Source organism: Shewanella goraebulensis (genome assembly GCF_030252245.1).
Lineage (GTDB): Bacteria > Pseudomonadota > Gammaproteobacteria > Enterobacterales > Shewanellaceae > Shewanella > Shewanella goraebulensis.
Genome location: NZ_CP126972.1, coordinates 2941247 through 2998917 on the forward strand (window position 1 = coordinate 2941247; position 57671 = coordinate 2998917).

Annotated in this window: 50 protein-coding genes (2 of these 50 running past the window's edge); 18 read left to right on the top strand and 32 right to left on the bottom strand. The window is 40.2% G+C overall.

Translation table 11 applies throughout. From position 1 onward, the window contains the following. The 5 genes from prpF to QPX86_RS12365 form a co-directional block, all read right to left on the bottom strand. Positions 1–468, bottom strand: the start of a protein-coding gene (gene prpF, locus QPX86_RS12345; RefSeq protein ID WP_285162874.1) for a 2-methylaconitate cis-trans isomerase PrpF. The gene continues 753 nt to the left of window position 1, outside the view; 468 of the gene's 1221 nt are visible here — the first part of the coding sequence; the start codon lies at positions 466–468; its stop codon lies beyond the left edge, outside the window. A gap of 147 nt (positions 469–615) precedes the next feature. Continuing rightward, positions 616–3231 carry a Fe/S-dependent 2-methylisocitrate dehydratase AcnD gene (gene acnD, locus QPX86_RS12350; protein WP_285162875.1) on the bottom strand — a complete coding sequence of 872 codons (2616 nt, stop codon included), beginning with the start codon at positions 3229–3231 and terminating at the stop codon, positions 616–618. A gap of 193 nt (positions 3232–3424) precedes the next feature. Then, the gene (prpC, locus tag QPX86_RS12355; protein WP_285162876.1) at positions 3425–4549 is read right to left on the bottom strand and encodes a bifunctional 2-methylcitrate synthase/citrate synthase; all 1125 of its coding nucleotides are present in this window, start codon (positions 4547–4549) and stop codon (positions 3425–3427) included. A 236-nt stretch (positions 4550–4785) separates the two neighbouring features. Next, positions 4786–5664, bottom strand: a complete 879-nt coding sequence (prpB, locus tag QPX86_RS12360) for a methylisocitrate lyase (protein ID WP_285162877.1) — start codon at positions 5662–5664, stop codon at positions 4786–4788. A gap of 90 nt (positions 5665–5754) precedes the next feature. Continuing rightward, positions 5755–6414: a GntR family transcriptional regulator gene (locus QPX86_RS12365; RefSeq protein ID WP_220754857.1), complete on the bottom strand. Its 660-nt coding sequence runs from the start codon at positions 6412–6414 to the stop codon at positions 5755–5757. Positions 6415–6660: 246 nt separating this feature from the next. Here QPX86_RS12365 and QPX86_RS12370 point away from each other — a divergent pair, with 246 nt between their 5' ends. Together QPX86_RS12370 and QPX86_RS12375 are read left to right on the top strand one after the other, a co-directional pair. After that, positions 6661–7746: an acyltransferase family protein gene (locus QPX86_RS12370; RefSeq protein ID WP_285162878.1), complete on the top strand. Its 1086-nt coding sequence runs from the start codon at positions 6661–6663 to the stop codon at positions 7744–7746. 241 nt (positions 7747–7987) lie between these two features. Next, entirely contained in the window at positions 7988–8989 is a 1002-nt protein-coding gene (locus tag QPX86_RS12375) for a D-alanine--D-alanine ligase (RefSeq protein WP_285162879.1), read from the top strand. Here QPX86_RS12375 and QPX86_RS12380 read toward each other — a convergent pair. The 10 genes from QPX86_RS12380 to QPX86_RS12425 form a co-directional block, all read right to left on the bottom strand. Further along, positions 8986–9291 (bottom strand): hypothetical protein, encoded by a 306-nt coding sequence (locus tag QPX86_RS12380; protein ID WP_220754854.1) that lies wholly within the window; start codon positions 9289–9291, stop codon positions 8986–8988. The two genes, QPX86_RS12375 and QPX86_RS12380, sit on opposite strands and share 4 nt — an antisense overlap. A 182-nt stretch (positions 9292–9473) precedes the next feature. Beyond that, on the bottom strand, positions 9474–10217 hold the full coding sequence (locus QPX86_RS12385) for a substrate-binding periplasmic protein (protein ID WP_285162880.1): 744 nt from the start codon (positions 10215–10217) through the stop codon (positions 9474–9476). Then, positions 10207–12009, bottom strand: coding sequence for an ABC transporter substrate-binding protein (locus tag QPX86_RS12390; RefSeq protein WP_285162881.1), 1803 nt, complete (start codon positions 12007–12009; stop codon positions 10207–10209). Before QPX86_RS12390 ends, QPX86_RS12385 begins: the two co-directional genes overlap by 11 nt. 172 nt (positions 12010–12181) lie before the next feature. Then, positions 12182–12781 (bottom strand): cytochrome c3 family protein, encoded by a 600-nt coding sequence (locus tag QPX86_RS12395; RefSeq protein WP_220754851.1) that lies wholly within the window; start codon positions 12779–12781, stop codon positions 12182–12184. Positions 12782–12789: 8 nt separating this feature from the next. Beyond that, a complete protein-coding gene (locus QPX86_RS12400; RefSeq protein WP_220754850.1) occupies positions 12790–13260 on the bottom strand; it encodes a nitrate reductase cytochrome c-type subunit in 471 nt (156 codons plus the stop codon). 11 nt (positions 13261–13271) lie between these two features. After that, positions 13272–15761, bottom strand: coding sequence for a nitrate reductase catalytic subunit NapA (napA, locus tag QPX86_RS12405; RefSeq protein ID WP_220754880.1), 2490 nt, complete (start codon positions 15759–15761; stop codon positions 13272–13274). Positions 15762–15763: 2 nt separating this feature from the next. Continuing rightward, on the bottom strand, positions 15764–16024 hold the full coding sequence (locus tag QPX86_RS12410) for a chaperone NapD (protein WP_220754849.1): 261 nt from the start codon (positions 16022–16024) through the stop codon (positions 15764–15766). Between the two features lie 40 nt (positions 16025–16064). Next, the gene (locus tag QPX86_RS12415) at positions 16065–16223 is read right to left on the bottom strand and encodes a periplasmic nitrate reductase, NapE protein (RefSeq protein WP_220754848.1); all 159 of its coding nucleotides are present in this window, start codon (positions 16221–16223) and stop codon (positions 16065–16067) included. Positions 16224–16688: 465 nt separating this feature from the next. Continuing rightward, the gene (locus tag QPX86_RS12420) at positions 16689–17618 is read right to left on the bottom strand and encodes a class I SAM-dependent methyltransferase (RefSeq protein WP_220754847.1); all 930 of its coding nucleotides are present in this window, start codon (positions 17616–17618) and stop codon (positions 16689–16691) included. A gap of 43 nt (positions 17619–17661) precedes the next feature. Further along, a complete protein-coding gene (locus QPX86_RS12425; RefSeq protein WP_285162882.1) occupies positions 17662–18753 on the bottom strand; it encodes an AI-2E family transporter in 1092 nt (363 codons plus the stop codon). A 520-nt stretch (positions 18754–19273) separates the two neighbouring features. On the opposite strand from QPX86_RS12425, the gene QPX86_RS12430 reads away from it, so the two are divergent. Beyond that, entirely contained in the window at positions 19274–20173 is a 900-nt protein-coding gene (locus tag QPX86_RS12430) for a TIGR01777 family oxidoreductase (protein WP_220755665.1), read from the top strand. A 133-nt stretch (positions 20174–20306) separates the two neighbouring features. Here QPX86_RS12430 and QPX86_RS12435 read toward each other — a convergent pair whose 3' ends face one another. From QPX86_RS12435 to QPX86_RS12450, 4 genes are all read right to left on the bottom strand, one after another. Next, the gene (locus QPX86_RS12435) at positions 20307–21185 is read right to left on the bottom strand and encodes a LysR family transcriptional regulator (RefSeq protein ID WP_285162888.1); all 879 of its coding nucleotides are present in this window, start codon (positions 21183–21185) and stop codon (positions 20307–20309) included. A gap of 253 nt (positions 21186–21438) precedes the next feature. After that, complete coding sequence (locus QPX86_RS12440; protein ID WP_220755667.1) at positions 21439–21732, bottom strand: antibiotic biosynthesis monooxygenase family protein; 294 nt, start codon at positions 21730–21732, stop codon at positions 21439–21441. A gap of 41 nt (positions 21733–21773) precedes the next feature. After that, positions 21774–24257 (bottom strand): ABC transporter permease, encoded by a 2484-nt coding sequence (locus tag QPX86_RS12445; RefSeq protein WP_285162890.1) that lies wholly within the window; start codon positions 24255–24257, stop codon positions 21774–21776. Next, entirely contained in the window at positions 24257–24994 is a 738-nt protein-coding gene (locus QPX86_RS12450; protein ID WP_285162891.1) for an ABC transporter ATP-binding protein, read from the bottom strand. Before QPX86_RS12450 ends, QPX86_RS12445 begins: the two co-directional genes overlap by 1 nt. A gap of 49 nt (positions 24995–25043) precedes the next feature. On the opposite strand from QPX86_RS12450, the gene QPX86_RS12455 reads away from it, so the two are divergent. From QPX86_RS12455 to QPX86_RS12470, 4 genes are all read left to right on the top strand, one after another. Next, positions 25044–25625, top strand: coding sequence for an arylesterase (locus QPX86_RS12455; protein ID WP_220755670.1), 582 nt, complete (start codon positions 25044–25046; stop codon positions 25623–25625). A 208-nt stretch (positions 25626–25833) separates the two neighbouring features. Beyond that, entirely contained in the window at positions 25834–26901 is a 1068-nt protein-coding gene (locus tag QPX86_RS12460; RefSeq protein WP_220755351.1) for a DUF3083 family protein, read from the top strand. 291 nt (positions 26902–27192) lie between these two features. Further along, a complete protein-coding gene (locus QPX86_RS12465) occupies positions 27193–29841 on the top strand; it encodes an SO2930 family diheme c-type cytochrome (protein ID WP_285162895.1) in 2649 nt (882 codons plus the stop codon). A gap of 137 nt (positions 29842–29978) precedes the next feature. After that, entirely contained in the window at positions 29979–31304 is a 1326-nt protein-coding gene (locus QPX86_RS12470; RefSeq protein ID WP_326521675.1) for an SO2930 family diheme c-type cytochrome, read from the top strand. A 44-nt stretch (positions 31305–31348) separates the two neighbouring features. On the opposite strand, the gene QPX86_RS12475 is transcribed toward QPX86_RS12470, so the two are convergent. The 3 genes from QPX86_RS12475 to QPX86_RS12485 form a co-directional block, all read right to left on the bottom strand. Further along, complete coding sequence (locus QPX86_RS12475; RefSeq protein ID WP_285162896.1) at positions 31349–32377, bottom strand: helix-turn-helix transcriptional regulator; 1029 nt, start codon at positions 32375–32377, stop codon at positions 31349–31351. A gap of 8 nt (positions 32378–32385) precedes the next feature. Further along, positions 32386–33399 carry a protease SohB gene (gene sohB, locus QPX86_RS12480; RefSeq protein ID WP_285162897.1) on the bottom strand — a complete coding sequence of 338 codons (1014 nt, stop codon included), beginning with the start codon at positions 33397–33399 and terminating at the stop codon, positions 32386–32388. Positions 33400–33520: 121 nt separating this feature from the next. Next, entirely contained in the window at positions 33521–36010 is a 2490-nt protein-coding gene (locus tag QPX86_RS12485) for a VolA/Pla-1 family phospholipase (protein WP_220755355.1), read from the bottom strand. Positions 36011–36269: 259 nt separating this feature from the next. On the opposite strand from QPX86_RS12485, the gene QPX86_RS12490 reads away from it, so the two are divergent. Further along, positions 36270–37007 carry a YciK family oxidoreductase gene (locus tag QPX86_RS12490; protein ID WP_220755356.1) on the top strand — a complete coding sequence of 246 codons (738 nt, stop codon included), beginning with the start codon at positions 36270–36272 and terminating at the stop codon, positions 37005–37007. Positions 37008–37110: 103 nt separating this feature from the next. Here QPX86_RS12490 and QPX86_RS12495 read toward each other — a convergent pair whose 3' ends face one another. The 6 genes from QPX86_RS12495 to pspA all read right to left on the bottom strand — a co-directional run bounded on the left by QPX86_RS12495 (position 37111) and on the right by pspA (position 41689). Then, on the bottom strand, positions 37111–37446 hold the full coding sequence (locus QPX86_RS12495) for a ComEA family DNA-binding protein (protein ID WP_220755357.1): 336 nt from the start codon (positions 37444–37446) through the stop codon (positions 37111–37113). A gap of 146 nt (positions 37447–37592) precedes the next feature. After that, on the bottom strand, positions 37593–38693 hold the full coding sequence (locus QPX86_RS12500) for a TIGR01620 family protein (RefSeq protein WP_220755358.1): 1101 nt from the start codon (positions 38691–38693) through the stop codon (positions 37593–37595). Beyond that, on the bottom strand, positions 38693–40135 hold the full coding sequence (locus QPX86_RS12505) for a YcjX family GTP-binding protein (protein ID WP_220755359.1): 1443 nt from the start codon (positions 40133–40135) through the stop codon (positions 38693–38695). Before QPX86_RS12505 ends, QPX86_RS12500 begins: the two co-directional genes overlap by 1 nt. A 216-nt stretch (positions 40136–40351) precedes the next feature. Continuing rightward, the gene (gene pspC / locus QPX86_RS12510; protein ID WP_220755360.1) at positions 40352–40747 is read right to left on the bottom strand and encodes an envelope stress response membrane protein PspC; all 396 of its coding nucleotides are present in this window, start codon (positions 40745–40747) and stop codon (positions 40352–40354) included. After that, positions 40734–40973: an envelope stress response membrane protein PspB gene (pspB, locus tag QPX86_RS12515; protein ID WP_220755361.1), complete on the bottom strand. Its 240-nt coding sequence runs from the start codon at positions 40971–40973 to the stop codon at positions 40734–40736. Before pspB ends, pspC begins: the two co-directional genes overlap by 14 nt. Positions 40974–40993: 20 nt before the next feature. After that, positions 40994–41689: a phage shock protein PspA gene (pspA, locus tag QPX86_RS12520; protein WP_220755362.1), complete on the bottom strand. Its 696-nt coding sequence runs from the start codon at positions 41687–41689 to the stop codon at positions 40994–40996. 178 nt (positions 41690–41867) lie between these two features. Here pspA and pspF point away from each other — a divergent pair, with 178 nt between their 5' ends. From pspF to fabV, 7 genes are all read left to right on the top strand, one after another. After that, positions 41868–42965 carry a phage shock protein operon transcriptional activator gene (gene pspF / locus QPX86_RS12525; RefSeq protein ID WP_220755363.1) on the top strand — a complete coding sequence of 366 codons (1098 nt, stop codon included), beginning with the start codon at positions 41868–41870 and terminating at the stop codon, positions 42963–42965. A gap of 73 nt (positions 42966–43038) precedes the next feature. After that, the gene (locus QPX86_RS12530; protein WP_285162898.1) at positions 43039–44667 is read left to right on the top strand and encodes an ABC transporter substrate-binding protein; all 1629 of its coding nucleotides are present in this window, start codon (positions 43039–43041) and stop codon (positions 44665–44667) included. Then, on the top strand, positions 44667–45695 hold the full coding sequence (locus tag QPX86_RS12535) for an ABC transporter permease (protein WP_285162899.1): 1029 nt from the start codon (positions 44667–44669) through the stop codon (positions 45693–45695). The genes QPX86_RS12530 and QPX86_RS12535 overlap by 1 nt, the downstream gene beginning before the upstream one ends. Next, the gene (locus QPX86_RS12540; RefSeq protein ID WP_285162900.1) at positions 45685–46575 is read left to right on the top strand and encodes an ABC transporter permease subunit; all 891 of its coding nucleotides are present in this window, start codon (positions 45685–45687) and stop codon (positions 46573–46575) included. The genes QPX86_RS12535 and QPX86_RS12540 overlap by 11 nt, the downstream gene beginning before the upstream one ends. A 3-nt stretch (positions 46576–46578) precedes the next feature. Then, a complete protein-coding gene (locus QPX86_RS12545) occupies positions 46579–47586 on the top strand; it encodes an oligopeptide/dipeptide ABC transporter ATP-binding protein (RefSeq protein WP_220755367.1) in 1008 nt (335 codons plus the stop codon). Continuing rightward, positions 47567–48352 (top strand): peptide ABC transporter ATP-binding protein, encoded by a 786-nt coding sequence (locus QPX86_RS12550; protein WP_220755368.1) that lies wholly within the window; start codon positions 47567–47569, stop codon positions 48350–48352. Before QPX86_RS12545 ends, QPX86_RS12550 begins: the two co-directional genes overlap by 20 nt. A gap of 105 nt (positions 48353–48457) precedes the next feature. Beyond that, positions 48458–49660: an enoyl-ACP reductase FabV gene (fabV, locus tag QPX86_RS12555; RefSeq protein WP_285162903.1), complete on the top strand. Its 1203-nt coding sequence runs from the start codon at positions 48458–48460 to the stop codon at positions 49658–49660. 187 nt (positions 49661–49847) lie between these two features. On the opposite strand, the gene QPX86_RS12560 is transcribed toward fabV, so the two are convergent. Next, positions 49848–51623, bottom strand: coding sequence for a flavocytochrome c (locus QPX86_RS12560; protein WP_220755370.1), 1776 nt, complete (start codon positions 51621–51623; stop codon positions 49848–49850). Between the two features lie 379 nt (positions 51624–52002). Between QPX86_RS12560 and QPX86_RS12565 the strand changes: the two genes are divergently transcribed. The 3 genes from QPX86_RS12565 (at position 52003) to QPX86_RS12575 (ending at position 55388) form a co-directional block, all read left to right on the top strand. After that, entirely contained in the window at positions 52003–53067 is a 1065-nt protein-coding gene (locus QPX86_RS12565) for a porin (RefSeq protein WP_285162904.1), read from the top strand. A gap of 175 nt (positions 53068–53242) precedes the next feature. Continuing rightward, a complete protein-coding gene (locus QPX86_RS12570; RefSeq protein ID WP_220755482.1) occupies positions 53243–54118 on the top strand; it encodes a LysR family transcriptional regulator in 876 nt (291 codons plus the stop codon). Between the two features lie 37 nt (positions 54119–54155). Then, positions 54156–55388 (top strand): DUF819 family protein, encoded by a 1233-nt coding sequence (locus QPX86_RS12575; RefSeq protein WP_285162905.1) that lies wholly within the window; start codon positions 54156–54158, stop codon positions 55386–55388. Positions 55389–55402: 14 nt separating this feature from the next. Here QPX86_RS12575 and QPX86_RS12580 read toward each other — a convergent pair whose 3' ends face one another. From QPX86_RS12580 to QPX86_RS12590, 3 genes are all read right to left on the bottom strand, one after another. Continuing rightward, positions 55403–56326: an AraC family transcriptional regulator gene (locus QPX86_RS12580; RefSeq protein ID WP_285162906.1), complete on the bottom strand. Its 924-nt coding sequence runs from the start codon at positions 56324–56326 to the stop codon at positions 55403–55405. A 124-nt stretch (positions 56327–56450) separates the two neighbouring features. Further along, on the bottom strand, positions 56451–57041 hold the full coding sequence (locus QPX86_RS12585) for an HAD-IB family hydrolase (protein ID WP_285162907.1): 591 nt from the start codon (positions 57039–57041) through the stop codon (positions 56451–56453). Positions 57042–57154: 113 nt separating this feature from the next. After that, on the bottom strand, positions 57155–57671 hold the end of the coding sequence (locus tag QPX86_RS12590) for a SurA N-terminal domain-containing protein (RefSeq protein WP_285162908.1). 1355 nt of this gene lie beyond the right edge of the window; the window shows 517 of its 1872 coding nt (coding positions 1356–1872); its start codon lies beyond the right edge, outside the window; its stop codon occupies positions 57155–57157.

The following is a 57671-nucleotide window of genomic DNA, read 5'->3' on the forward strand; positions in this document are numbered from 1 at the left end:
CATTGGTACGTGAGCAATGATGGTCTTGTTAATATTGGCTTGCCAAATTCTCACTACTGCAATGCCATTTTGTGGAATACGGCTCGCATCAACCAAGCCGTTTGAAATGGAAAATGAGCCAACCGCTGCAGTTAAATTACCGCAATTACCACTCCAGTCTACAAACGGTTTATCAATGGCCACTTGACCAAATAAATAATCTACATCGTGATCAATTTGAGTGCTTTTTGATAAAATTACCGTTTTACTGGTACTGGATGTTGCCCCGCCCATACCGTCGGTTTGTTTACCGTATGGATCAGGGCTACCGATCACTCTAAGTAATAATGCATCACGAGCAGCACCCGCTACTTGAGCCACTTTTGGCAAATCAATTAGATTGAAAAAAACGCCTTTACTGGTGCCACCACGCATATATGTGGCGGGTATTTTTACTTGTGGAGCATGCGCCTGTTGTTGCGTAGACATACCAATTCCTACTCATTTTATTCTTATAAAATCTATAAATCATCAATGGATGTATGGGACTTAATCGCCCCCAACATTACCAAATACCAAGCGCGAGAGATCTTATTCGCGCTTATATCATGTCGTCTTTGATTTAATAGCTACTGATTACAGATTACTTTCAAGAAAGTCTTGAGCAAAGCGCTGTAAAATACCGCCAGCTTCATATACCGATAGCTCTTCAGCAGTGTCTAATCGGCACTTAACAGGCACTTCAGCTTGCGAGCCATCACGACGATGAATAACTAATGTCATCATAGCCCCAGGGGTACGCTCACCCACCACATCAAAGGTTTCGCTGCCGTCGATTTGATATGTATGACGGCTTTCACCATTGATAAATTCAACAGGTAATACGCCCATACCGACCAAGTTAGTGCGATGAATTCGCTCAAAACCTTCAGCGACAATCACTTCAACACCCGCTAAACGAACGCCCTTTGCTGCCCAGTCACGACTTGAACCTTGGCCATAATCTTTACCAGCAATGATCACTAATGGCTGCTTACGATCCATATAGGTTTCTATGGCTTCCCACATACGGCTTATCTTCCCTTCTGGCTCAATACGCGCGTATGAACCTTGCTTAATTTGGCCATTGTCTTGGACCATTTCATTGAGCAGCTTAGGGTTGGCAAAAGTAGCGCGTTGAGCGGTTAAGTGATCGCCGCGATGCGTCGCATACGAGTTGAAGTCTTCTTCTGGTAAACCCATTTTATCAAGGTAAGCACCCGCTGCACTATTGAGCATAATCGCATTAGATGGCGATAAATGGTCAGTGGTAATGTTGTCACCCAATACCGCTAATGGACGCATACCCTTCATAGTACGCTCACCTGCTAATGCGCCTTCCCAATATGGGGGACGACGAATATAGGTACTTTGCGGACGCCACTCATATTGCGGATCAATCTTAGGTGAAGAGCCCTCTTGTGAAGAACCTGTGCCATAGTCCACTTTAATATCAAACATTGGCTCGTACACTTTACGAAATTGCTCAGGCTTAACGCTTTTAGCAATCACTGCATCGATTTCAGCATCTGATGGCCACAAGTCTTTTAAGCGAATGTCATTTCCTTCACTGTCTTTGCCCAATACATCTTTTTCGATATCAAAACGAATAGTTCCGGCGATAGCGTAAGCAACAACTAATGGCGGTGATGCCAAGAATGCTTGTTTCGCATAGGGATGAATACGACCATCGAAGTTACGGTTACCAGAGAGCACTGCGGTGGTGTATAAATCGCGCTCAATAACTTCTTTTTGAATAACTGGGTCTAATGCGCCACTCATACCATTACAGGTGGTACAAGCAAAACCAACAATGCCGAAACCAAGGGCTTCAAGTTCGGTTAATAAATTGGCATCTTCAAGGTAAAGTTGCACCGCTTTAGAGCCTGGTGCTAATGAGGTTTTCACCCATGGTTTGCGAGTTAACCCTTTAGCATTGGCATTACGTGCAAAGAGACCTGCTGCAATAACGTTGCGCGGGTTTGAAGTATTAGTACAGCTAGTGATTGCGGCAATAATACAGGCACCATCAGGCATTAAGCCTGCTTCATTTTCAACTTCACCACTGATGCCTTTTGCAGCTAAGTCACTGGTTGAAACACGGCGATGTGGGTTCGACGGGCCAGCAATGTTGCGACCTACTGATGACAAGTCAAACTTAAGCACACGTTCGTATTCAGCATTGGTGAGCGTATCAGCCCATAAACCATTAGCTTTGGCATAGGTCTCTACAAGCTTAACTTGTTCATCATCACGACCTGTCAACGTTAAGTAATCAATGGTTTTATCATCGATATAGAACATTGCAGCTGTAGCGCCAAATTCTGGGGTCATATTAGAGATGGTTGCGCGATCGCCTAATGTTAGGTTTGCTGCACCCTCACCGTAGAACTCAAGATAAGTTGATACTACTTTTTGCTCACGTAAAAACTCAGTAATCGCTAACACAATATCGGTGGCAGTGATACCAGCTTGACGCTCACCCATCAACTCAACGCCCACGATATCAGGTAGGCGCATCCATGATGGACGACCAAGCATAACGCTTTCAGCTTCTAGGCCGCCCACACCAATTGCGATAACGCCAAGCGCATCCACATGGGGCGTATGGCTGTCTGTACCTACTAACGTATCAGGAAATGCCACACCTTCTCGGGCTTGTACCACTGGGGACATCTTTTCTAGGTTAATTTGATGCATGATGCCGTTACCAGGCTGGATCACATCAATGTTTTCAAATGCCGTTTTCGTCCAATTAATAAAATGGAAACGGTCATCATTTCGTCTATCTTCAATAGCGCGGTTTTTCTCAAAGGCATCTTTTTCAAATCCTGCATGCTCAACAGCCAATGAATGGTCGACAATTAATTGAGTTGGTACCACGGGATTTACTTTAGATGGGTCACCGCCTTTTTCAGCAATAGCGTCACGTAAACCCGCTAAATCAACTAATGCCGTTTGGCCTAAAATATCATGACAAACTACACGAGCTGGGTACCAAGGAAAATCAAGATCGCGCTTACGCTCGATAATTTGCTTAAGTGAATCGGTTAGCGTTTCTGGTGAGCAACGTCTTACTAGGTTTTCAGCATATACGCGTGAAGTGTATGGCAGTTTTTCATAAGCACCTGGCTTAATGGCGTCGACTGCAGCTTTGGTATCAAAATAATCAAGATTGCTACCAGCTAGGGGCTTTCTAAAATTGGAATTCATAATCAATCCGTTGTTATTAATGGTTAACAACTTTTCTAATCGCTTACTGTGTTTTACTGAATGAAATGCAGATCGTTTTTGTTTTTATTGAGGCATATTCAGCAGTGAAGTAACGATAAAAAGATGTAAAACAAACTAATTTATTCGCGTTTAAATAAACAAAAGGCTGACGGATTCCGTCAGCCTTTACGCTTTATCGTTCACTAATTGGCGTTACTGTACGAGGCTCTGAACCGGTGTAATCAGCACTTGGTCTAATAATACGGTTATTAGTACGCTGCTCCATAACATGCGCAGCCCAACCCGTTAAACGAGAACATACGAAAATAGGCGTAAACAACTTGGTTGGAATACCCATGAAGTGATAAGCCGAGGCATGGAAAAAGTCAGCATTACAGAATAGTTTTTTGCTATCCCACATGAACTCTTCACAGGCAACAGAAATATCATAAAGACTGGTATCGCCATGTTCATGGGCAAGTTTTTCTGACCACGCTTTAATAATCACATTACGTGGATCTGAGGTGCGATAAATGGCATGTCCAAATCCCATGATTTTCTCTTTACGCTCTAGCATGCCAGCCATTTGAGTTTTAGCATCTGCTGGTGAAGTAAACTTTTGAATCATATCCATCGCCGCTTCATTGGCGCCACCATGTAATGGACCACGAAGTGTACCGATAGCACCAGTAATACATGAGTACATATCAGATAATGTTGATGCACAAACACGAGCGGTAAAGGTTGAAGCGTTAAACTCATGCTCAGCATAAAGGATTAACGAGACATCCATCACCTTACGATGTTGCTCAGATGGCGTTTCACCACGAAGTAGCTTTAAAAAATGACCGCCAATGGTGTCTTCATCAGTAACACAGTCAATTTCAACGCCGTCATGGCTAAAACGGTACCAGTAACACATGATGGCAGGAAAAGCGGCAAGTAGGCGATTAGCAGCAGTATTTTGCTGAGTAAAATCCATTTCTGGTTCTAAATTACCTAAAAATGAACAACCTGTGCGCATCACATCCATTGGGTGTGCATCTGCAGGAATACGTTGTAGTACTTCTTTTAGCGCTTGTGGTAAATCACGCTGAGCGTTTAGTGCCGTTTTGTAGGTTTCTAGTTGGTCTAGTGTTGGCAGTTCACCGTTAAACAGTAAGTATGCGACTTCCTCGAAGGTGGCATTTTCAGATAAATCAGCCACATCATAACCGCAATAAGTTAAACCAGAGCCTGATTTACCCACGGTACATAATGCTGTTTCACCTGCGCTTTGACCTCGAAGGCCCGCGCCACTTAATTTCTTGTCTACCATAATGATGTCCTATTCTTTTATGTTTCTGCTATTTTTCACATATTCGATAAATCAAAGATGCTTATTATTTATTAGGTCCTGTTAACACTTACTTCATTACTCTTTCTAACTTATCTGCTTGCTAAAAATTGTCATTGTCCCAAAACAATGTTTGGCTAATTTTTATACTGACGTTTTATACCAACAATTAGCACATAACTTCTAGCAGACAGCTTTTACATAAATATTTATGTTGTTTACTTGTTCTTACCTTCAGCAAATAAGCTATCTAGTTTTTGCTCGTAGTCGTGATAACCCAGATAATCATACAAATCCATACGAGTTTGCATGGTATCGACAACCGCTTTTTGGTCACCATCATTTAAAATTGCTGAATAGACATTCTCAGCAGCTTTATTCATTGCACGGAAGGCACTTAATGGATAAAGCACCATGTCTGCACCCCACTCACCTAGCTGCTCTTTATTCCACAACTCTGTTTGGCCAAACTCTGTAATGTTCGCCAGAATAGGCACGTCTAACGCCTGAGAAAATGCACGATAGTGTTCTTCTGTTTTAACGGCTTCTGCAAAAATACCATCTGCACCTGCTGCCACATAAGCTTTAGCGCGAGCGATTGCCGCCTCTAAACCTTCTTGAGCAAATGAATCAGTGCGAGCCATGATGAAAAAGTCAGGATCAATACGCGCATCAACCGCAGCTTTAATGCGATCAACCATTTCTTCTGTTGAAACTATTTCTTTATTTGGACGATGACCACAACGCTTTTGCGCGACTTGGTCTTCCATGTGCACCGCTGCAGCGCCTGCTTTTTCCATATCACGAACAGTTTTAGCAATGTTAAATGCGCCGCCCCAGCCCGTATCAATGTCCACTAATAACGGTAAATCACAGGCTGAAGTAATGCGCTGCACATCAACGATTACATCGTTCAATGACGTCATACCCAAATCAGGCAAACCGTAGGATGCATTTGCAACACCGCCGCCTGATAAATATATCGCTTGATGACCAATCTGTTTTGCCATCATTGCAGCATAAGCATTGATAGTACCGACGATTTGTAGTGGTTTGTTGTCAGCTAGTGCTTGACGGAATTTTTTGCCTGCGCTCATGACTTCCCTCTCTTTATTGTGCAATTGTGTTCAATGGCTTGCCGTGTTTTGCTGTTAATACACGTGCGATTGAATGGATTTGTTGGTTTATTAGTTTTCTAGCTTCGATTCGATATTGGCTTTTGAGTACATGATATGACGGCGCATGAGCATTTCTGCCAGCTCTTCATCACGGTTCGAAATCGCTTTGACTATGTGTTTATGTTCATCAAATGCAGTAGTGACACGTGGACCTGCCATACCGAGTTGTACGCGATACATACGTATAAGGTGATACATGCCCTCAATAAGCACGGTAATAAGATGTTTATTCTTACTGCCTAATATGATGCGGTAATGAAAGTCGACATCGCCGGCTTCTTGGTAATAGGATTCGCCTGATTGAACTTCGTCAAAATGACGATTCAGCAGGGAATTTAAATCAGCAATTTCAGTATGTGACATATTTTTAGCAGCAAGTCTTGCAGCCATGCCTTCCAACGACTCACGAACTTGATATAGCTCAATCAAGCCTTCGGGCGTTAACGCCACAACTCTTGCGCCAACATTTGCTTTGCGCTCAACCAAATGGCATGACTCTAACCGATTAATCGCTTCACGAATAACGGCACGGCTTACTTGATACTTTGTCGACAGTTCAGTTTCACTCAATTTTGAGCCAGCTTGAATATCGCCCTCGACAATATCTTTGCGCAATTCAAAGAAAGTCTTATCAGCTACGGTTACTGGCTGTTCGTTAAAGAATGTCATTAGAATAAAGTTAAGCTACATTTCGAATAATTGTCGACAATATATGCTCATTTATTGGCAGGGTCAATATAAAACCAGCTCATTGTCGACAAAGGTCTAACGTGGACGTCAACATTTCAGTACGTTTTTAATTGCAATAAGAAGATTCAAACAAAGTGGCTCTAGTATTGTTATTTCTTAACAATAAAAGCACAATGGAGTAACACTGATATTTCTTATTAAAGAATAATAGAATCAAGGCTTAATATGTCAGAGAGTGCAAAAACAGTTAACGTAAAACCTGCTGAGAAAAAAGGCTTTTTAAACAGCATTAATCACTTTCGTGGAATAGCGATTATTTTTATTGTTATGGCTCACTGTTATCGCCCTGCCGGTTGGGAGGTCGAAACATTAGCCGATAAAGCTTGGTTTAATTTAATGATGAACGGCACGGTATTTTTTGTGTTTATTTCAGGTTTTTTATTCCACCACGTGTTTTATCATCGCTGGGATTATAAGAAATACATGAAAAGCAAAACCAAGTTTGTATTCTTGCCTTATATATTGCTATCACTACCTTGGATATTTTGGCACTTATCAGTCGGTACAGATCCAGCGATGCATGTAATGTATGCCGATATTGAGAAGCCCGTTGTTGCAGCAAGCTGGTATGTCATCACTGGCAGAACATTAACCGCGTATTGGTATATTCCAATGGGAATGATGTTGTTTGCTCTATCTCCTTGGGTAATGCATTTAATCAAGCGTCAACACCTGCTTATTGTAGCGGTACCATTGTTCATCATTGCCATGTTAATTCACAGACCGGAGTCAAACCTCAACGCGATTCAGTCTTTGTTTTACTTTTTACCTGTCTATTTATTTGGTGTATGGGGCTCAGCCCATAGAGACAAACTATTTCCATTCATCGATAAATACTGGATTTTGATGTTACTACTCGCCATTGTCTTAGCAGTTGCTCAAGCACATTGGTTTGGTGCGGGGACGTTAAATAAAGCAGCACTTGAACTGACTGTGCCTGATTTGATGTTGCCACAAAAAATGTTACTGACTTTTGTCATATTGGCGATTTTAAATAAATTTGAACACATCAGTATTAAGCCACTGCAAAAGCTCGCCGAAGTCAGTTTTGCAATTTACTTTATTCATCCTTGGATAACGACTCCTTGGTGGATGATCTATAACAGTCCAGATATTTTCGGCTTAGCGGGTAGCGGGAATATTCTCACCACATTAATTGTCACTATGCTAGTCATCGTCATTTCTTACTTCATTGCCGTTGCGATCAAGAAATTATTCGATAAAAAGAGCCGTTATCTCATTGGCTGGTAAAATAGGCGAATCAACGTCAATAACTAAGGCCTTGTTGATTAACAGCAAGGCCTTTTGATTGGCTGACAAACTGGTTTATTTTGTATAGATGAAGGCGAATAATTAAACTTTAGTAATTAATAACCCATATTGATGATTAGATAAGCAGTTACCGAAAACCTTGCTTGCACTAAACCTTACCAGTTCATTATCATGAACCAACGATAAACCTATTTTCACCGTCAACTTCTCACGGGGCTATATGACAACTATCAATGTACTGCTAATTTGTGGCGGAGGCAGCGCTGAACACGATGTTTCAGTATTGTCAGCTAACTATTTTGAATCATCTTTAGCAAAGTCAGATAAAGTAAATCTGCTTAGACTAGAGCTTGATGCTAATGGCCACTATTTCGATACAGAAGGTAATCGATGTGAGTTAACTAACCGCCGTGAAGTTCGTTTTGATAATGAAAGTAAACCCGCATGGCCTGTAGATTATGCCATTCCTTGTATTCACGGCTTTCCCGGAGAGACAGGTGATATTCAATCATATTTTAACCTGATCCAACTGCCTTATTTTGGTTGTGAATCTGAGGCATCAAGTAACTGCTTTAACAAAATTACAGCTAAAATGTGGTTTACTGCATTAGGTATTCCTAATACACCTTATATTTTCTTAAATGATTTAACTCAAGAGGCTGTTTCACAAACGAAAATTGCACTTAAACAGTGGAGATCTGTATTTGTAAAAGCAGCGTCTCAAGGGTCATCTGTTGGTTGTTATAAAGTTGATGATGCATCACAAGTCGAACAAGTCCTAAATGATGCTTTTGGTTTTGCACCGTCTGTGGTGGTTGAAAAAACCATCGTTGCACGAGAACTTGAAGTGGCAGTTTATGAATATCAAGGTGAAGTGATTGCCACATTACCCGGGGAAATTATTTGTGCAAGTAATACCTTTTACACTTTTGAAGAAAAATATAATGCTAGCAGCAAAGCCAGAACGGACATTGTCGCGCAAAACTTATCTGTAGAAGTAACACAACAAATCAGAGAGTATGCCATAAAGGCATTCAAAGGGATGAAGCTCAGACACTTATCAAGAATTGATTTCTTTTTAACAGATGAGAATGAAATTTTATTAAATGAAATTAATACCTTCCCTGGTTCTACACCCATTTCGATGTTCCCGAAAATGCTTCAAAATAACGGTGAAGACTTTACCGCTTACCTTGTAAACAACATCGAAAATCAGCTTTAACGCGACATATTAATTGAAATAATATTGGAGAATGTTTGCTGATGGCCAGCATTTTCCAATTCATCCCGCCACGGCTTATCTTGCACCTTTACCATATAAAAGTCTTGCCTGTATGTGTCAGTAACAAATGCAATACCATGTTGCATCAACTCGTAATGAATGTCGTTAATGAACACCAACGAGAAACCTTGCCGCCCGGTTAATTGATTAATATCTTCCCTAGTTAAACTGACCCCAGACTCTAATTGATCAAACTGTAACTTAAGCCAGTTAGCAAAATCTTTAGAACTCACCATAGACATAATACCCCTCCAAACAAAGCTCGTGTTGTTATCAGCGGATATCTCATCCGTTGAGAGCTAGCTGAATAGTAGTAAGTATAGTTTGTTAACTTAATTATTTTGCAAACAATACTTTTTATAGACCAAACAAGCTTCCATGTAGCATGAAAGTATTAGATTCATATTCATCATAAATTGAAGTATTACAACAAAACACCATACTCACGATTAAGTTTAGCCATAAACCCATCTTGGTACATGGTGTTTAATGCATTCACTAATGCATCATGTTTATCTTTATCCAAAGTTTCATTGCACGCCATCGCCCGTAAAGAGGTATGAAAAATGAGTTCTGGCTCCCCCAATTGAATTTTAGATTGTCTCATTAAGGCTTGGGCACTAATCAACTCAGCAGCCCAAAGGTCGATGCGATTCCTTTCAAGCTTTTTGATATTTAATGCATCATCATTGGTAACCTGAACTTGATACCGAAATGATGTCAGATATTCACTGATCCCACTGCCTAAATAAGTACCAATAGATAATGGCTTAGCATCTTGAAGCGTCACTAAAGGGATTGCTTGACTCTTTGAACTGAATAAACCGTAGCGCGAGATCAAAACAGGCCCAACCCAGCGATAATCACTTTCTTTTTGTTGGGTGCGCACAATAGGTAACACACACACATTATGGCTTCTTTTTGTCATCGTCAATCCACGTTTTAATGGATTAAAAACCACCTTATATTCGATTTCAGCTCGCGAAAACATCTCGTCGATAATATCAATTATCAATCCTTGATGTGTAGTGTCCGTTTGTTCTGCAAACGGAACGTGCTGATAGGTGTAAACAGTAATTTCGGAAGCAAAAACCATTTGAGATAAAAAAACATTCATAATTATAAAGCAACCGCAAAACCAAGAATAAACCTGTTTATTACCAAGCATTGATTGCCTCCTCAAAAGGTAACGTTTTGCCTTTAACTTCATTTGGCATCATCGCTTTTGGGGCACCAGGTTTATTCAACCAAACCGAGGGGTTAACCTTTTTATTCACTTTTGGCCCACAAGTTAAATTTTGCTCCTGTAATTCAAGTAAATGATTATCAATCTGCTCTGCTAGCGTATTCAATCCTTCCGGTACAGATAGTTTCCCTTCAATAATGAGGCTTATAGCTTGCCACCAATAACCCGCCATCCCTTGATAATCAGGCACATTGGTTCCAGTAGGCGTCCAAATATTTCTCGCATGACTTCGATAAAACTCAACTAGACCACCTAAATAAGGTGCTCTTTCTGTCATGTAATCAGAATCTATATCCGATTGACGAATAGGCGTTGAACCAACGAGTGTTTTCTTTAATGAGACCGTCTTTGAAACAACAAATTGAGCGTACAACCAAGCAGCAATTTGATGGCTTTCTGGCGTGTGACTCAAGAAAGTCCAAGCACCTGTATCTTGGTATCCTGACTTCATGCCTTTTTGCCAATATTTGCCGATAGGAGATGGAGCGACTCGCCATTTCGGCGTACCATCTTGATTCATCACAGCTAAGCCTTGTTTTGTAAAGTCAGGCACAAATGCGGTATACCAAAATATTTGTTGGGCGATATTGCCTTTGGCTGCCCAATCTCCAGATTCTGAGAAGGTTAACTGCTGCGCTTCTGGTGGCGCATATTTAACTAGCCACTCTTTATACTTTTCTATGGCGTATATCGCAGCAGGACTATTTAACGCCCCCCCTCGCTCAACACTTGCCCCCACAGGATGACAGTCCTCAACACGAATACCCCATTCATCAACTGGCAAGCCATTAGGCAGCCCTTTATCACCAACACCAGCCATTGATAACCACGCATCAGAGATTCGCCAACCTAGTGAAGGGTCTGATTTGGCGTAATCCATATGTCCATATATTTTAATACCATCTATCTCGTTAATATCAGCAGTAAAAAACTCCGCAATATCTTCATAGGCTTGCCAATTCTGCGGAACTCCTAATGGATATCCATACTTGGCTTCGAACAACTTTTGATACTCCGGTTTGGCAAACCAATCACTCCGATACCAGTACAAATTAGCGAATTGTTGATCGGGTAATTGATATATTTTTCCATCTGGGCCGGTAGTAAAAGCAAGGCCAACGAAATCATTTAAATCGAGTGATGGCAGCGTATAGGCTTTTGCTTGATTATTTATCAGATCAGTTATCGAAATCACATGCTGTTGTCTAAAATGGCTACCAATAAGATCGCTATCACTAATATAGGCATCATAAAGACGTTGGCCTGTCATAATTTGAGCGGAAAACTTTTTAATCACATCGTCTTCGTTAGTTAACTCATGAATGACATGAATTCCGGTTATTTCGTAAAAAGCTTTAGCTAAAATATTGGCTTCATATTGGTGGGTATTTATTCGCTCAGAAACAACTCTAATGGTCATGCCTTTAAAAGGTTGTGATTTATTCTGAAACCAACTTAGCTCTTCTAATTGCTGGGGAATTGATAACGTTGAAGGTTGAAACTCAGAGTCTAACCATTTTATTAATAGCTCATTGGAATCTTTAGATTCGACAGTGGATGGTTGTTTATCTTGGTGAGTGATTAACGAAATCTCGCTCGAAGCAACGTCAATAGGCAACGCAAAGCTAAAAGACATCATAGCCAAGAACTGCAAAGCTAGTCTGGGCTTGAGTAATGTTTTAACGTCATTATATATTGAATTGAATTTCTGCATGCATCCTGCTTCAGTGTTCGTTTAAAACATATTAGCCAAATTAAGTCTCTATAACTGCTGTAAAATTCGTCTATTTTAATATAGCCTCATTAGTGACAAAAAGGCCAGCATACGCTGACCTTTTATGATACATACTGACTAAAATCTTTGCGACTTTATCACAGTGGGAGTATTAGAAACCTTCCACTCCAGCCATATCAGGTAATTCATGTGCAATACCTTTATGACAATCAATACAGGTTTTTTCACCACTTGCTAAAGATGTTGAATGCATTTGTGATGCACGCTTAGACTGGCGAGTGAAATCCATATAATCGAAGTTATGACAGTTACGGCACTCTAACGAGTCATTTGCTTTAAGCCTATTCCATTCATTTTCAGCTAAGTGACGACGCTTAGCTTCAAATTTTTCACGAGTGTTAATCGTACCAAATACTTTGCCCCATACTTCTTTCGAAGCCTGCATTTTACGGGCAATCTTATCAGTCCAATTATGCGGGACGTGACAATCAGGACACGTTGCTCGAACACCACTGCGGTTAGTAAAATGAATCGTTGTTTTCAACTCTTCATAAACATTGTTTTCCATCTCGTGGCAACCAATACAAAACTGTTCTTGGTTCGTCACTTCTAGGGCAGTGTTAAAGCCACCCCAGAAAATCACACCAGCAACAAAGCCACCTAGAGTAAGAAAACCAAGACTGTAGTGGATACTTGGACGGTTTAGTACTTTCCAAATTAGCTTCAGATTTTCTATTAATTTTCCAATCATACCCGCTCCTAGTGCTCAGCTTTAGAAGATTCTTTCATGAGTTCTTTAACATCCACAAAATCATTTTCAACGAGTAACTTAGCATCCAACTGAGCTACATGGCATTGAGTACAGTAATAACGACGTGGTGATAATGAAGCCAAGAAGTTATTATCTCTATCCATGTAATGTGTCACACTCACCATAGGTGCTTGTGAATGTCCTGTACTGTTACGAGCATGACATTGCATACATTTATTCACTTTCAAATCAACTTGATATCCGTCAATTTTGTGCGGAATAATCGGCGGTTGCATTGGGTAGTTACGCACTTGTTTTACATCAGAGTTAATTACCTTCTGCATTACTGGTGGCGTTGGTTCGACTTCAATAGGGGCTAAACGTAATGTCGCCACTTTGTCTTCAGGTACAGTTGCAGCCATCAAACTAAAAGAGAAGCCCAATAACGCAATCATTGATAAAATTTTACGTGCTTTCATGGTCGTTCTCCTTAGGCTTTGACAATCTTAACCGCACACTTTTTAAAGTCAGTTTGTTTTGACAAAGGATCTGTCGCATCAAGTGTGACCTTATTAATCAGCTGGCTAGCATCAAACCATGGTACGAAAACCAATCCAATTGGTGGCTTATTACGCCCTCTCGTTTCAACGCGGGTTTTAATTTCACCACGACGAGAAATAACTTTCACTTCATCACCACGGCGTAGTCCACGCTTTTTAGCGTCATCAGGGTGCATGAAACACACTGCATCTGGGAAGGCTTTGTAAAGCTCTGGTACACGTTGCGTCATCGAACCAGAATGCCAATGCTCTAAAACACGGCCTGTTGATAGCCAAATATCAAACTCTTCATCTGGCACCTCAGGTGCTGGCTCATATGGCAAGGCGAAAATAATCGCTTTACCGTCTGGTTTACCGTAAAACTCAAAGCCTTTACCCGCTTTCACATAAGGATCTGATCCTTCACGGTAACGCCATTTAGTCTCTTTACCGTCAACCACAGGCCAACGCAAACCATGCTCAGTATGGTACACATCAAAATCAGCTAAATCATGACCATGACCACGGCCAAATTGAGCGTACTCTTCAAATAAACCTTTTTGAACATAGAAACCAAAATGCTTCGCTTCATTATTCATAAACTTAGGGTCGGCATCACTTAATGGGAACTTCTCAACGTTACCGTTTTGGTAAAGCACTTCAAATAATGTTTTACCTTTGAATTGCGGATTAGCATCAAGGACGTCTTTTGACCAAACTTCGTCAGTAGTAAAGCGTTTTGAGAATTCCATCAACTGCCATAAGTCTGACATTGACTCTCCAGGTGCTTGTACCATTTGATGCCAAAACTGAGTACGACGCTCTGCATTACCATATGCGCCTTCTTTTTCTACCCACATTGCTGAAGGTAAAATCAAATCACCTGCTTGAGTAGTAACTGTTGGATAGGCATCAGAAACAACGATGAAATTGTCAGGATTACGGTAGCCCGGTAAACCTTCTTCGTTCATGTTAGCCGCAGCTTGCATGTTGTTGTTAACTTGAACCCAATAACAATTCAAATCACCATCTTTAAGGCGACGGTTTTGCTCAACAGCATGGTAGCCAGGTTTAGGCGGAATAATACCACTTGGAATATTCCAAATATCTTCGGCAAGTTTACGATGCTTAGGGTTGGTGACCACCATATCTGCAGGTAGACGATGCGAGAAAGTCCCCACTTCACGAGCGGTACCACACGCAGACGGTTGACCCGTTAACGAGAATGGACTGTTACCCGGAGTCGAAATCTTACCCACTAGTAAATGAATGTTATAAATTAGGTTGTTACACCATACACCGCGAGTATGTTGATTGAAGCCCATAGTCCAGAAAGAAGTAACTTTCTTTTTAGGGTCAGCATATAACTCAGCCAGTTCTATTAATTTATGTTCAGGAACACCTGACAGCTTGCTAACGCTTTCAACATCATAATCAGCAACAAACTTTTTGAACTCTTCAAAATCAATTGGGGTTGAATCACCAGCAGTACCGACATTTTTTGCTTTTTTCTGCAATGGATGTGATGCGCGTAAACCATAACCAATGTCAGTTTCACCTTTACGGAAATTAACATGTTTACTGATAAAGTCTTTATCGACTTTGTCATTTTGAATTATGTAGTTAGCAATAAAATTCAACATTGCTAAATCTGTTTGTGGCGTAAATACAATCGGCAAATCGGCTAAATCAAATGAGCGATGTTGGAACGTCGACAATACCGCCACTTTTACATGAGGAGCACTTAAGCGTCGGTCAGTCACACGAGTCCAAAGAATAGGATGCATTTCTGCCATATTTGAGCCCCACAATACAAAAGCATCAGCCGCTTCCATATCATCGTAACAGCCCATTGGTTCATCTATACCAAAGGTACGCATGAAGCCACCTACTGCCGAAGCCATGCAATGACGAGCGTTAGGGTCAATATTGTTTGAACCAAAACCCGCTTTCATCAGTTTAACTGCAGCGTAACCTTCCCAAACTGTCCACTGACCTGAGCCAAACATACCAACAGCCGTTGGACCTTTAGCTTTGATGGTTTTCTTCCATTTTTCAGCCATGGTATCAAATGCCATATCCCAGCTAACAGGAGTGAATTCACCATTCTTGTCGTATTTACCGTCGGTCATTCTTAACATTGGAGTTTGAAGACGATCGCGTCCATACATGATTTTTGATAAGAAATAGCCTTTAACACAGTTTAAACCACGGTTAACTTCACTTTTAGCATCACCGTGAGTAGCAACCACTTTACCGTCTCTCGTAGCGACGATGACTGAACAACCAGTACCGCAAAAACGACATGGTGCTTTATTCCACTCTAATTTTGTTTGCTCCGAGCTAGTGATCAGGTTACTCGCTGATGCGGGTAAAGCCATACCAGCAACACCAGCTGCTGCCATAGCAGCATTGGCTTTCATAAACTCACGTCTGTTCATACTCATTCTTCACCCTCTTCTAGCTCTTCGCTTTGGTGATAAACCATAGTGGCAGTTAACACACCTGGGATTGCATTAATGGTAGAGATGTCATCCATTAAAGAGCGCTGTGTTGGCCCTTCAATCACCACTACAATTTTCATTTCATTATTCACTGATAATTCAGCATTTTTCATCGCCATAATCTTCTGACGAACTTCAGCCATTTGTTCTGGTTGAACTTGAACAATTAGGCTAGTTACATGGATTTCTTTTTTGCTCATCGACACTTACTTCTCTATTATTTATTTTTGTTAGATTAAACTAACCCGCACCGGGTGGGCCTGAAAGGATTTGACTGAACCAAATGGTAAAACCAAGTGCACTGACTAACAGTGCTGATAAGATTGGTGCTAAAAAAACCGTTAAGAATATAAAAATTTTAAATTCTAGGCTTTTTTCACGTTGCAGATCTGTACTCATGGAGCCTCCTGCAGAGGGTTATAAAGAAAGTAATGTAACTTAGTTGTTACCTACTAAGAATTGCGAGAATTTTATCTTTAATCAAAGACTAAACTATATACTCACAAATTGGTAAAGCGAATATTTGTTGATCTAGATCATAAAAATAAACTAAACAATTGCTCTGTATGGATTTATATTTGACTTAACTAATCCAACTCTATAGTGACAAGAAAATGACTTACAAAATGAATACAATTGAAAATCGTTTCTAATACCTAAGTATATATAGCCGCTTAGTCAAAAGTTATCAACTTGTTAATCATTCATTTGCGATTATTAAATAGGCAAAACACGAAAACTTTTAAAGTCTCTCCACACGAAACTGAATACAATTTTGATTATTTTCATAAACAAACAAAAAAGCACAATTGAATTGATATTCAATTGTGCTAAATAAATGATATTGACTGGAAGAGCTTCAGTTTAGCGTCTTACTCTATATCGCAATACTTTTAATGACTTTTGCTCGTCGACATCTGCAAATACAGGCGGGTTTTCAATACGTTCAACAAACTCAATATTTGGCGCAGTTTCAGTGACCTGTTCCATTAAAAAATCACATCCTAACTCTGGCGCATTCAAACACAGCAACACTTCTCCTTGCTCAGCTAACAGTTCTGGTAGTCTACGTAAAAGTCTTACGTAGTCTTTAGTTGCCACAAAACTGCCTTTTTGATTACTTGGTGGATCGGCAACAATTAAATCATAAGGGCCTAATTTTGTAAGCTTACCCCACGACCTGAATATGTCATGACCAAGAAAACGTGCTCCTGATTCAAACCCATTCAAAAGGTGATTTTGTTTACCAATACTCAGCGCGCCTTTACTCATATCCATATTAACGACTTCAGTCGCACCGCCTTGCAAACCGACAACTGAAAAAGCACAAGTATATGCAAAAAGATTGAGTACTTTTTTATCCTTTGCATGGTCTTTAACCCATCGACGACCGTTTGCCATGTCCAAAAAAATACCATGATTTTGACCACGTAAAAGGTGTACTAAAAAATCGGCACCATTTTCTGTGATGATATGTTTTTCAGGCACTGCACCGGACACTATTTCAGTGACTGTTTTACCAGCATTTCGATATTGAAATACAAGATTAAAACTCAATTCGCTGTGGCTTTGTTGCCATACTTCGGCTATTGCGTCAGTCAAAGTAAAACGCTCAGCTTCTGATAGCTCTTTAAAACTGGTTAATAGCAACACAGGCTTAAACCAATCTAAACAAAGGTGTTCAAAACCTTCAAATCGACCACCTCTGCCGTGAAATACACGGCAAAGTTCATCAGTTAATTGAACTTGAGCAAGAGCTTGCCCAAGTGGAAAATCTTCACACACTAAATTCATGTTTTTACATTCACAATTTTATAAATAAGCTATTAAAGAAAATTTATGCTTTATCAACGTTAGTTGTTTCTTCGGCATCTGGCTGTTGAGATTTGTCCGGCTCATCAGGGATTTCGTCTGATAATAAAATGGCAAACCATTTTCCGCCCTCGCTAGACTCAAGTGCAATTTTAACAATCATGGTTAATGGAACAGATAACAGCATACCGACCGAACCCAATAACCAGCCCCAAAAGATTAATGACAAAAACACTACTAGTGTTGATAACCCCAAACCTCGGCCCATAAACCGTGGTTCCACGGCATTGCCCATTACTGTATTCGTACCAAGATATAAAAGTGCAGTAAAACCAGCAGCCCCTGGCCCCATTTGAATAAACGCTAATAAGACTGCCGGGATAGCCGCAATGATAGAACCAATATTTGGAATATAGTTAAACAAAAAAGCAATAACAGCCCAAAGCAAAGCGTAATCAACTCCAATAATCGATAAACCAACACCAATGATAATGGCCGTTCCGATACTGACCAATGTTTTAATCACCATATACTGGTTTACTGAGTGCAAAAATTTATCAATTTGCTTTAAACGCATGTCTGGATCATCAAGCGCTAAATGAAACTTTTTAGGTAAGGATTGCGCTTCAAATAACATGAAAATAATGGTCAAAATGATTAAAAACAAATTGGCCATCACATTACCTAATCCTGACAGCATATTTGTCGTCATACTTAATGCCATTCCAGGGTCAAAATACTCGAGGACTTTATCTTTTGAAATATTGATATTCAAACCATTGAGCTTTTCAAGTATCCAGGAAAACTGTTCAATTAACTGTTGACGATAAAATGGCATTTGTTGCGAGAACTCATTAATAGAACTACCAACAAGACTAGCTAACCAAAGTCCCATCATGACAATAAACAACATCAATAATATAACCGATAACCATTTAGGTACTCTATAGCGGGTCATAAACTGAATAGCAGGATTACACACTACGGCCAAGAATGCTGACAATACAAATGGTACGACGATGGGGCTGGCTGTTTTTATTCCCGCTAATATCACAACCAAACACGCCATAATGGCAAAACCACGTAACGCCATCGATGATGAATTACCACCACTCATATTTAAATCCCTTTGTTGTTACTAAAATTTTCGGATACATAGTTACTTTTTATTTAAGCGTTTAAGTTATTGATGTTTTGCTTACTGCTTTTTCAACTTCAGGATTATTCCCCTTGAGAAGTTCACTTTCACCGTTATTGATTACAAACCTAATAAATTGTGTATTTAACCCATGCTTAAACTAGCACAATAAGAATAACTTACGCAGTATACTCCTAATCAATTGAGTATGAATGGCTATATTAAGTCTATTTAATTAAATATTAGCGTAACTTTAGCAAGTGGATGCTGAATCTAAGCTAAATAAGCTTACTGTGAAAGATCATAACGAATAACTTAACTAAAGTAAGTTCAAATTAGTAAACTGAGTAACAGTAATGCCCTAGTGAAAAATAGAGCATTTCCTCATTGATTTAAGTTGATCTTAGGTTCGTTATGGATCGTAATGGTTTTTAACCGATTACCTAAATCATTTTACAGACTGATTGACACAAAATGCCCCCCACAATATGGTGAGAATATGAATATAATAATGACTGGCGCAACAGGATTTGTTGGGCAGCAATTAGTCGCATTGCTAAGCCAACAATCTCATCAACTTACCATTGTTACCCGAAATGTCTCTCATGCGACCCAAGTCTTGGGCTCAAATCATCGTTATGTTGATAACCTGAGTAAATTAGAAAACTTAAATGATTTTGACACTGTTATTAATCTTGCCGGTGAACCTATTGTCGGTAAACGATGGAGCAATCAACAAAAACAGCGTATTTGCGATAGTCGCTGGGATATCACTGCAATGTTGACTCAGTTGATTAAACAAAGCGACACACCACCAACGAGTTTTATTAGTGCATCTGCAATTGGATATTATGGCCGCCAAGGAAGTACTCCCGTTGATGAAGACAGCCAAGCCCATAATGAATTCAGCCATCAAGTATGCAGTGAATGGGAGCACCTTGCTCTTAAAGCGCAATCAGAAACCACGCGTGTTTGCGTACTAAGAATTGGTATTGTGTTAGGAAAAAATGGGGGAGCACTGGCTAAGATGTTACCTCCTTTCAAACTCGGCCTTGGTGGACCTATAGGTAAGGGTTTACACGGTGTCAGTTGGATACATATCGACGATTTAACTCATTTAATTGAGCATTTAATGATTACAAACAATGCACAAGGAGTATTTAATGCTACCGCCCCAAACCCAGTTAATCATAAACGATTTGCTGAATCGATTGGCTCAAGCTTAAACCGCCCTGCATGTATTCCAACGCCAGTAATAGCGCTAAAACTTGCGATGGGTGAGATGGCGGATTTGATTGTAGAAGGCCAATTTGTATTGCCTAAACGTGCCCTAGCCTCAGGCTTTAATTTCAAATACCCAGAGATTAACCCTGCGCTGGATTCTATTCTCAAAGCTTAATGAGCAGCTCAATAGCCATCAAACAATTCAAAGACTCATGATCGTAAATACTCATGAGTCTCTCTCGCTTTTCTTATCGAGTTTATCCTGAGTTAGAGCTTTACTAATTGAAATAAAATTTATTCGAGTTTGATTATTGATTTACTAGAGTCGTTATTGTTTCAATAAACCAATCGTATCGCTTGGGAAGTGGACGAAACTTCTTGCGGATCATATATAGAGGTTCTTTTACTTGGTGTTGTAAATTGGCTACAGAAATCAGTTCAGGCCTGTTAAAACAGTTTACCGCGAACTCTGGTAATACAGTAAAACCGAGCCCCTTGGCCACTGGTAATAAGATTTGATTCAACTGATTCACATAACTTGCGGTAGGGATGGCACTCGCCTGTTCATCGCTATAATTGCTGCTGATTAATTGCTGCAGGTAATGCATTGCATCGGGATGAGAAATCAACCCAAGCGACGTTAATTGCTTAAAACTCATACCCTTACCCTGGAATTTGGCAGGTACTATCAAGCATAAGTTGTCATCACCAATAGGATTTACTTCAAGTTCCGGGTTTGACACAAATTGGGTCACAATACCGATATCAATATCATTGCTTATTACTTGCTCAATAATGCGTTTATTTGGCGCGGCCTCCACAGATACCGACAATTGCGGATGTTGGATTTGATAATCGATGAAGTGCGGGTATAGCCACATCGCCAGTGAACCAGAGCAGGCAAAACGACAATCGCCCGCGTAAGGAGAATCTAGCTGAATATCGCTGAGCAATTGTTCCTGCTGCTTAAGTAACTGCTCTCCATATTGCTGCAGTTGCATACCAGCATCTGTTAGCTCAAATCGTTTTCCAAATCGCTGAATAAGCTGTACGTTAAGCTGCTGCTCTAATTTTTGAACATGCTGGCTCACACCGGGCTGTGTCATAAACAATTGTTCTGCTGTTTGGGTAAAATGGCCTATTTCGGCAAGCTTTAAAAAGGTGGTTAACCACTTCTGATTTATCATGAAAGCGTTACTCGGCATTTAAAATTATTCGACTTGCCCCTACTATAACAATAAATTATTAAAATAAGAGTCCATAATAACTTAAAATAAATTTTCTTGGTCTTTTACACAAAAATGCCGCTAAGCAGGCTTAACGGCATTTCAATCGTTCAAGTTATTTAAATAAGCACTTTAAAGCATTAGGTTAGTTTTCTATGTCACTAACAATGTAGCAAAAAAGCAAATTAAAAACTGTAGTTCTAAACCATAATAACTACTCGCCGAAGCTGTATTGCCTTTTTATCTCAACCACTTCCACAGTATAAGAGCTATACCATTTGTCTTGACCAAGCTTCTGTGCCACGGCATGTTTAGCGTCTTGATGCCAACGTTTAATATCCTCTTCACAATGCCAGTAAGAGATAGCTATTTCTTGATCACCCTCAGCAACAGCAAAAAAGTCGACACACCTATACTGCTCAAATGCCAAATCGCGCATTATGGCAACCGTATCAACATAGTGTTGATCTTGGTTGCCGACTTTCGCTTTGAAAATAACGGCGAACATGTCTAACTCCTTTTAAACTAGCCTATTTAGTGCAAGGGATATTAACCCGCTTTTAATAAATCACTACAAGACTGATTCAGTAATTGACGACAGCGCCACATTCCTAAGAAGGCTACCACAGCAGCACCTGCCAGCGGTGCAATGCCCCACCAAGGCCAATGCATATAAACCACTAATTCAAATACTTGAGTTTTAAGCATATATAACGCAAATTCAGCCACAATGACCGCAAGAATACCGGCAATAGCGCCAAGCAAAGCAAACTCAAGACCTGTCGCTGAGCGAAGTAGCCAACCAGATGCACCAAAGGTTCGCAACACGGCGAGCTCACGCTGCCTTGTCGCCATCCCCGCTTCTGTTTGTGCTATCAGTACTAATGCACTTGCCAATAATACCAAAGCCAAAACCAGCGATAACGACAATGATACTTGCTCAATAATTTGTCGTAACTGCCCCACCATGGCACCAACATCAATCACAGAAATTGTTGGAAACTGTTGGATTAATTGCAACACCACAGCGTTTGCTGTTAAGTCACTGCCATTGGCTTTTAAGTCTTCATCATTGAGGTGAAAGCTTGCCATGGAAGTATAGGAAAACGGCTCAAGTGCTTTGGGCTTAAATATCATGAAGAAGTTTGGCTGAAGCGTTTCCCACTGAACCTGTCTAAAACTGGTAACTTTTACGCTAAAGCTCTGATTATCTATGCTAAAAGTCATCGTGTCGTTTAAAGACAATCCAAGGCGCTCAGCAACTTCGGCTTCTACGGAGACTTCGTCATCAGCTTGGTTAAATGTGCCAGCGGTAATTTCATTATTAGGTGGCAATGTTTCTCGGTAAGTTAAGTTTAACTCTCGTGAAATACCCACTCGCCCTTCGGCGCCGTCTTTCTCCTCTTGACGCGAAATTAATTCTTCATCGTTAATATGCGTTAAACGGCCACGGATCACTGGATAAATGTCGGTCGCGATAATCTTATTGCGATCTAGAAAATCATCCAGTGGTTTAGTATCTTCAGGAGCAATATTTACCAAGAAATAGTTAGGTGCATCTTCAGGTAATTGCTTTTGCCATTCATTGAGCAAATCTTGTCTTAGTGCCAATATAGTTAATAACAACACAAGCGCACTACTAAAACCGACTAACTGCACTGCATTTTGTCTTGCGCGTCTGCGAAGACCTGCCAATGCTAATTGGAAAGGATTAGTCGTTTTCATGCCAACACTATGACCTAAACGGATCATTGCAAAGCCTAAAATACTCAGCAACACACCCAGCAATAACACTGCAAGTACAACTGTCATGGTTAGTGCAATACTGCGAGAATACAAATATCCTAATAACGCCATAGCACCTAGGCTGAGTAACAAATGTAGCCACATGCCAAACTGTAAACCTTCAAGCTGCCTTTGCAGTACTCTTAAAGGTGGAATCGCCAATAAGCGCATTAATGGATAAGCAGAAAACATGAAAGCACTGATTAAGCCAGTACTGACACCGAGCACTAAAGGCCTTGAATATGGTGGTGAATAGGCCGCAATTTCTGCAGGCAAAAATTGGTTAATGCCTAAATCGAGTAATAAGCCACCTAATAAACCCAACACAATACCAACAAGCGTCACCAACATTAAATGGATACCAAACAAGGTTCGAATTTGCTTAGAAGATGCACCAAATGTTTTAAGCATCGCCACAACATCATAGTGTCTTTGACAATAGCGCTGCGCCGCAATACCAATAGCAGCACAAGCTAATGCAATACCTAACAAACTCGCGAGTAACAAAAAACGTTCTGCGCGCTGCACTGCTGAAGCGATTGGTGAGTCACCAGATTGCACATCAGTCCAGCGCTGGCTGTTATTCAGTAATGGCTTTGCTTTTGTTTCAAATTCAGTTAAAGATTGGGCTTCACCGGCAAATTGATACACATAGCTTACGCGACTACCAGGTTGGATAATCCCAGTTGCTGCAACGTCATCTAAACGCATTAATAGCACAGGAGATGAAGCAAAAGGGTTAAAACCAGCATCTGGTAAGCGACTAATTTCTGCAGATAAATTCAGCTCAGTATTGCCGAGTTCCAATGTGGCTGGATAACCCAGTAAACCACCCAATCTGTTTTCATACCAAGCTTCTCCCGTTTTAGGTAATGCTTGTGTAATTCCTGATGACAGCTCAATATCACCTCGAAGCGGATAACCATCACCAACAGCCTTTATTGTCACCAACTGAAACTTATCACCCGAATAAACCATCGAATTGAAATTCATGTTACTGACATGCAAGATATCAAGTGATTCTGCTAATGTGAGCACTTGCTCATCAAGTGGAACCGGTGAGTCAATAATGCGATCGGCAGCAATAAAACTGGCCGCTTCGCCATTAATAGCCACTTGTAAGCGCTCGCTGACACGTGCAAGTCCACTCACTGATAACACTGCTAACGTTATCGCCAATACAATTAATAATAACTGTCCTTGCATCAGTTCACGTTTAAATAAACGCCAAGCTAATTGTAACTCCATTAGCACGCCTCCTCTGAAGCGCTTTGTTCTTCATTAATTGTTGCTATAGTCTCTGATAAGTGACCATTCTCCATCACTAACTGCCTTTGGCATCGCTTAGCCAGCTCTAAATCATGTGTCACTAATACCAATGTGGTATCGCTTTCTTGGTTTAGAGCAAACAACATATCGGCAATTTTATCACCGTTGGCACTATCGAGATTTCCTGTGGGTTCATCAGCAAATAATACCTTGGGTTCACAAATAAATGCTCGAGCAATGGCTACACGTTGTTGCTCGCCACCGGATAACTGTTTAGGTAGATGGGTTAAACGATGAGATAAGCCAACACGTTCCAGCATGTTTTCAGCTTTCTCACGGGCATTTTGTACTCCAGCAAGTTCAGCAGGTAACATTACGTTTTCAAGCGCGGTTAATGTATCGACCAGCATAAAAGACTGAAAAATAAAGCTGACTTTTTGTTTTCTCAGTGCCGCTTTTTGTTCTTCATTGAGACCTGACAGCGCTTGCCCATCAAGTAATATCTCACCTGATGTCGGTGTATCAAGCGCTGCGAGCAAACCCAGTAACGTAGACTTGCCAGATCCTGATGGACCAAGGATCGCAACACTGTCTCCCTGCTTGACATCCATATTAATGCCATTGAGGATAGTAAGCTCTCCCTCTTGGGTCACCACAGTTTTATTGAGGTTAGTAACGTTAATGGCACTTGAATTATTTGCAAAATTAGTCGACATACGATCCTTCTTATTTTTACCGGCTAAACGCCTGCTTACTGCGGCGGTTATGTTTGTTGTTTCAACAATGTTCATTTCAACATCTAGCTATGCTGCCACGATTTTGATCTTAGGTGATAGTCTAAGTGCGGGATATGGCATGTCGGAAGAGCAAGGTTGGGTACAATTGTTACGAGACCAATACCCTGAACATGACATTATCAACGGCTCTGTTAGTGGCGAAACCACCGCTGGTGGTTTACGCAGACTCCCGAGTTTACTGACTTCCAGCGAGATTGATCTCGTTGTTGTTGAACTAGGTGGTAATGATGGATTACGTGGATTTCCACCAAATCAACTGAAATCAAATCTTACAAAAATCATTAACTTGTCACAAGACAGTGGGGCAAATGTCCTGCTCACTGAAATTATGGTGCCACCTAATTACGGTCCAAGATACACTAAAATGTTCAATGATGTTTATCATGACCTAGCTGATGATTTTGACATTCCATTGGCACCTTTTTTCATGATGGATATCGCAGCGAATTCTGACTTAATGCAGCGTGATGGCATCCATCCAAATCAAGAGGCTCAACCTAAAATTACGCAATGGATGCAGCCCTGGATCATGAATGCTTTGAAAAAGTAACCAAGGTTAAAAAAATTCATTAAAAAAGAGTAAAAAGTAATTTTATTTTAAGCTTTACCAATTAAACTGTTCCCAAATGGATTTTTTACAAACGCAAAAAGTACCAATTTTTGTGACGTTTTATTAAAGCAATTTACGAAAGCGCATTTCATAAAATAGCTTTCATGCACAAATAATTGGTAAAACCCTATGGCTAAAAGGAAAAATTATGTCCGTCAGTCGTCAAAAGAAAGCTTATTTACCAACAGCAACACGTAAAAACCAGTACATCACCGTTGGATTCACGTTAACTGATGAGTTATTAGCGTCATACAGTGATTTGGATAATTGTTACCAAGAGTTCAGTAAACTGGTTTACAAAATTGCTGATAAACATGAACTTTTTAACGTTCATGTTATTGCCAACGACAAGCTGCCCATGGTTCGTTACCACAATGAAGCATATTGCCTCACCACAGAAGAACAGCTTCGTTTCTTTTATAACCCTGCTCATCATGAAGCCAATCGCCTTCACGCGCTTGCAGGTTACCGAGCGAAAAAATTAAAAGTGGTTTTCCTTGCCACTGGTACAGAGCTTCGTAGTCACTCTGCTGAGTTCCATGCAAAGATTCAAAGCTTTTTAGCTGAAATTAAGCCGCTATTACCGATTAGTGATATCCCAACTAAAGTTCGAGACCATCAGCATATTTCTTACGACTTTTTTGCCAAAGCAAAAGGCCTCAAAGAGACTTATGGTTATAAACTTCGCGCTGTAGACAGCCGTTACAAACGCCGTGAGTGTGATCTGCCGGAATCGGTTAGTGCGCTAAATTATGTGACAGTTAGCTTACCAATGGGTCGACGTATTAAACAACAACTCGCTGCTGAAAACGCCACTAGCTTTGGTGAAAAGTACCAAAGAGTGGCAGATCACTTTGTTAAAGCAACTGCAGCCAATAAGCTAAATCGAGTTGCAATGATTGCTAACGGCAAAGTACCCTTAGTTCGTAACAGTAAATACGAACAACTCGATAGCACTGCTGAGTTTCAAATGGTCGGTTTCGACCCTAGTGATAAAGCCCCTGCACCCATTTTTCATTGGGATGACACCAAGCTCGCTGAAGCGATTCGTTTTGTTATCGTTGCATCTAAAGCAGATCAACATGATGAAAGTTATGGACGCTTTATGAGCCAAGTTGATGATGCTATTCGCCAATTTACTAATCAATTTGATATCGATAAAGAACATATCGATGTGATCGTGCGCTTCCATCAGCATTTGAGTTATAAAGCGTAACGCTAAATGCTACTCAAAATTAAAAAACGACAGCACTTGCTGTCGTTTTTCTATTTCTGCGCCTCACCTCAGCAACGACTCTAGCAATCAATAAAAGCATCTTAAATATCCACTATTTTGATTTAGCTAACATATAACCTCAAAGCATATGTTATATAAATGTGGCCGGATCTCACATTGATTAACAATTGTCAAACAAGGCATGTTGGACAACATACGAATTAAATCGTATCCACTCCACTGGCGGAACCTAGCGGAGTAGGCATGAAATAATAATAAGCAGGAGATGCTATGTTCAACAAGAAAATGCCTTGGCTGGTACCTACCCTTGTAGCGACAGCTGTCACAATGAGTTTAAGCGGTTGTGGTTCAGATGATGACGACGCAACCATAACCGAAACCCCACCCGTAGTTCAGCCACCAGCAGAAACCGGCCCTACCTTTCCTGAAGGTGCCATCATGGTTGAAGCAGGTGAAAATCTCACCATGAGTATTCAAGAAGCTTTAATCAATGCTCAAAGTAATGATGTCATCGTTCTACCAAAAGGTAATTTTAAAATAGAATCCACATTACTGTTTGATGGTGATGTGGACGGTGATGGTGTGTTTTCTAAAAACGTAACCATTATGGGTTACGGGCAAGATGAAACCGTACTCGATTTCTCTGAAGCAAACTCTGGTGACGGTATTTTTGTGCAAAATGCGGTCAATATAATCATTCAAGATCTGTCGGTTAATGAAGCCAAAAATAACGGGATCAAGCTCAAAAATACTAACGGTATTATCTTAAGAAGATTGGCAACCATTTGGGATGGTGAACTCGATAAAGATAATGGAGCTTACGGTCTTTACCCTGTTGAATGTGAAAATATCTTAATTGAAGATACCTATGTACGCGGTAGTGCAGACGCCGGTATTTATGTAGGCCAATCACAATATATTGTTGTGCGTCGTAATATTGCCAAAGAGAACGTCGCAGGTATCGAAATCGAAAACTCTAAATATGCTGATGTTTATGACAATGAAGCTGTAGGTAATACAGGCGGCGTATTAGTATTTGATTTACCCATCAATAACCAAAGATATGGTTCAAGTGTTCGTGTGTTTAATAATAAAATTCACAATAACAACACTAAAAACTTCGCCAATGCTTCATCAAACCCTGGTGGTGTGCACATTGTGCCTCCTGGGACGGGGGTCATTATTCTTTCTACGGATGATGTAGAAGTATTCAACAATGACATTAGTGACCATGACAGCTTAGCAGTTGCCGTAACGAGTTTTTTTGTGGCAGAAAGAGATATAAGTACGTTTGTCGCTAATTATGCCCAACCTGGACAAGCCATTAGTGATGGCTGGCGTGCAACCCCAAGAAATATTCATGTACATGACAATAATATTACTGATTACGGCCAAAAACCAAATGGACATTTGATTGATGACATTATTAAAGCTTACGTACTCACTCATGGGAAAATGCCAGGTGTTATTTACGATGGTTTAGGTGAAGCATTATCTAATAATGGCACTGCGGCTTATCTCGGTTTACAAGAATTACCATTCGCAGAAGACGGCAGTGATAACACTTGTATCATCAACAATGGCGATGTCAGTGTTGGTCGTTTATATGCGAATTCAAATACAGATCAAAATCTACCTGAAGCAATGTTACAAGCTCCTCAAGAAGATCTTTTAGCTTGTTCACAAGTCAGCTTACCAGTTCATACCGTCACCTTTGGCGATGAAATATTCGGCTGTGGTGTAGATGATGAAACAGAAGGTTGTGATGGCGGCACCTTAATTGGTGGTGGCGGTTCGATTGGCGAGGGTGAAGGTGGCCTTGAAGGTGATGGGGATTTAAGTTTATGTGAAGCTACTGGAGATAATGTCAGCTGGGATGCGTTATTAAAAGCAAACTGCCCTAACCTGTCTGACTATAACCTGTTTGCTGATATGACAAATCCAACTGCAGCGCCAAACTCTAATGGCCTGCCCTACGATCTCAATACACCATTATTTACCGACCACGCCACTAAATATCGTTTTGTGTATTTACCTGATGGCACTAAAGCCGATTACAATGAAAATGAATCATTTGATTTCCCTGTCGGCACAGTCATCAGTAAAACATTTGCACTACCAGAAGATACTAACGCACGCGGTTTCGCAAATGAAGATTTAATTGAGACTCGACTATTAATCCACCGTGAAACAGGTTGGAGCGCACTGCCTTATGTATGGAAAGCGGATAAATCCGATGCTGTACTAGCAAAAGCTGGGGCGATTCAAGGTAAGCAAGTCACTCATAAAGGTGAAATGCTCAGTTTTGATTATGTTGTTCCAAGCATGAATCAATGTAAGCAATGTCATCAGTTCAAAGCTGATGCAGATAGTAACGCAGTGTTTATGCCTATTGGTCCAAAAGCTCGACATTTAAACCGTGAGTATGCCTACATTGACGGCAGTATGAATCAGTTAACCAAATGGCAAGCTGCAGGTATTTTGCAAGGCTTACCAACGTTGTCCGATGTTGACATGGTGTCTGAGTATCAAGATGGTGATGAAGCGAATATTGCTTCAATGTCAGATACTGAGTTAATGGCTGCGGCTAAAGGTTATTTAGATATTAACTGTGCCCATTGTCATCGCCCTGAAGGCAATGCATCCAATACAGGTTTAAAGCTTGAGTATTGGCGCAGTTATGATGAAGATGCTGGTTTTTCTCATGGTACGTGTAAGTCACCTGTGGCTTATGGTGGTGGCACCTTAGGTTATGATGTTGTACCAGGTAACCCTGAGGAATCAATTTTACATTTCCGTATGGAAAGCAACGATCCAGGTGATAGGATGCCTGAAATTGGTCGCAGCCTATCTCATGATGAAGGTGTTGCATTAATCAGCGAATGGATTAAGCGATTGCCAGCGGCGTCTTGTTCTTAATTCGCCTGTAATAAGAGGATGGACTTAGGTTCATCCTCTTATACTTTTCTTAGCCAAGAAACTTACCCAATTTTATTATTCTTAATTTTTTCTTTGTTCTTTTTGTTGTTTATCAAAATGAAAACAGGAGATCGTCAATGTCTTATCTCTTCCATACCAAAGCCAGTTTTTTGAAGCAGACTCTATTGAATCAGAAGGTATTGAACAGAAGAGCTTTAAATCAAAGAAGTTTGGATAAGATTTTATGGACAAAGAGTGTATGGAAAAAGAGCCTATTAATCATTTCTCTAACTTCCATATTAATGGCATGTGGCGGTTCTGACAGTGATAGTGCTAAAAGTGATAGTTCAAGCCCTGAAGTTCCTGCTACGCCTACAACACCCACGACACCAGAGCAACCTGATACCTCAGATGATGTTTGTCAGCAAACGAATTCAGAAGTGAATTGGACAGCTTTAATGTCTAAGGACTGTCCTAACTTAAGCGATTACGGCTTATTTATCGAACCAAGTATGCCGACTCATTCACCAACGACACCAGGCATCAACTATCAACTATCTACTGAACTCTTCTCAAATTATGCCAGTAAATATCGATTTGTTTTTCTACCTGATAATCAATCAATGACGTTTGAAGCACAGCAAGTATTTACCCTGCCTGTCGGCAGTGTTTTAGTTAAAACCTTTGCGCTACCATTTGATACTCAACTGAGTGATGCAAATAACGAAAAGTTGATTGAAACACGGCTGATGATCCATCGTGAAGCTGGCTGGACGGCATTAACGTACCAATGGCAACAAGAAAACGCATCACTCATTATAGCGGGAGCGGATGTAACTCATACACTGAATAATCAAGGTGAATCCATCACTTTCGATTACCATATTCCTAGCAAAGTTGAGTGCAAAATATGTCATCAAATTACTGAAAATGATATCAGCCGTATTAACCCCATAGGTGTAAAAGCGCACTTATTGAATCGAGACATAACCCTAAGTCATGGTAGCAAAACTAACCAACTCACTTTTTGGGCAGATGAAAATATGCTCACGTTACTGCCGGATTTAAGCAGCGTAGATAAATCCTATGCACTTGAAAATAATGAAGCGAGTTTAACTAATCGAGCCAAGGGGTATTTAGATATAAATTGCGCTCATTGTCATAATGAACAAGGTTTTGCGAGTATTTCAGGTTTACGTTTAAGCTACTTTATTGACCACACAAGCTTTGAATACGGCGTTTGTAAACAGCCTCCAGGATGGGATGGTGGCCCTAATGGATTGTCATATGACATAGTGCCTGGAAATGCTGAACGCTCAATAATGCATTATCGACAGATATTATCGTCTCCAAAAGATAAGATGCCGCCAATCGGACGTGAGATTATTCATACTGAAGGAACTCAATTGGTCGAGCGCTGGATTGATGGCATGTCACCGACCATTGGTCTATGTCAGTCATAGTCCTTAGACTATTGCTTGGTGTATTTATCGGCTGACTATTTAGGCTATTGATTTGCCAATTGATTAAGTCGCAGAAAGTGTCCCGGAGGATATCCTAGCCAATGTTTAAAACTTTGCCTGAAATGGCTCACGTCACCATAACCAAGAGTTTCAGCAATGTCTTCAATAGACATTGTATCGGTCAAGATTAAATTGATAGCAGCTTGGCAACGTACTTGGTCGATTAACTTTTGGTAGCTCGTCCCTGCCGCAGAGAGCTTACGCCTAAAACTTCGCTCACTCATATGTATCGAGAGAGCAAACGGTTCCAATTTAGGCGGGTTTGGCATGCTGTGGCGAATAGCTGTCAGTACCTTATCAATAAACGAAATACTGTCAGGAGCCACTTTTTCAATATTGGCTTGCTTGAATTGATAAGCTAAGGGCTTATCTAATATTGCAATGTTTAACCCCCATTCAAAAAAGTCACAATCAAATTTGATTGTCGCGCCGGTTTCTTGGGTTAAGTAGTCAGTATTGCAGCAGGGTAAAGCTAAATGAATTTGATCAATAAATACCGGAGTATCGACTAACTGTCTTGCTGCCCCTAATAAAGCGCACACGCTGTGCTGAAACTGAAAAGAAAACTTATCAGCTGAGACTTTGCCAGTATTAAGCCATCGAACCCACAATTTATCATCTTCAATCCGAACTAAGGTATCAGCAAAACTACCTGCTAAATCAGGATTTTGGATAACAAATTTAAGGCACTGACCTAAGGTAGTAAACTGATCAAAGAAAGGCAGAAGAACATCGAGGGATTCAACTTGATAACTGGTGCCTAGACGGGCACCAATTTCTTTATCTGGACTCAGTAAACGTAATTGCTCCATTGCAAACTCAACTTGCCATACATATACAAACTTCATGGCGTTAAGCTCTGATGGTCCTAAGCCCAGTTTAATGTAGATATCTGCAGCAACAGTTTCACCGAGGTGAGTTTCAATAAAATTGAGTAAATTACGTAATTCAAAAGCAGGGTAACATTGATCCCCTACCATCATATTCGCTTTATAACCCGACTCTTGCTGCATTGGTACCCTTATTTAACTGCGTTTTCACGCTCCATCAAACGATTTAAAACACCATCAACAGACAACGAAGCACCATGGGCAATTTTGTCAGCTAACTTTTTCTTCATTTGATACTTAATTTTAATCACTTGATGCTCTTTGGCCAAACCTAAAATCACATCATCACTGGTTGAAATAGCATCAACCAAACCTAGTTCAATAGCTTGTTGGCCATACCAATGCTCACCAGTAGCGACTTTAGCAATATCCATATCAGGGCGATATTTGCTAACAAATTCTTTGAACAATACATGTGTTTCTTCAAGCTCTTCCTGAAACTTTTCACGACCTTCATCGGTATTTTCACCGAACACGGTTAAAGTACGTTTAAAGTCGCCAGCTGTATGCTGCTCGTAATCAATATCGTGCTTTTTAAGCAAACGGCTAAAGTTAGGTAGCTGAGCAACAACACCAATTGATCCAACAATGGCAAAAGGTGCAGCGTAAACTTTGTCCGCAACACACGCCATCATATAACCGCCACTTGCAGCGACTTTATCAATACAGATAGTCAAAGGAATATTCGCTTGCTTTAAACGGTCAAGCTGACTTGATGCAAGTCCATAACCATGAACCATACCACCGCCACTTTCGACATTGACTAATACTTGGTCGTCTTTATCAGCAACAGTCAAAATAGCCGTAATCTCTTCACGTAGCGAAGCCACTTCACCCGCATCAATACTGCCTTTAAAATCGATTACAAATACTTTAGAAGACGCTGTATCTTCTTTTTCAGCGGCTTTAACATCGGCTTTTAACTGCTTCTCGTAAGCCTTAAATTGTTTTTTGGTGAGCAACTCTTCTTTTAACTCTTTCTCAAGCTGTTTTAACTCATCAGTGACATCAGTTAGCTTAAGCTCACCTTTCTCTGTCTTTTGTTTCATGCTGCTAGCAAGCACAACAATCACTACCGCAAGAATTGCGACGACAATAGTGACAGCTTTAGCTAGAAACATGCCGTACTCAGATAAAAACTCCAAAATACACTCCATAAAGAAATACGTTATTACGGGTTATCTTAGCAGGAAGTTAAACATTGTAGACAATAAAAAACCCAGCATTTGCTGGGTTTTTAGTCAATTAACAATTAAACATCATTAATTAGCTACAAGGCACAATAACTTCTTCATCATCAACAAGAATCGTTGCTGCGCCTAAGCCTGCTGTTTTAGCAAATGTGGCTACTTGAGATTGCATTTCAACTGTGGCTCGAGCTGCCATGCCATCAGTTACACCGTCAATTTCATCAGGACTAACAATAGAACTGTGATGCCCTTTCGCAAATCTAACCACTCCAGAACCCGCGTTATTAGAGCTAACACAACCTAAACCTAAACCAGCAATCAACGGCTCAGTACCAGATAATGGAAAGCCTTCAACCTGATTTGGCAGCACTTGGTCAGGTAAATTACCTGCGCCATCACCCGCCACTTCAATTAAATGCACTGGTAATTGGGTGTCAGCTAACATCGCCGCATGGTTAATTGGGTCTGCTGAATCAACTGCGGTTTGCACAGCAAATGCAAATGTTGGAATAAATGCAGCATAAACTGATTCAACTAGCGCAGCATACTCAGGCGTACCTGGCTCATAACCTGCAACGTTTGCTTCCTCAACCAAAGCAATGAAATCAGCAGTTGCAGTCACAGTCTCAAATAATACTGGACCAAAAGTCGCAGAGCCGGCGAATGAACCCGCTAAGCCACCAGCTGGAGCAACTAACGATGCAGCATTAATAGCATATGCATTTGGCAATTCAGTGCCATCAGCAGGATTAGTTAAACCTGTTGAAGCATAAGTTGATAAAGTGGTACCAACGATACCACCTAAACTTAAGCCTTGAGCGCTGATTTTACTGATATCAAAAACTTGTTGACCACCAGCCTGCGCAATTTCACTGTACATGCCAGTTAATAGTAAACGTAAACCTAGATGATCAAGTGTGGCTTGACGGAAGTTATCACGTACAGTCAGTGTACTCGCCACATTCACAAAAACTAATGGGTTACCATTGGCATATTCAGGGCCAAATAACTCACTTGTAGCTGAAATATCATATACGCCGTTGCCTGTTGCATCATAAGAACGATCACCATGCAAAGGCATATCAATTGCAATAGTTGCTACGCCTAAAGCGGCATAGGTTCCTGCATAAGCAAGTGCCATTTGTTTAGTGCCACCTAAACCGTGCAGAGCCATTGTTGTTGGCCAACCATTTGTAGGTGGTGTAAAAGTTAACCCTTGAGATGCTTGAAACTCAGCTAATTTAGTCGCATTAGGAAGTGTAATTTGTACATTAACATCTTCATAATTCATAATAGCTGGTACAGGATTAAACTTAGTTAAATGTTTGGTGGGATCTGCAGCAGTGCCATCATCTAATAACCAAGTTTTACCCGCCATTAATGCAGGATTTTGCAACGCAGCAGCTGGATCAACACCTTGCGCCACAGCTTGTGAGCTAAAGTTAGCGACACTCATAGTACCTGCTTCAAGCGCCAGTAAAACTGACACAGGGCTATCACCGAGTGCAAACCAGCGGCCATTTGGTGCTGTAGGGGCACCATCAACAATTGGGATATTACAAGCTGAAGAAGAGCAATCACCGTATATCGGTAAACGAACAACGGCAGTATAAATTTCAGCAATATCAGAAACAACATAAGCTACACCATCAGCTTCTGTTAAACCTGCAGCTTGAGCAACAGTGACAACACCACCAAAACCATTATCCATCGGCATCGGAGTTTGAACAAAAGAAGGGGTATATCCTGGAGTTGAAGCCATCAAGAGTTTCGTTGTTTCATACACATCAGCTACAGACTGAGTGGTAAACAAACCAGAGTATGAAACTGTTTCAGCATCAACACCGTGTTCAGCAGCCATACCTTTCTCATAGCTGTTCACTAAACCTTGAAGTAAAAGCTGCTCATCAGTTTCAAGTGGCTTAGTATCAATATCTAATTTTAGTAGAGTATAAGTGCTTGAAGGCTCAATGGCACGACCAGCAGAATCTTGAATCAGATTAGTTGTTGCGTATATGTATGACTGATTCGGCTTCAATGCTTTTAGTGGAACGACAGCAATGGTATTACCTGAAGCTTGTGCGATGAAATCAACCCCAAATTGAAGTTCTTCGCCAATCTTACAAGCTGAAAGCGATAACTCATCACTACATTCTGGATCGGTTGATAACGCTCCGCCTACTGTTGCTTCAAATAAACGCACAGCGCCTGCTTGGAAAACAGATGCGGCGTCTAGCGTTAGCATCTCGCCTGAATTATCAGTAGCAAGATCAACTGTAATTGATATTGGCGAAGAAGTTGACCAACCATCCAGTGCGCCTAGTGCTAATGTAGGGTCAACATAGTCAACACCATCTTCACCCGGTATAGCTAACGTACCATCTGTGGTTCCGTTAAATAAAAGGTCATTTGGCAGTGGTACATCACCAGCAGCAGGGTCGAAGACCACTTGAGAGAATGGAATGAGTGGCTCCACAGAATCTTTTGCTTCATTTGTACTATCTTCACTACAGCCGCTAAGCCCAAGAGCAGATGCAATAGCAACACCCAATATGAGTCTTTTCATCTTTTTTCCCCAAATCTTGTTGTAATAATTTTAATTTCCCCAAAAATTGGTCACAATAGCGTAAACGCATGACCATAAGGACATATTTTTGTCCTTAACTCATCTCAAGTTAACGTAAAAGCATTGAGTTAGCTACATATTTGTTACATGCAAAAGTACTACACGTTAACATTTATCAGTCATTTGTTTTAAACGATCGTTTATCTTTTGTTCGAATCTAGATTTGACGTGCTTTTGCTGCCCAAGGAAAAAATGAACCATGTTGGAATATCAAGCTAAAAAAGATTTATTAAATAATAAAACCATTCTTGTTACTGGCGCAGGTGCAGGCATTGGCCGCGTAGCAGCAATTAATTTTGCAAAACATGGCGCTACAGTGATTTTATTAGGTAAAACAGTTAAAAAACTAGAAGCGGTTTACGATGAAATAGAACAAGCTGGTTACCCAAAGCCAGCCATAGTGCCTTTAGATTTAAAAGGTGCTACTGAGCAAAATTATAAAGATATGGCAGATACTATTGCTGAACAATTTGGCCACTTAGACGGTGTTTTACATAACGCCAGTTTATTAGGTGCGCTTGGGCCATTTGAACACATTGATTTAGAATCACTTGAAGATGTAATGAAAATTAATGTTACTGCACAAGTTATTCTCACAAAAGCTTTACTACCTATTATGCGCGCTGCACCTTCTTCATCGTTAATCTTTACTTCAAGTAGTGTTGGCAGACAAGGGCGTGCTTATTGGGGCCCTTATGCTTTCTCTAAATTCGCCACAGAAGGCATGATGCAAGTGTTAGCTCACGAGTGTGAAGGTACCAGCGTTCGCGTAAATAGCGTCAACCCTGGTGCAACTCGTACAGAAATGCGTGCAAAAGCCTATCCAGGTGAAGATCCTGCCACGCTGAAAACGGCAGAAGAAATTATGCCTACATACCTTTACCTGATGGGTGATGAAGCCCTTGAGGTTAATGGTCAGCAATTTAACGCACAATAGCTATTGAGCAATACTGTAAAATAAAAAGGAGCCAATGGCTCCTTTTTATTTTAAGCATTGTTGAAACACAAGCTTAATAAACAACTCAATTTAGTTCCTATTATTAAAAACTAATTTGTTTTGCGTTTTGTTCTATCAGCTTGTCCCCTACCCCTGATACTTGACTAAGTTGCTCCAGGTTTTTGAACTTGCCATTCTTGGCTCGATATTCAACAATCGCTTTCGCCTTGGATTCTCCAATACCTTTTAATTGCTGTAATTCAGTCGCACTGGCTTTATTGATATTTACTATAGCTTGTTTAGTATCTTGAACTGCTTTAGAGGGTACTTGAGTATGCTTTGCATCAGTTGTTGAAACCTGTTTGGCTTCGCTAGAATTTGAAATAGCGACAGATAAAGCACAGGCGCACATTACGCCCATTAGAAATGGATGTTTCATTGTTAACTCCTTTAAGTCCAATTTAAAACCGATCTGCTTCCCTATCCTTGATCGGCTGATTAAGTTATTTCCGAACGCTAAGATTAACCCAGCAAAATAACTATCATAAAACTGTAGTCAACAATTTAAATAGTTCAAATTTTAACCTAAAACTTTTCTTGTTCAGTGTTATTTGCTTGCTTAGCTTTGCTCTTGTGCATCATTGAGGCTGAGAATGCTTTTAACTCAGTTAATAGTTGTTGATGTATCTGTCCAAGTTTAGGGCGGTTTTGTTCTTTAAAACTTAATGGTCGACACAAGCCCATCGCTTGATAACCTAACCTTGCAGTCAGTAAACCTCCACCTAAGCCTTGAGCTAACCTTGCAGATAATTTCCCCGTCATTTCAACGGATAACAGTTGGGTGCCCAAATCTGTAACGACCTCAGTGGTGCCTGCATAAACAATATTAACAACAATACTTTTAATCAGTTTAATTCGGCTCCAATAACCAAGCTCAATACCATAAACTTCTGCAATGGCATTAATCATTCGTTGATTACGCCACAAGATAATCGCCATATCTAAGACTGCTAACGGGCTGGCAGCAAGCAATAAAGCTGATTCTGCGGCATATCGACTGACAATTTGTTTCGCTTTTTCATCTTGCTCGCTTACAACTAAATCATCAAATAACAGCACCATTTCTGCATCATTATGCTCGCTAGTATTAATCGCAACATATTGCTGCTTGCCTTTACTATCAGGGTAATATGCCATTAAACAGGCGATAAATTTCTCTGCTTCACCACGTTGCATACTCTGTGACAGGCGCTCACCGGTCACTTGGGTATCAGCTACATGCTTTAATCGAACTAATTTACGCCACTCAACCAGAGTCACAGAAGACACCCATGCCACAACAATCGAAGTTACTGTTGCATAGAAGCCGAATAACCATGGGCTTTGAAGAAATGCTGCATGTAAACCTAATAGGGTTTGTACAACTACGGCGAGAGTGATGCCCACCAAAGAGAGTTTAGCCAGAACAGACCAACTCTTAGATGTATTTCGTGTTTCACTAGCATTAACATCTGGTGCTATTTCAGCTAAAGCACTTTCGCAAATAAATTCAACTTCAGCAAAAGTTCGCCCCGCTTTTACTTGCAGTTCCTCTTCAACTTCAGACTCAAATACTTGTTGTTGTTTCAATTCAGTTTGCTTAAGTGAGCTGTCAGCGTTTGAGTTGGTCTTATTTGATTGATTCATTACTGTAATTTGTCCCCAAGTAAAAATTGCAGCAAGTGATCTAATCGAATATGTTCAAATTGCGGATCAGAAGTTGCTGTATTCGGTAATTTTGGAGGATTAAACGAAACAAAATTGAATCCCTGCTTTAGCCAAAATTCATTTTCAGGTAATGATTGTGGTACTTCACCAGGGAAAATGGTTAGCATATTTTGATTTTCATCTATGCCTCTTACCACTTCTTGCTCGCCCGTTGAGGTGTTTACCAAACCGTGTTGGGTCGCTTTGATGGCACTAATGGCCATAGTCTCAACTTCGCAACCTTCATAATTAGCAAAATGCTGGCTGTGTTTGAGCATATCGGTAAGTAAACTTAATACATGACTTTGCTGATCACGGGTGACCCTGTCGACTTTACTGGCAGCAAATAATAATTTATCAATTTTAGGTGAGAACAAACGCTTTAACAGGCTAGATTGCCCAAAATGGAAACTTTCAACAATGCTATTTAATGCATTGCCCATATCTTCAAATTGTTCTTTACCATTATTTAAGCCATTGAAGCAGTCCACCAGCACTAACTGTCGATCAAAGCTAGCAAAATAGTCACGATAAAAAGGCTTTACAACGACAGAGACATATTCTTGATAGCGCTTTTTCAATACTTGGAAATAGCTATCTTCAGCAGATGATTCAAGTTCGGCAAGCTGCTCTACGGTTAAATTCACCAAAGGGAAAAAAGCCAATAAAGGCGTATCAGCAAACTCCCCAGGCAATAACATTCGCCCAGGTTGAGCTAAGTAAAAGCCTTGAACATTAACTAAATCGACTAATAGCTCTTGATATAAGTCAGCCACTTGCTTAAGTTTATGTTCATCTGCGGTCTCAGCAAAATCAAGTTGATTAATAGCGTGTTCAAAAGCGGAGTAACATGCTGAATGACGTAATCGCTTTTTAACCTCAATTTGACCTGTCACCCATTCGGTATAACTTTGCTTAAGCATGGGTAAATCTAATAACCACTCACCTGGGTAATCGACGATATCAACATACAATGTGGCAGTATCAGATATTTTTGCCAATATGCCCTTTCTTGGACGATATTTTATTGCTAAACGAAGTTCTGAAATATTTCGTGTAGACGCAGGCCAACTTGCTGGCGATGAGGTTAAAGCATTCATTCCGCCTTGGTAATCAAAACTGGCTATCGCTAAATCAGGCTGCATAGCACGTTTAATACCGATAAGACGGTTATCTCGGGAAACTTGCCACAAAGGTAGAGGGTTTTGCTTGATGTTGCTGCCAGCATGGAGCATTTGATTAACGAGTCCTGTGATGAAAGCTGTTTTGCCCGCTCCAGATAACCCTGTCACCGCTAAACGTACATGCCTGTCGGTACTTCGATTGACTAACTGATGGGTTTTTTTGGATATTTTACTTATAGAGCGATCAATAAAACTCATAATTTATCTCAAGTCATCATTAAATCCCTGCTACTTACCGTTTTCTAACTTTACGAATAAGTGGAGGAAATTACGTAAGAGTTTGGGCAACATTTATTACTATAACATTTTGGCAAGAAAGGAAAAACTCAAGGGCGGAATACCGCCCATTGGATTTAGCCGCTCTTATTAGAGCGAGGTAACGCAGGTGTTGTCATTTAAAATGATTATTAATCTTTATAGATTATTAATTTCATGCTTTAAATCAAAATTATCTGAAGTCACATGACGCTCTAAACGTTGCAATCTAATTTCAAGTGCATAGAACTGACTGTTAACTTCATGTAGTGCACGTTTTGCTGGCTCTCCAGCCTGCCACACTTTCTTCTTTACCTCGATATCCTTATGGTGCTGTTTCGAACTATCATCAACAGGTTGACTGTCCAAGATAACCCACAAGGCGATATAGATAATTAAAATGGGCCCTGAACCACCCACTAAAAAGATTGATACCGCAATGACACGCACTAGCCAAGTTTCAAAATTAAAGTAATCGGCAATCCCTGCACATACTCCTGAAATCTTACCTGCTTGGGGGATTCGGTATAATGTACGACCGTTAGCCTTGCTCATGTTTTCCCCTCCACTCTGGTGCTTCCGTGTCTAAGATAGCTTCCAATGTTTCAATTCGATTTCCCATTTTTTCTGCTTGGGCAATCAATTCGTTAAGTTGCGTAAACTCTGCCTCAGTGAGCCCCTGGCTCACTTGTCGCTTACTGCGATAATGAAGAACCAACCAGATAGGCGCCACAATCAGTAGAAAAATAATAATTGGGGCAATAAGAAGATCCATATCCATAACTCACCTCTGAAAAAAGTTTACTTGTTTGTTTTAGTTTGCGATTTTGGAGCTGATTTCGCTTTTACTTTCGCTTTTAATGCTTCTAACTCTTCATTTACTGAATCTTCAGCTTCTAATGCTGCAAACTCATCTGCAAGATTATTTTTCTTACCGATATCGTATGCTTCTACTTGTGATTCTAAGCCTTCAACGCGGCGTTCATAGTTCTCGAACTTGACCATTGCGTCATCAATTTTGCTAGAGTCTAACTGTTTTTTCACTTCTAAGCGTGAAGTCGCAGTTTGCTTACGCATAATGATTGTTTTTTGGCGTGCTCTTGCATCATTAAGCTTTTCTTGAAGTTGTTCAACTTCTTGCTTAAGGCGAGCAATATGATCTTCAACAACTTGCAGTTCCATTTCTAGGGTTTCTAGCACTGTCACTGTTTTTTGCTTCTCAACCAAGGCCGCTTTGGCTAAATCTTCTCTATCTTTCGATAAAGCCAATTCTGCTTTTGCTTGCCAATCGATAACTTGTTCTTGTACTCGGCTAATACGACGAAGTAATTCTTTCTTTTCTGCTAAAACTTTTGCAGAAGTTGAACGAACCTCAACTAGCGTATCTTCCATTTCCTGAATAATCAGACGAACCATTTTTTCTGGATCTTCAGCCTTATCTAGTAAAGCACTGATGTTAGAATTAATGATATCTGCAAAGCGTGAGAAGATTCCCATAATGTGTCCCTCAAATATTTTGTTAATGTCGAATATTACCATTCACAAGGCGTGCCAACTTTACATAAACAATAATTATCAACAAGTTAACCAAATTATTAACTTTTTCTTTATTTTAAAGCGCTAGCCAACTATTATGATTTTCACCACTTGTTAGCGTAATAGACTAAAAATTACAGTGACTAGACAATTTGAGCAAGACAATCTTATCGGACAATCCAATGCTTTATTAGAAGTATTGGAACATGTTTCTAAAGTTGCCCCACTTTCTAAGCCGGTTTTAATCATCGGTGAACGTGGTACAGGTAAAGAACTTATCGCAGAACGACTACATTTTCTATCCGCACGTTGGGATCAGGAGTTTATTAAGCTCAATTGTTCTTCATTAAGTGAGTCTTTACTTGAAAGCGAATTATTCGGCCACGAGTCTGGTGCATTCACCGGAGCGAAAGGAAAACATGAAGGCCGCTTTGAACGTGCTGATGACGGTACGCTTTTTTTAGATGAGCTCGCTAATACCTCTGGTCTTATTCAAGAAAAACTATTACGGGTTATCGAATACGGTGAATTTGAACGTGTCGGTGGCAGTAAAACGGTACAAACTAACGTCCGCTTAGTCTGCGCAGCCAATGAAGATTTACCATCACTTGCTGAAAATGGCGAGTTTCGCGCTGATTTACTGGATAGACTGGCATTTGATGTTATTACATTACCACCACTTAGATGTAGAACAGAAGACATCATGCCATTGGCTGAGTACTTTGCCATTAGCATGGCAAGACAACTCAACTTAGAATATTTCGGTGGTTTTAGCCCTGTCGCAATTGAACAATTAATGTCTCATCGCTGGCCAGGAAATATTCGTGAACTTAAAAACGTGGTTGAGCGAAGCGTGTATCGCCGCGGCTCCGATGGTGATGAAATTGACCATATTATTCTTGATCCATTTGCGTCACCTTATCGCCCCACAAGTCGCGTAAAAACACGAGAACGCCAACAGGCTCCAGTAAATACTGCTGCAGACACTTCCGTTACTGCTTCAGGTGAAAAAGACAGTACTGATGAAGTTCAAGAAGCATCAAGGTCTCAACTTAACGCACAGTTTAGCTTCCCGATTAATTTTAAAGATCATACTGAAAACTATGAAGTCGAATTGCTCAAAAAAGCATTAGCTGAAAGTCAATATAACCAAAAGAAAACGGCTGAGTTACTTGGATTAAGCTATCACCAACTACGTGGCATTTTGAAAAAGTACAACTTATTGGAGAAGGCTTAAGATGATATTTGCTCCTAAGTTATTAACACTGCTAAAATAGTCGTTTACAGCCTAAAAATTAAATGATGAAAAAATGCGTGTGAAGAGAGAACGCTGGAATCCCTTAGCATTACTCTGCTTACTATCTTTTTTAGTAACAGCTTGTGGTGAGTTAAATGTCCCGTCTGGGATTGTTTATTGCTCTGAAGGTAATCCAGAAACCTTTAACCCGCAATTGGTTACATCAGGCACCACCATTGATGCTAGTTCAAACCAGCTATATAACCGTCTAATCGACTATAACGATGACTCTTCAGACTACATTGCTTCACTTGCAACCGAGTGGGATGTATCTGATGATGGGCTAAGCTATCGCTTCAAATTACGTGAAGGCGTACAATTCCAATACAGCAATTTATTTAGCCCATCGCGAGCTTTCAATGCTGATGATGTGATCTTTTCTTTTAAACGCATTATTGATATTAATCATCCTTATCATTTAATCAGCCGTACTGGTTATCCTTTTTTTCAAAGTATCGACTTTTCAAACTTAGTCGCCGATATCGAAAGAGTAAATGATCATGAAGTCATCTTTCACCTCACCCATAAAGATGCCTCTTTTTTATCTAATCTCGCCACGGATTTTGCGGTTATTTTATCTGCAGAATATGCCAAGCAACAGCTGGCTGCTGGAACACCGGAAAATGTTGATTTTTTTGCTATCGGTACCGGTCCATTTTATTTAGCAGAGTATGTTAAAAATGAATACATACGCTTTAAACGAAACCCTTATTATTGGGGAGAACAAGCGAAAATTGATTTATTAGTCTATGATATAACACGTAAAAGTGAAGCAAGATTGGCTAAAATCATTACCCGAGACTGTCAAGTTTCGGCTTTGCCTAAAGCTAATGAACTTAAAGTGATTAAAAAACATAAGCACCTTGAGTTACGTAAAAAACCAGGATTAAACGTAGCCTTTTGGGCTTTCAATACCCAAAAACCTCCTTTAGATGATGCTAGGGTGCGCCACGCTTTAGCTCACGCCGTTGATAAACAAAATATTCTTGATGTGGTCTACCACGATACCGCCGTCGCTGCATCGGGAATGTTACCGCCAGCATCTTGGGCCTACTCTGAAACAGAAGATGCAAATCATTATGATCCAGAAGAGGCAAAACGCTTGTTAAAAGAAGCAGGTGTGTCGGATTTATCTTTTGATATTTGGGCAATGCCAGTGGTCAGAATTTACAACCCAAATGCGCTTAAAACAGCAGAACTTATTCAAGCAGATTTGGCCAATATTGGCGTCACCGTTAATATCGTCAGTTACGATTGGAGTGTATTCACCCAAAAGCTTATTTCAAGTGATTATGATTCAGTATTAATTGGTTGGAACGCAGATAATACCGACCCTGATAACTTTTTTACACCGTTACTGAGCTGCAGTGCACTTGAGTCAAATAATAATCGCTCTCGATGGTGTTCAAGCAAGTTAGACTCTATTCTAGCTCAAGCAAAAGAAACCCTTTCTAAGCCCGAGCGCAAAGCACTTTATAAGCAAGCAGAAAAGATTATTCATGAGCAAGTGCCACTGGTTAATATTGCACACGCTCAAAAATTACTGTTAAAAAATACCGATATCAATATCAAAAATGTCAATCCCTATGGCGGAATGTCTTTTTCCAGCGTTGAACTAAAAAAAGAGGAGGTTCAACCCTAATGTGGCGCTATTTTTTAAGACGAATCAATCTCTTTTTTGCAACCTCTTTAGTGATGATTGCCGTGTTGTTTTTTGCAACAGGCATGTTTCCTGTTGACAAAGGCTATGCGTTATCTGGCATACAATTTCCTACTGCTGAGCAACAAGCTCAAACGATTGAAGACTATCAATTAGAAGGCAATCAACTGAGTCAATTCGTGGCTTATGTCACCCAGCGATTATCAGGTAATCTAGGGATTTCAGTTAACTCCCAGCAAAGCGTAGCAGATGAGCTTAGCGCAGTGCTTCCCGCCTCTTTTGAACTGTCATTGTTTGCAGGATGTCTTGCGGTATTTTTTGGCGTACCTTTAGGTGTTTTGGCTTCTCTTAGCAAAAGTAAATCAGTGCAGCGCAGCATTTTAGCCATTACCTTAACCGGTTATTCTATACCGGTTTTCTGGCTAGGTTTAACCCTTACCCTTTGGTTTGGTGTGCAACTTGAGTGGCTGCCTATTTCTGGCCAGATTAACCTGTTATACGAAATAGAACCCGTTACTCGCTTCATGTTGATTGATACTTTGCTGTCGGAAGAAACCTACAGGATGTCAGCTTTTAAGGATGCTTTGCTGCATATTATTTTGCCAGCGGTGACTTTGGCTGTACTGCCTTTTACAGTAGTTATCCGCATTACCCGTCAAGCAATGATGACTGTGATGACTCAAACTTACATTCGCGCAGCCGAGGCTCGTGGCTTGAATACATATCGAATTCTTCTTAGACATGCCTTACCAAATGCGCTTATCCCAGTACTAAAAGCTTTTGGGTTGATGCTAGGTTCATTTGCAAGTTACGGTATTGTCGTTGAAGTTATCTTTGCTTGGCCTGGTGTGGGCTCATGGCTTATTAATGGCATATATCAACGAGATTACACTGTTATCCAAGCGGGTATATTGTCGGTTTCATTATTGATTATCTTTTTGAGTATCGTGATTGAATTAGTGCATACCACTATTAACCCAATTAATAGGAAAGAGTTGTATGCCAATTAAAAAACTCTACCAAGAAGAACAAATAGACTCGCCACTTGGGCATTTATGGCATGCTTTTGCCAGCAACCCTTTTGCTGTAGCTGGTTTATGGGCGGTGATATTTCTATTACTGTTAGTTGTTTTCGGGCCATTGCTCGCACCTTTCCAACCAGAAACACAAAATCCTAATGCTATTTTACTGCCACCATCATGGGATGCAGCAGGTCATGTTTCTCACTTTTTAGGCACAGACGATTTAGGCCGTGACTTATTTAGTCGTATTCTTCACGGTGTAAGGCTTACTTTTGGTATGTCGCTGATTGTCGTCATCTGTGCACTAGTGGTGGGGTTTATTATTGGCTCACTTTCAGGAATGATGCGTGGATTAAAGTCGAGTATTTTAGGCCATTTATTAGATGCTTTGTTGTCAATTCCATCCCTTCTGTTAGCGATTTTAGTGGTAGCAGTGACAGGCCCAGGCCTCACCAACGTGTTTTGGGCTGTGGGCATTGCCTTAACGCCACAATTTGTTCGCGCAATTCACCAAGCTGTCCATGAAGAATTACAAAAAGAGTATGTCACCGCAGCTAAACTCGATGGCGCTAGCCAAGTACAAATTTTCTGGTATGTCATTATGCCTAATGTGTGGGATGTGGTGATTATTCAAACCACCATTGCAATTTCTGTGGCTATCTTAGATATTGCAGCACTTGGATTTTTAAATTTAGGCGCGCAGGCGCCTAGCTCTGAATGGGGCTCAATGATTTTCCAAGGGCTAAGTAGCTTACTTATCGCACCGTGGACCATCACCATCCCTGGGCTTGCTATTTTATTTACGGTTTTATCCATCAACTTGGTGGGTGACGGATTACGCTCGGCGCTAGCGCCGATAAGAAATTAACTTATGCCATTACTTGATATAAGAAACCTCACTATTGAGCTTGAGACTCCTCAAGGGACGGTAAAAGTGCTTGAAAAAGTCAGCTTAACCATTAATCCCGGAGAAGTGCATGGGTTAGTGGGAGAGTCGGGCTCAGGCCGTAGTTTGTTAGCTAAAGCCGTACTTGGGGTGTTAGGTCCAAACTGGAATATCATTGCTGATCGGATGATGTGGGATGGCAAAAACCTGCTAGAAATGACGTCCAAACAGCGCCGTAATTTAATGGGCACTGACATGACGATGATATTTCAAGATCCTTCTGGCAGCTTAGATCCCGTTAAAACTATTGGTAGTCAACTAATTGAGTCATTAACGCCAAATAAATCTGTTCCTTTTTGGCGTAGATCTAAAGATACCAATTTAACCGCGCAAAAATGGTTACATAAAGTGGGTATTAAACAACCTAAAGCCATCATGAAAAGCTACCCTTGGGAATTATCTGAAGGCGAGTGCCAAAAAGTGATGATTGCCATGGCAGTAGCAAATCACCCGAGATTGTTAATTGCCGATGAGCCAACCAACTCAATGGAGCTTAGTACTCAAGCGCAAATATTTAGGCTCTTGTCACAGCTTAACCAATTACAAAACGTGTCTATTTTACTGGTAAGTCATGAACTAGAGACATTAGTAAAATGGTGTGACCGCATTAGTATTTTATACAGTGGCCAAATTATGGAGTCGGGACCGGTAAGTGAATTGCTTAAAAATCCGTATCATCCATATACCAAAGCCTTATTTAAAAACTTGCCAGAGCACACAGGTAAAATGCGTCATAAGTCATATTTGCCATCATTACAGGGTTCATCACCTTCCTTACAGCACTTACCTGCTGGTTGCCGTTTAGGCCCACGTTGCCCTGATGCGCAAAGACAATGCGTTATACAGCCCAATTTAGCTCATGAGAAAGATCGCTATTTTGCTTGCCATTTCCCATATAACAATGAGATTGAAGATGACAACGCCATTACTTAACGTTACCGATCTCAGTAAGCGATATTTTATTGGTTATAAACGCTTTAAAGCTCAATATAACCAAGCGCTCTCCCCTGTTTCATTTGAACTTGAACGAGGTCAAACATTAGCGATTGTAGGTCAAGTGAGTTCAGGTAAAAGCACCTTAGCAAGAATGCTTGTCGGCGCAGAACCACGTACGACCGGTACTATCGAGTTTGAAGGTGAAGCGCTAGAGGCTCGTAACTTAAAGCAGCGTTGTCGCTTAATACGGATGATTTTTCAAGACCCGAATACATCGCTCAATCCAAGATTAACCATTGGTGAGTTATTAGAAGAACCTTTGCGATTTAATACAGATATGGCAAGCCATGAGCGAAAAGCTCAAGTGACCGAGACTCTGCGTAAAGTGGGCTTACTGCCAGAACATGCCAATTTCTATCCGCATATGGTGTCAGAGGGCCAAAAGCAAAGAGTTGCAGTAGCACGAGCTTTAATGCTAAACCCGAAAATTATCATTGCCGATGAAGCGCTAACATCGTTAGATTTATCAGTTCGGTCTCAAATTCTTAATTTGTTGCTCAAGCTACAGAAAGAAATGGGGCTTTCTTATATCTTTGTGACCCACAATCTAAACGTGGTTCGACACTTCAGTGACAAAGTCATGGTGCTTAATAAAGGGATCATGGTTGAGAAAAGTACCACTGAAGAATTATTTGAAAACCCACAACATGAATACACGCGCAGACTGATTGCAGAGCAAACTCAGCTCACTGCAAAACGCTAAACTGCTCCAACCACTGAGTTAAATGGCCACTTTTTACAAAAATGAGTGCCATTTCGGCTGCTAACTATTTATCCTATGGCCATTGTTAAAGGAAGAAGCGAAATTATGATTATTAAACCAAAGATACGTGGCTTTATTTGTACCACTACACATCCAACTGGCTGTGAAGCTAACGTAAAAGAACAAATTGAATTAACCAAAGCGAAAGGCAAAATTGCTAATGGCCCTAAAAAGGTACTCGTAGTGGGTTCTTCAAGTGGTTATGGCTTATCTTCGCGCATCGCATCTGCATTTGGTAGCGATGCTGCCACTATTGGTGTTTTCTTCGAAAAACCAAGCACTGAAACTAAGCCTGGTACTGCGGGTTGGTATAACTCTGCTTACTTTGACCAGTTTGCCAAAGCAGAAGGTTTATACTCTAAAAGTATTAACTGTGATGCTTTTAGCCATGAGGCGAAGCAGAAAGTGATTGAGATGATTAAGGAAGACCTTGGTCAAATCGATATGGTGGTTTATTCATTAGCCTCTCCTGTGCGCAAATTACCTGATACTGGTGAAGTTATCCGCTCAAGCCTTAAGCCAATTGGCGAGACTTATACCGCGACGGCAGTAGATACCAATAAAAACACTATTATTGAAACATCAGTTGAACCTGCTACTGAGCAAGAAATTGCTGACACGGTCACAGTCATGGGCGGTGAAGATTGGGAATTATGGATGAGCGCCTTAAGTGAAGCTGGCGTATTAACCGACAACTGTAAAACAGTAGCTTACAGCTACATTGGTACTGAGATCACTTGGCCTATTTACTGGCACGGTGCCCTTGGTAAAGCCAAAATGGATTTAGATCGTGCCGCAAAAGCTTTAAATACTAAGTTATCTGCTACTGGCGGCTCTGCAAATGTTGCCGTACTTAAGAGTGTAGTCACTCAAGCAAGTTCAGCTATCCCGGTTATGCCACTTTACATCGCAATGGTATTTAAAAAAATGCGTGAAGAAGGTGTTCATGAAGGTTGTATGGATCAAATCTATCGTATGTTCAGCGAGCGATTGTTCCGTGAAGATGGTGCTGCACCTGCAACTGATGCTGATAACCGTTTACGTCTAGATGATTGGGAATTACGCGAAGAAATTCAAAAGCATTGCCGTGAACTGTGGGCTGACGTAACCACTGAAAACTTAGCTGAACTGACAGATTACAATGAATATAAAGAAGAGTTCTTGAAACTGTTTGGTTTTGGCATCGACGGTATTGATTATGAAGCAGACGTTAATCCTAATGTGATGTTTGATGTCGTTAGTTTATAAATCATAAACTCAACACCTAATCATAAAAACCAAGTCAGTTGACTTGGTTTTTTTATGCTTGTTATTCAACTTTTCAATGGTTTCACTTTTCTAAAGCTCAAAAACTTAGCCATAAACTCACTCAAAAAAAAGGCCAAGTTGATGAGACTTGGCCTTGAGATTCAGGGATGATGAATTTATTTAAAGGTTATTTCTTTTCTAGTGCATGCTTAGCTGCGTTTTCACCAGCTTTGCGGCCAAACACCACTGTTTCAGCAATGGCATTACCACCTAGACGATTATGACCATGTAAGCCACCAGTCACTTCACCGGCTGCAAATAAACCATCCATTTTCCAGCTTTGTAAGTTAAGTACGTTTGCATCGGTATCAACTGCAACACCACCCATGGTGTGGTGAATACCAGGTGCTACTTTCACTGCATAAAAAGGAGCTTTGCTTAGGTTGATAGGCATGTCTTCACGACCAAATGCATCATCTTTCCCAGCAGCTTGATACTTGTTGTAATCGCTTGCTGTTTTCGATAAATCACTCATTCCAGTGATTTTTGCTAGCTCTTCAATGCTATTCGCTTTGCTCAACATACCTAAATGCTCATAACCACGAACCATTTTTTTCTTTTCAACTAACTGCTCGTCAAATACCAACCAAGCATATTGATCTTTTTGCTTCAGAATTGCATCAGATGCACGGTCACGGGTGGTTAATTCACTGATAAAACGTTGTCCGTCAGTATTCACCATAATCGCTCCTACACCACGAACGGTTTCAGAAATCAGGATACGGCTGTCTTTACCAATAGTTGGATGCGCTTGAACCCAATCGATATCAGTCATAGAAGCACCAATTTCTTTCGCGAGCAAAACACCATCACCTGTTGCAGTTACATTGTTTGAACTTGTCATGTCTTTCATTGTTGGACGGTAATAAGCAACCATTTGCTTATTCATACCGTAACCGCCAGTAGCTAAGACAACAGAATCAGCTGCGACCATGTTGTAGCCTGAATGGCGACCATGAACAATGACACCAGCGACTGACTTATCATCATTTAGTACAATTTTTTCAATACGTGAGTTAACGCGAACCGGGATGTCACGCTCGATTGCAGCTGCACGCAGCGTATCAATAATGTGTGGCCCTACAGATGCACCACCTGAAGGACGATGGGTACGTTCAACACGAGCACCACCTGAACGCTTTAAATCATCCATGTTGGCACCTAAAGACTCAAGCCATGCCACAGCACCTGCTGACTCCTCAGCTAAAATCTGTACTAATTTAGGATCATTTTTATAACGACCGCCTTTCATTGCATCTTCAGCATACCAATCAACTGAATCTTCAATTCCCTTAGCTTTTTGTTGCGGGGTACCTACAGCATTGATGCCGCCAGCCGCCAACATTGAATTACCGCCGGTATAAGGTGCTTTTTCAAATAGAACAACATTTGCGCCAGCCATTTTAGCTGAAATAGCTGCGTTAAAACCTGCAGAACCACCACCAACAACAATCACATCAACAGTTTCTACAGGCCCTTTATCAATCGCTTTTTGGATTTTTTCCTGGTTCCAATCACCATCCCACTTCTTCTTCGCTTTCGCATCAGCAAAAGGCATTTCCATTTCGAAGTTATGGCAGTTATTACAAGTTAATTCTGGTTTAGCGTGACCAGAGTGACAAGAAGTACAGTTAATTTCACCTAGATGAGAAGCATGTGGATCAAATTCAAGTTTGTCATTAACCAAATCTGCGTAACCACCATGACAATCCTGACACTGTGCATTTTCATGTGTCTGGCTATCAGTCATGGTTTTTTTAATGTCTTTCATCTTGTCTGTCACATGACAAGTTTGGCAATCACCCATGTCTGTGTGAAATGAAGCTAAGTCATTTTTTGCAACAGCACTACCAGAAGTAAGCATCATCACTGCCACTGCCGAAGCTAAGTATTTAAGTTTCATGTGTTCGATCCTTTATGTGTGTTTTCTTATATCTCGTTTGTTGAGAGCAAGATTACTCACTAAGGGGTATTAAAACTTAGATCTTTATCATATTTAAGTTTCAGTTAAGTTTTTATGAAAACGTGTTCAATTCTCCTTAAACATCAACATAAAACAAACAGCTGTGACACATGTTCATTTTATCCAAATTTAAAATTACTACGATATAAAACATGAAATCTAAATAGTTTTTTTAAGTTTATACATTTCGTCAAATATATAAATTTAATTTTCTTATCACGAAGATAACTATTTATAAGAATAGAAGTAAAACAATAATAATTTCTATTAAAACATAATAACTACTATTTAATTTACTATTAAAAACATGGGATTGAACATGAAAAAAACATTACTTTCTTTAACTGTGGTTGCGCTCCTTTCAGCCAACTCACACTCAGTATTAGCAGAGTCACCGCAATTTTATGGCCGTTTAGAAATGGCTGTAACGAATTCAGACAATGGCTCTACTACTCAGAATGGTAAGTCTGGCACCGTATTAGAAAATAACTTTTCAAGACTAGGTCTTCACGGAAGTGAAACAATTGCTAAAAATATTGATGTGCTTTACCGAGTCGAAGTACAAGTTAATTCTGCAACAAACGAAGGCAGTGATGACGTCTTTAAACCAAGAAATACCTACTTAGGATTAAAAACTCAGGCGGGTACGGTTTTAGTAGGCCGTAATGACACCGTAATGAAAACCTCTAAGGGTACAGCTGAAGCGTTTGCCTTAACTAACGCAGCTTATAATCGTATGATTGCTGGTCAAGTCCGTAAAGGTGATGGCTTCACGTATTACTCGCCTAAATTTGCCGATTTAATTACCTTAAACGCCACCTACTTGATTGATGATAATTACGCTGAATACGACGACGATGGTATACGTACTGATTATGACGAAAAGCAATATGCTGTCAGCATTATTGCGGGTGATAAAAAACTAAAGAAACAATCTTATTACCTCGCTGCAGCATATAACACAATCGGTGGAGTAGATGCATATCGCGGTGTGGCTCAAGTAAAAATTGGCAGCCTTAAACTAGGCGGTTTATTTCAAAATACAGAAAGTCAGGAATACAGTTACAAGGAAGGTAACTCTTATTTTCTAAGTGCTGTTTATAATTTAAATGGCGTTAATTTAAAAGCTGAAATTGGCAAAGATGAAGCTGGCTTTGGTAAATATTTTAAAAATAGTGCAGCTTCCTCGAGTGAATACAACCGCGCAACTGATGTCGACATTACTTCATTTGTGATTGGTGCAGATTACCGCATTTCAAAGTCCACTAAAGTATTTGCGCATTATGCTAAATATGAAGGCGAATATAGAGTTGAAAATGCTGGTCCTGTGATCGATTTAGATGAAGATAATATTTTCAGCGTAGGGGTTCGATACGACTTTTAAGCAGTTAACGGGTGTTAGTGATTATCAATATCGCTAACACCTACTTTGCAAGGTTAAAACTTTTATAAAAAACATGAGCAGCGTTCCAAAAAATACAACCTAAACAATGATTTTAACGTTGTTTATTCATATTTAGCTATAATCTCATACATCATTTTTAAAGTAACCTTACCTAATGAAAATCACGCTTAAACAACTGACTATTTTTAAAGCGATACATGACAATGGACAGATATCCAAAGCTGCACAGCAGCTTCATATGTCGACTCCAGCGGTCAGTATGGCACTAAAGGAATTGGAAAGTTCTTTAGGTACACGATTATTTGAGCGCAGCAGCAATGGATTATCCATTAATGATAACGGCGAAGTCATTCTTCCTTATGCAAATGAAATGCTGTCGAAAGGGACTCAGTTGGAACAGATGTTTGCCGAACGAAATGCTGTAGGTGGCACCATAAAAATTGGCAGTAGTAAAACGGCTGGAAACTATATTTTATCTCGTAAAATTCCGCAGTTTAAAAAGCTACACCCGTTAGTTGATATAAAACTTGTGATTAATAACAGTTTAACCATTGAAAAAATGGTTTCTGAGAAAGAGTTAGATTTAGGCTTTGTGGATGCAAAACCGGGGCTCAACAACTTACAATATGACCAATGGATTAAGGATAAAATTTGTCTGGTAACGAGTTGTGATAACCCAATACTCGAAGAAACTATTACACCTAAGCTTCTGTCTGAGCAATTATGGGTAATGGATTCGACCTTGTCAGTGTCAAGGCTACGTAATACTCAGTTATTAAGAAGTGCTAAAATCACTATCAATAACGAGTTATCAATGAATACCATGGGCGCGATTAAACGCGCAATTGGAACTGGGATTGGTGTTAGTGTCTTGCCTTATCTTGCCGTTAAAGAAGAAATACGACGAGGTGAAATTGTAGAATTACAATTGCCTGGTTGGGATTTTAATCGTAATTATTGGTCCATCAGGCGAAATGATGAATCACTATCCTCATTATTAGAAGAGTTCATGCGTTTCTGTAACGCATAGCGACATTCTTAAAATACATTAAGGTAGCCAGAAAGTAATGATCAATCAAGATCCTGTCATATTTGGCTTACTTAGCACCATAATTGGTTTGGTTTTTTATACCAGTCAATCATCTCATCCGCTGCTAAAACAAATATACCGTTTTGTGCCAGTTATGGTCATGTGCTACGTGCTGCCCTCACTATTAAATACATTCAATATTGTTGATGCTAGTAATAGTGAATTAAACACCATCACTTCAAAATATTTAATGCCCGCTTGCTTAACATTGTTAATTATTAGCGTGGATATTAAATCGATACTGTTACTGGGACCTAAAATAATAATCTTATTTTTACTCGGTAGTATTGGCGTTATTATTGGCGGACCACTCACATTATTACTTTTCTCAAAGATCATTCCTGAAAGTATTAACTGGCTGGGCGCCGATGCAACTTGGAAAGGGATGGCAACATTGGCCGGCAACTGGGTAGGCGGCACAGCTAACCAAATTGCGATGAAAGAAATCTACCAAGTTGAAGAAAACCTTTTCGCGATTATGATTTCAGTTAACGTTATCTATTCAGCAATATGGATGTCATTTTTATTGATTTGCGCTAACAACGCCGCTTTTATTGATAAAAAAATCAATGCTGACACCAGTCAGTTTAATCAGCTGATAACCATTACAGAAAAGCGAGTAACCGCTAACCAAGCTAAGCCAACCCTTAATGATTATATGATGATGTTTGCCGTGGCCTTTGGTGTCACAGGGTTTGCACATTGGGGTGCTGATATTCTGGCCCCTTTTTTTGCTGATAATTACCCCCAAACAGAGAAATACAGTTTTACATCTCATTTTTTTTGGATAGTGATCATTGTGACAACTGTTAGCATTGTGCTTTCAAACACAAAGGTTAGAGAACTTGAAACTGTTGGAGCGTCAAAAGTCTCCACCATTATGTTGTACTGCTTGATTGCGAATATGGGACTTCAAATGGATCTTACCATGATCGATGATTTCCCAATTTATTTCGCTATCGGGTTTGTTTGGTTAAGCATTCACGCGATGGTTGTGATCATTGCAGGTTTGCTAATGAGAGCACCAGTCGCTTATATGGCGTTAGCAAGCCAATGCTGTATTGGTGGGGCTGCATCTTCACCTGTTGTCGCGATGGCATTTCATCGCTCATTAGCACCAGTTGCTATCTTATTTTCAGTGTTTGGCTATGCTTGGGCGACTTATATGGCATGGATCTGTGCTGAATTGATGCGAGTGACTGCGCTTTAAAAGTGCGCTTAGGTTCACTCTTTGTACAAGGGTAAATACACTCTCGTTTGAGTCTGATTTGAATTATTTATTTTTAACTTCTCAAAGATTAACGGCATAGTATTTAATTGAGTATTATTAATTTTGCTGTTTTCAACTAACCAAGTGCCATATAAATATTTTATTTTTTTATTTAGTACTTCATCAGAACCTGAATGCAAAAACGAAGCGTAGCTCCCCTTTGGTATACTTGTTTCTTTAAAATATTCTGAGTATTCAATAGCGGCTATTAAAGAAGCTTTCTGTTGTGCATTGACACTAACAGCGATATCAATTTTGTAATTTGATGTTGGTGAGTGGATCTGTTCGTATTCAACTCCCTCTGGGTAAGTCTGATAAATAAAATTGAAAGTTTGGCTTTTTTCAGGCGACAGATTATGCGTTTGCCTAAATGCACGCATTGCTTGAATTGTTTGCGGTAAATACTCTGCTAATGTGCGATGCTCAATAATAATTAACGGAACTTCTTCGAGCTCTACGACTTCAATATTCACCTCAAAAGCTGATAATTGATCATGCCCCTCTGACAACGTTTTTAACGGTTGTTGTTTTTGAAAAAAGTTACCCCAATCAGGAGCGAGCTGAAATTGTTTTGGGCTTTGACCAATACTTCTGGTAAATGCGTGCTCAAAAGCTTTTTCAGAGCTAAAACCAACAGCTTGAGCTACAACACTAATCGCAACACTTTTATCAAAACCAAGTTGTTGAGCTGCCTCTAGATGACGTAATAAATCAATGTATTCATTAAGCTTGGTATGAAATAAGCTCTGAAAAATAAATTCAAAATGATACTCAGGGATCTGTGCAAGCCTAGCTAACGTTTCAATATCTAAACTCGACGATAAATTATTGTCAATATGAGTTAATACACGCTCAAAGCGTTGGGTTATATTCTCCACATCTTTCCCTTTCTCTTTGCATTAGTTAGGCTTCTTTATCTTTGCCAATACAATAAATAATTAAGAAGTTATCTATCATTTTGAAACCACATTTGTAACTACAGCTTTAACTACAGATAGCTCCTCAGCTTACTTTTTCCCAACAAAAATAAGCTTCATCAGCCAATGCTATTAATTGCGAATCTTCTTCGGTATCACCATAGGCATAGACTTTGTCAAAATCATTTAACGAATGTTTTTGTTCAACCCTTTGTGCTTTTACTTCAGCACTGCAGTCACCACCTAAATAACGACCTGTTAAACGGCCTTTTTGTATTTCTAGATTGGCACAAATTAATTGATACCCATGTTGTTCACACCAAGGAATTAAATAAGCATCCAACGACGCCGATACAATAACGATTAAATCACCCTGCTTTTTATGCCATTCTAACCGCTTTTTGGCTTCTGCTCTCATCACAGAATTTAATGTTAAAGCATACTCTTTTCCTTGAGCAAACACTTCGTCAGGTTGTCGGTTCCAGAAACCCAAACGAGTAATAACCGTTCTAATTTTAGAGGCGCCAATCAACTTAAACTTATAAAGTATGATGAAGGGTAATAAAAAAGGATAACAGACGATAATTCGCCATCTAGGCACACTCAAATATATAAATGGGGTGTATGTATCAATTTCCGTGATGGTGCCATCAAAGTCAAAAAGCGCAATATTCATGAAGTTCCTTCTACATGATTGGGTTAAACTGATTATTGATTAAACTTTAAAAGTGAAACATAAAAAAGCCAAGGTTCCCCTTGGCTTTTAAATTATATCCCTTGAACTAAGTGTTATTCAGCCACAGGGTACTCAATTTTAGCTTTTGCTTTTAACGCATCAATGATGGCGCGGTAATCTGCTTCGCTATATTGCGGCGCTAAACGCTCTTTAATGCTGTCAATAATATTGCTATCAATGCCGACCGCAGCGTTCACATTATCAAGTGCAATAACGGCAAAACCATTAGCTAGAGCAGCGGTATCAAATGCAACAGAACCTGATTGTGGTGCTGGCATTTGGAATGCTTTAGTAGTGATAGCTTGGTCGATATCTTGGCTGAAACGAGCTAACTGAACTTTAGTTGCAATAGTCGTTTCAGTAATTTCGTTACCAGCTTTCATTTCAGCTAAGTATTCGTTGGCTTTTTCGCTTGCTTCGAGGTTAGCTTGTTCTTGCACTAAACGTGCTTCGATACCCGCTTTAACTTCACTTAAAGGTAAAGTACCTGCATCTTGATGCTTAAGTAAACGAATTACGACAACGTGGTTAGGCTCAAGCTCAATCACTTCGCTGTTCATGCCACTTCCG

Bases quoted from the DNA above. Each gene is read 5' to 3' on its own strand.
- QPX86_RS12415 (WP_220754848.1), bottom strand. From the start codon at position 16,223: ATGAGTACAGATCTGCAACGTGAAAAAAGCCTAGAATTTAAAATTTTT.
- QPX86_RS12465 (WP_285162895.1), top strand. From the start codon at position 27,193: ATGTTCAACAAGAAAATGCCTTGGCTGGTACCTACCCTTGTAGCGACA.
- napA (WP_220754880.1), bottom strand. From the start codon at position 15,761: ATGAACAGACGTGAGTTTATGAAAGCCAATGCTGCTATGGCAGCAGCT.
- pspB (WP_220755361.1), bottom strand. From the start codon at position 40,973: ATGGATATGGATCTTCTTATTGCCCCAATTATTATTTTTCTACTGATT.
- QPX86_RS12585 (WP_285162907.1), bottom strand. From the start codon at position 57,041: ATGAATATTGCGCTTTTTGACTTTGATGGCACCATCACGGAAATTGAT.
- QPX86_RS12435 (WP_285162888.1), bottom strand. From the start codon at position 21,185: ATGATAAATCAGAAGTGGTTAACCACCTTTTTAAAGCTTGCCGAAATA.
- QPX86_RS12430 (WP_220755665.1), top strand. From the start codon at position 19,274: ATGAATATAATAATGACTGGCGCAACAGGATTTGTTGGGCAGCAATTA.
- QPX86_RS12560 (WP_220755370.1), bottom strand. From the start codon at position 51,623: ATGAAACTTAAATACTTAGCTTCGGCAGTGGCAGTGATGATGCTTACT.
- QPX86_RS12365 (WP_220754857.1), bottom strand. From the start codon at position 6,414: ATGACATTCTTTAACGAACAGCCAGTAACCGTAGCTGATAAGACTTTC.
- fabV (WP_285162903.1), top strand. From the start codon at position 48,458: ATGATTATTAAACCAAAGATACGTGGCTTTATTTGTACCACTACACAT.
- QPX86_RS12475 (WP_285162896.1), bottom strand. From the start codon at position 32,377: ATGCAGCAAGAGTCGGGTTATAAAGCGAATATGATGGTAGGGGATCAA.
- QPX86_RS12490 (WP_220755356.1), top strand. From the start codon at position 36,270: ATGTTGGAATATCAAGCTAAAAAAGATTTATTAAATAATAAAACCATT.
- pspA (WP_220755362.1), bottom strand. From the start codon at position 41,689: ATGGGAATCTTCTCACGCTTTGCAGATATCATTAATTCTAACATCAGT.
- QPX86_RS12470 (WP_326521675.1), top strand. From the start codon at position 29,979: ATGTCTTATCTCTTCCATACCAAAGCCAGTTTTTTGAAGCAGACTCTA.
- QPX86_RS12545 (WP_220755367.1), top strand. From the start codon at position 46,579: ATGCCATTACTTGATATAAGAAACCTCACTATTGAGCTTGAGACTCCT.
- pspC (WP_220755360.1), bottom strand. From the start codon at position 40,747: ATGAGCAAGGCTAACGGTCGTACATTATACCGAATCCCCCAAGCAGGT.
- QPX86_RS12385 (WP_285162880.1), bottom strand. From the start codon at position 10,217: ATGCTTGGTAATAAACAGGTTTATTCTTGGTTTTGCGGTTGCTTTATA.
- QPX86_RS12575 (WP_285162905.1), top strand. From the start codon at position 54,156: ATGATCAATCAAGATCCTGTCATATTTGGCTTACTTAGCACCATAATT.
- QPX86_RS12440 (WP_220755667.1), bottom strand. From the start codon at position 21,732: ATGTTCGCCGTTATTTTCAAAGCGAAAGTCGGCAACCAAGATCAACAC.
- prpB (WP_285162877.1), bottom strand. From the start codon at position 5,664: ATGAGCGCAGGCAAAAAATTCCGTCAAGCACTAGCTGACAACAAACCA.
- QPX86_RS12530 (WP_285162898.1), top strand. From the start codon at position 43,039: ATGCGTGTGAAGAGAGAACGCTGGAATCCCTTAGCATTACTCTGCTTA.
- QPX86_RS12565 (WP_285162904.1), top strand. From the start codon at position 52,003: ATGAAAAAAACATTACTTTCTTTAACTGTGGTTGCGCTCCTTTCAGCC.
- QPX86_RS12425 (WP_285162882.1), bottom strand. From the start codon at position 18,753: ATGAGTGGTGGTAATTCATCATCGATGGCGTTACGTGGTTTTGCCATT.
- QPX86_RS12395 (WP_220754851.1), bottom strand. From the start codon at position 12,781: ATGATTGGAAAATTAATAGAAAATCTGAAGCTAATTTGGAAAGTACTA.
- QPX86_RS12485 (WP_220755355.1), bottom strand. From the start codon at position 36,010: ATGAAAAGACTCATATTGGGTGTTGCTATTGCATCTGCTCTTGGGCTT.
- QPX86_RS12460 (WP_220755351.1), top strand. From the start codon at position 25,834: ATGTCCGTCAGTCGTCAAAAGAAAGCTTATTTACCAACAGCAACACGT.
- QPX86_RS12370 (WP_285162878.1), top strand. From the start codon at position 6,661: ATGTCAGAGAGTGCAAAAACAGTTAACGTAAAACCTGCTGAGAAAAAA.
- QPX86_RS12450 (WP_285162891.1), bottom strand. From the start codon at position 24,994: ATGTCGACTAATTTTGCAAATAATTCAAGTGCCATTAACGTTACTAAC.
- QPX86_RS12550 (WP_220755368.1), top strand. From the start codon at position 47,567: ATGACAACGCCATTACTTAACGTTACCGATCTCAGTAAGCGATATTTT.
- QPX86_RS12410 (WP_220754849.1), bottom strand. From the start codon at position 16,024: ATGAGCAAAAAAGAAATCCATGTAACTAGCCTAATTGTTCAAGTTCAA.
- QPX86_RS12375 (WP_285162879.1), top strand. From the start codon at position 7,988: ATGACAACTATCAATGTACTGCTAATTTGTGGCGGAGGCAGCGCTGAA.
- QPX86_RS12570 (WP_220755482.1), top strand. From the start codon at position 53,243: ATGAAAATCACGCTTAAACAACTGACTATTTTTAAAGCGATACATGAC.
- QPX86_RS12380 (WP_220754854.1), bottom strand. From the start codon at position 9,291: ATGTCTATGGTGAGTTCTAAAGATTTTGCTAACTGGCTTAAGTTACAG.
- QPX86_RS12455 (WP_220755670.1), top strand. From the start codon at position 25,044: ATGTTTGTTGTTTCAACAATGTTCATTTCAACATCTAGCTATGCTGCC.
- prpC (WP_285162876.1), bottom strand. From the start codon at position 4,549: ATGGTAGACAAGAAATTAAGTGGCGCGGGCCTTCGAGGTCAAAGCGCA.
- QPX86_RS12445 (WP_285162890.1), bottom strand. From the start codon at position 24,257: ATGGAGTTACAATTAGCTTGGCGTTTATTTAAACGTGAACTGATGCAA.
- QPX86_RS12505 (WP_220755359.1), bottom strand. From the start codon at position 40,135: ATGAGTTTTATTGATCGCTCTATAAGTAAAATATCCAAAAAAACCCAT.
- QPX86_RS12420 (WP_220754847.1), bottom strand. From the start codon at position 17,618: ATGAATTTAGTGTGTGAAGATTTTCCACTTGGGCAAGCTCTTGCTCAA.
- QPX86_RS12535 (WP_285162899.1), top strand. From the start codon at position 44,667: ATGTGGCGCTATTTTTTAAGACGAATCAATCTCTTTTTTGCAACCTCT.
- QPX86_RS12400 (WP_220754850.1), bottom strand. From the start codon at position 13,260: ATGAAAGCACGTAAAATTTTATCAATGATTGCGTTATTGGGCTTCTCT.
- QPX86_RS12390 (WP_285162881.1), bottom strand. From the start codon at position 12,009: ATGCAGAAATTCAATTCAATATATAATGACGTTAAAACATTACTCAAG.
- QPX86_RS12500 (WP_220755358.1), bottom strand. From the start codon at position 38,693: ATGAATCAATCAAATAAGACCAACTCAAACGCTGACAGCTCACTTAAG.
- acnD (WP_285162875.1), bottom strand. From the start codon at position 3,231: ATGAATTCCAATTTTAGAAAGCCCCTAGCTGGTAGCAATCTTGATTAT.
- QPX86_RS12495 (WP_220755357.1), bottom strand. From the start codon at position 37,446: ATGAAACATCCATTTCTAATGGGCGTAATGTGCGCCTGTGCTTTATCT.
- QPX86_RS12540 (WP_285162900.1), top strand. From the start codon at position 45,685: ATGCCAATTAAAAAACTCTACCAAGAAGAACAAATAGACTCGCCACTT.